At 68.1% G+C, this 52,046-nt stretch carries 41 protein-coding genes, 1 pseudogene and 1 riboswitch; of the genes and pseudogenes, 17 read left to right on the forward strand and 25 right to left on the reverse strand.

Annotated elements, in window-relative coordinates:
* Positions 1-181: 181 nt before the first annotated feature.
* The gene (locus OCL97_RS16485; protein WP_377370949.1) at positions 182-622 is read left to right on the forward strand and encodes an endonuclease domain-containing protein; all 441 of its coding nucleotides are present in this window, start codon (positions 182-184) and stop codon (positions 620-622) included.
* A gap of 27 nt (positions 623-649) precedes the next feature.
* Here the strand turns inward: OCL97_RS16485 and OCL97_RS16490 are convergent, their stop codons facing one another.
* From OCL97_RS16490 to OCL97_RS16505, 4 genes are all read right to left on the reverse strand, one after another.
* Positions 650-1,819, reverse strand: coding sequence for a pyridoxal-phosphate-dependent aminotransferase family protein (locus OCL97_RS16490; protein WP_377370950.1), 1,170 nt, complete (start codon positions 1,817-1,819; stop codon positions 650-652).
* Positions 1,820-1,916: 97 nt separating this feature from the next.
* Complete coding sequence (locus OCL97_RS16495) at positions 1,917-2,693, reverse strand: tyrosine-protein phosphatase (RefSeq protein ID WP_377370951.1); 777 nt, start codon at positions 2,691-2,693, stop codon at positions 1,917-1,919.
* A gap of 52 nt (positions 2,694-2,745) precedes the next feature.
* Positions 2,746-2,919 (reverse strand): oxidoreductase-like domain-containing protein, encoded by a 174-nt coding sequence (locus tag OCL97_RS16500; protein WP_304783928.1) that lies wholly within the window; start codon positions 2,917-2,919, stop codon positions 2,746-2,748.
* Positions 2,920-3,038: 119 nt separating this feature from the next.
* Complete coding sequence (locus OCL97_RS16505) at positions 3,039-4,493, reverse strand: AMP nucleosidase (RefSeq protein WP_304783925.1); 1,455 nt, start codon at positions 4,491-4,493, stop codon at positions 3,039-3,041.
* Between the two features lie 113 nt (positions 4,494-4,606).
* On the opposite strand from OCL97_RS16505, the gene OCL97_RS16510 reads away from it, so the two are divergent.
* The 3 genes from OCL97_RS16510 to htpX all read left to right on the forward strand — a co-directional run bounded on the left by OCL97_RS16510 (position 4,607) and on the right by htpX (position 8,436).
* Positions 4,607-5,860 (forward strand): dicarboxylate/amino acid:cation symporter, encoded by a 1,254-nt coding sequence (locus tag OCL97_RS16510; protein ID WP_304783923.1) that lies wholly within the window; start codon positions 4,607-4,609, stop codon positions 5,858-5,860.
* A gap of 75 nt (positions 5,861-5,935) precedes the next feature.
* A complete protein-coding gene (locus OCL97_RS16515; protein ID WP_377370952.1) occupies positions 5,936-7,444 on the forward strand; it encodes a putative bifunctional diguanylate cyclase/phosphodiesterase in 1,509 nt (502 codons plus the stop codon).
* 56 nt (positions 7,445-7,500) lie between these two features.
* Complete coding sequence (htpX, locus tag OCL97_RS16520) at positions 7,501-8,436, forward strand: zinc metalloprotease HtpX (protein WP_377370953.1); 936 nt, start codon at positions 7,501-7,503, stop codon at positions 8,434-8,436.
* On the opposite strand, the gene OCL97_RS16525 is transcribed toward htpX, so the two are convergent.
* Positions 8,433-8,672: a DUF2188 domain-containing protein gene (locus OCL97_RS16525; RefSeq protein WP_377370954.1), complete on the reverse strand. Its 240-nt coding sequence runs from the start codon at positions 8,670-8,672 to the stop codon at positions 8,433-8,435. The genes htpX and OCL97_RS16525 overlap by 4 nt on opposite strands.
* Before the next feature lie 80 nt (positions 8,673-8,752).
* Between OCL97_RS16525 and OCL97_RS16530 the strand changes: the two genes are divergently transcribed.
* Positions 8,753-9,331: a class I SAM-dependent methyltransferase gene (locus OCL97_RS16530; RefSeq protein ID WP_377370955.1), complete on the forward strand. Its 579-nt coding sequence runs from the start codon at positions 8,753-8,755 to the stop codon at positions 9,329-9,331.
* Between the two features lie 34 nt (positions 9,332-9,365).
* Here the strand turns inward: OCL97_RS16530 and OCL97_RS16535 are convergent, their stop codons facing one another.
* Positions 9,366-10,406, reverse strand: coding sequence for a ribonucleotide-diphosphate reductase subunit beta (locus OCL97_RS16535; RefSeq protein WP_377370956.1), 1,041 nt, complete (start codon positions 10,404-10,406; stop codon positions 9,366-9,368).
* 133 nt (positions 10,407-10,539) lie between these two features.
* On the opposite strand from OCL97_RS16535, the gene OCL97_RS16540 reads away from it, so the two are divergent.
* Complete coding sequence (locus OCL97_RS16540; RefSeq protein WP_377370957.1) at positions 10,540-11,199, forward strand: glutathione S-transferase family protein; 660 nt, start codon at positions 10,540-10,542, stop codon at positions 11,197-11,199.
* 9 nt (positions 11,200-11,208) lie between these two features.
* Here OCL97_RS16540 and OCL97_RS16545 read toward each other — a convergent pair whose 3' ends face one another.
* From OCL97_RS16545 to OCL97_RS16555, 3 genes are all read right to left on the reverse strand, one after another.
* A complete protein-coding gene (locus OCL97_RS16545) occupies positions 11,209-12,057 on the reverse strand; it encodes a lipid A-modifier LpxR family protein (protein ID WP_377370958.1) in 849 nt (282 codons plus the stop codon).
* 137 nt (positions 12,058-12,194) lie between these two features.
* Entirely contained in the window at positions 12,195-13,157 is a 963-nt protein-coding gene (locus OCL97_RS16550; RefSeq protein ID WP_377370959.1) for a lipid A-modifier LpxR family protein, read from the reverse strand.
* A 68-nt stretch (positions 13,158-13,225) separates the two neighbouring features.
* Positions 13,226-15,091, reverse strand: coding sequence for a ribonucleoside-diphosphate reductase subunit alpha (locus tag OCL97_RS16555; RefSeq protein WP_377370960.1), 1,866 nt, complete (start codon positions 15,089-15,091; stop codon positions 13,226-13,228).
* A 308-nt stretch (positions 15,092-15,399) separates the two neighbouring features.
* Positions 15,400-15,585: riboswitch (yybP-ykoY riboswitch) on the forward strand.
* A 17-nt stretch (positions 15,586-15,602) separates the two neighbouring features.
* On the opposite strand from OCL97_RS16555, the gene OCL97_RS16560 reads away from it, so the two are divergent.
* A complete protein-coding gene (locus OCL97_RS16560) occupies positions 15,603-16,166 on the forward strand; it encodes a TMEM165/GDT1 family protein (protein WP_305761391.1) in 564 nt (187 codons plus the stop codon).
* Here the strand turns inward: OCL97_RS16560 and OCL97_RS16565 are convergent.
* From OCL97_RS16565 to OCL97_RS16580, 4 genes are all read right to left on the reverse strand, one after another.
* Positions 16,163-17,947, reverse strand: a complete 1,785-nt coding sequence (locus OCL97_RS16565; protein WP_377370962.1) for an SLC13 family permease — start codon at positions 17,945-17,947, stop codon at positions 16,163-16,165. The two genes, OCL97_RS16560 and OCL97_RS16565, sit on opposite strands and share 4 nt — an antisense overlap.
* A 40-nt stretch (positions 17,948-17,987) precedes the next feature.
* Positions 17,988-21,077, reverse strand: coding sequence for a bifunctional proline dehydrogenase/L-glutamate gamma-semialdehyde dehydrogenase PutA (putA, locus tag OCL97_RS16570; RefSeq protein WP_377370963.1), 3,090 nt, complete (start codon positions 21,075-21,077; stop codon positions 17,988-17,990).
* A 187-nt stretch (positions 21,078-21,264) separates the two neighbouring features.
* Complete coding sequence (locus tag OCL97_RS16575; RefSeq protein ID WP_377370964.1) at positions 21,265-22,449, reverse strand: OmpA family protein; 1,185 nt, start codon at positions 22,447-22,449, stop codon at positions 21,265-21,267.
* Positions 22,450-23,065: 616 nt separating this feature from the next.
* A complete protein-coding gene (locus OCL97_RS16580) occupies positions 23,066-24,853 on the reverse strand; it encodes a cation:proton antiporter domain-containing protein (protein WP_377370965.1) in 1,788 nt (595 codons plus the stop codon).
* Positions 24,854-24,935: 82 nt separating this feature from the next.
* Between OCL97_RS16580 and OCL97_RS16585 the strand changes: the two genes are divergently transcribed.
* The 5 genes and pseudogenes from OCL97_RS16585 (at position 24,936) to OCL97_RS16605 (ending at position 30,043) form a co-directional block, all read left to right on the forward strand.
* Positions 24,936-25,331, forward strand: a complete 396-nt coding sequence (locus OCL97_RS16585) for a DUF2946 domain-containing protein (RefSeq protein ID WP_377370966.1) — start codon at positions 24,936-24,938, stop codon at positions 25,329-25,331.
* 197 nt (positions 25,332-25,528) lie between these two features.
* Positions 25,529-25,708, forward strand: a pseudogene (locus OCL97_RS16590) (DUF1775 domain-containing protein); the annotation flags it as partial.
* 14 nt (positions 25,709-25,722) lie between these two features.
* The gene (locus tag OCL97_RS16595; RefSeq protein WP_304783878.1) at positions 25,723-26,208 is read left to right on the forward strand and encodes a copper chaperone PCu(A)C; all 486 of its coding nucleotides are present in this window, start codon (positions 25,723-25,725) and stop codon (positions 26,206-26,208) included.
* Positions 26,209-26,287: 79 nt separating this feature from the next.
* The gene (locus OCL97_RS16600) at positions 26,288-27,919 is read left to right on the forward strand and encodes an AMP-binding protein (protein WP_377370967.1); all 1,632 of its coding nucleotides are present in this window, start codon (positions 26,288-26,290) and stop codon (positions 27,917-27,919) included.
* 84 nt (positions 27,920-28,003) lie between these two features.
* A complete protein-coding gene (locus tag OCL97_RS16605) occupies positions 28,004-30,043 on the forward strand; it encodes a M13 family metallopeptidase (RefSeq protein WP_377370968.1) in 2,040 nt (679 codons plus the stop codon).
* A 326-nt stretch (positions 30,044-30,369) separates the two neighbouring features.
* Here OCL97_RS16605 and hisG read toward each other — a convergent pair whose 3' ends face one another.
* The 6 genes from hisG to pgi form a co-directional block, all read right to left on the reverse strand.
* Positions 30,370-31,320: an ATP phosphoribosyltransferase gene (gene hisG / locus OCL97_RS16610; protein WP_377370969.1), complete on the reverse strand. Its 951-nt coding sequence runs from the start codon at positions 31,318-31,320 to the stop codon at positions 30,370-30,372.
* Positions 31,317-32,453 carry an ATP phosphoribosyltransferase regulatory subunit gene (locus OCL97_RS16615; RefSeq protein WP_377370970.1) on the reverse strand — a complete coding sequence of 379 codons (1,137 nt, stop codon included), beginning with the start codon at positions 32,451-32,453 and terminating at the stop codon, positions 31,317-31,319. Before OCL97_RS16615 ends, hisG begins: the two co-directional genes overlap by 4 nt.
* Entirely contained in the window at positions 32,450-33,922 is a 1,473-nt protein-coding gene (gene hisS / locus OCL97_RS16620) for a histidine--tRNA ligase (protein WP_377370971.1), read from the reverse strand. The genes OCL97_RS16615 and hisS overlap by 4 nt, the downstream gene beginning before the upstream one ends.
* Positions 33,923-34,323: 401 nt before the next feature.
* Positions 34,324-35,070: an SDR family oxidoreductase gene (locus OCL97_RS16625; protein WP_377370972.1), complete on the reverse strand. Its 747-nt coding sequence runs from the start codon at positions 35,068-35,070 to the stop codon at positions 34,324-34,326.
* Positions 35,067-35,936 (reverse strand): SDR family NAD(P)-dependent oxidoreductase, encoded by an 870-nt coding sequence (locus tag OCL97_RS16630; protein WP_377370973.1) that lies wholly within the window; start codon positions 35,934-35,936, stop codon positions 35,067-35,069. The genes OCL97_RS16625 and OCL97_RS16630 overlap by 4 nt, the downstream gene beginning before the upstream one ends.
* Positions 35,937-35,949: 13 nt before the next feature.
* Positions 35,950-37,560 (reverse strand): glucose-6-phosphate isomerase, encoded by a 1,611-nt coding sequence (gene pgi, locus OCL97_RS16635; protein ID WP_377370974.1) that lies wholly within the window; start codon positions 37,558-37,560, stop codon positions 35,950-35,952.
* A gap of 99 nt (positions 37,561-37,659) precedes the next feature.
* Here pgi and OCL97_RS16640 point away from each other — a divergent pair, with 99 nt between their 5' ends.
* Entirely contained in the window at positions 37,660-38,100 is a 441-nt protein-coding gene (locus OCL97_RS16640; protein WP_377370975.1) for a hypothetical protein, read from the forward strand.
* On the opposite strand, the gene OCL97_RS16645 is transcribed toward OCL97_RS16640, so the two are convergent.
* Positions 38,097-40,223, reverse strand: coding sequence for a protein-disulfide reductase DsbD family protein (locus tag OCL97_RS16645; RefSeq protein WP_377370976.1), 2,127 nt, complete (start codon positions 40,221-40,223; stop codon positions 38,097-38,099). The two genes, OCL97_RS16640 and OCL97_RS16645, sit on opposite strands and share 4 nt — an antisense overlap.
* 129 nt (positions 40,224-40,352) lie before the next feature.
* On the opposite strand from OCL97_RS16645, the gene OCL97_RS16650 reads away from it, so the two are divergent.
* Positions 40,353-40,745, forward strand: a complete 393-nt coding sequence (locus tag OCL97_RS16650) for a hotdog family protein (RefSeq protein ID WP_293496330.1) — start codon at positions 40,353-40,355, stop codon at positions 40,743-40,745.
* 60 nt (positions 40,746-40,805) lie between these two features.
* Here the strand turns inward: OCL97_RS16650 and OCL97_RS16655 are convergent, their stop codons facing one another.
* Positions 40,806-41,606, reverse strand: coding sequence for a SapC family protein (locus tag OCL97_RS16655; RefSeq protein ID WP_377370977.1), 801 nt, complete (start codon positions 41,604-41,606; stop codon positions 40,806-40,808).
* 195 nt (positions 41,607-41,801) lie between these two features.
* Here OCL97_RS16655 and OCL97_RS16660 point away from each other — a divergent pair, with 195 nt between their 5' ends.
* Positions 41,802-42,686, forward strand: coding sequence for a MaoC/PaaZ C-terminal domain-containing protein (locus OCL97_RS16660; protein ID WP_377370978.1), 885 nt, complete (start codon positions 41,802-41,804; stop codon positions 42,684-42,686).
* Positions 42,687-42,741: 55 nt separating this feature from the next.
* The gene (locus OCL97_RS16665; protein ID WP_377370979.1) at positions 42,742-43,533 is read left to right on the forward strand and encodes an acid phosphatase; all 792 of its coding nucleotides are present in this window, start codon (positions 42,742-42,744) and stop codon (positions 43,531-43,533) included.
* Between the two features lie 123 nt (positions 43,534-43,656).
* Here the strand turns inward: OCL97_RS16665 and aguB are convergent, their stop codons facing one another.
* The 3 genes from aguB to OCL97_RS16680 form a co-directional block, all read right to left on the reverse strand.
* A complete protein-coding gene (gene aguB, locus OCL97_RS16670) occupies positions 43,657-44,532 on the reverse strand; it encodes an N-carbamoylputrescine amidase (protein ID WP_377370980.1) in 876 nt (291 codons plus the stop codon).
* On the reverse strand, positions 44,532-45,542 hold the full coding sequence (locus OCL97_RS16675; protein WP_377370981.1) for an agmatine deiminase family protein: 1,011 nt from the start codon (positions 45,540-45,542) through the stop codon (positions 44,532-44,534). Before OCL97_RS16675 ends, aguB begins: the two co-directional genes overlap by 1 nt.
* Before the next feature lie 307 nt (positions 45,543-45,849).
* A complete protein-coding gene (locus OCL97_RS16680; RefSeq protein ID WP_377370982.1) occupies positions 45,850-49,215 on the reverse strand; it encodes a TonB-dependent receptor in 3,366 nt (1,121 codons plus the stop codon).
* A gap of 196 nt (positions 49,216-49,411) precedes the next feature.
* On the opposite strand from OCL97_RS16680, the gene OCL97_RS16685 reads away from it, so the two are divergent.
* Positions 49,412-50,974, forward strand: coding sequence for an ArnT family glycosyltransferase (locus tag OCL97_RS16685; RefSeq protein ID WP_377370983.1), 1,563 nt, complete (start codon positions 49,412-49,414; stop codon positions 50,972-50,974).
* Between the two features lie 265 nt (positions 50,975-51,239).
* Here the strand turns inward: OCL97_RS16685 and msrA are convergent, their stop codons facing one another.
* Positions 51,240-51,818, reverse strand: a complete 579-nt coding sequence (msrA, locus tag OCL97_RS16690) for a peptide-methionine (S)-S-oxide reductase MsrA (RefSeq protein ID WP_377370984.1) — start codon at positions 51,816-51,818, stop codon at positions 51,240-51,242.
* Positions 51,819-52,046: the final 228 nt, after the last annotated feature.

Below are 52,046 nucleotides of genomic sequence, written 5' to 3' on the forward strand. Positions count from 1 at the left end.
CAAACACCAAGGAGACATCTGCAGAATCCGCTTCGACCTAAGATTTCGACTCCAACGCCATATGCGATTCCCCTGCCAATGAGGGGGAGAGGGTAGGGTGAGGGGGCCGTCGAACCGCTGAAGTTTCTAGAACAAAAGACGAACATCTGGCAGGTTCGTCACACAAGCAGGGACGGCTCCCATGACCCGAGACGCGCCGACCGACAGGGCCCGCGACCTCCGCGCCACCCAGACGCAAGCCGAGGCCATACTCTGGCGATCCCTCCGCAACCGTCGCCTCGGCGGCTGGAAGTGGCGGCGGCAGTATCCCGTCGGCCGCTACATCACCGACTTCACCTGCCTAGAGGCCCAACTCATCGTCGAGCTCGACGGCGGCCAGCACTCAGAAGCCGTCGTCTATGACGACCGCCGCACGGCCTTCCTCGAAAGCCAGGGCTTCCGGGTGCTCCGCTTCTGGAACCATGAACTCTACGAGCACAGCTCTGACGTCTGCGACGTCATCCTGCGTCATTGCGGCGGAGAGACCCCCTCACCCTACCCTCTCCCCCAAGGGGGAGAGGAGAGATCACCCGCAAACCTCCAGCCATCCCCTCCTCTCCCCCTCTTGCGGGGGAGAGGGTAGGGTGAGGGGGCCGTCGAACCGCTAAGCCTAGGGGAGCTTCCCCTGCGCCGCAGCCACCGCCGCGGCCGCGTCAGCCTTGAACCCCTGGGCGTTCAGCGCCTCGCACAGGGCCGTCAGGCAGACCCGCACGTGCCAGGCCGTGGCGGACGCGCCCATGAGCCCGATCCGCCAGATCTTGCCCTTCAACGGGCCGAGGCCGGCCCCGATCTCCAGGTCCCACTTGGCGAGCACATAGGCGCGCACGGCGGCCTCATCGACGCCCTCGGGCACGATGACGGCGTTCAGCTGCGGCAGGCGATGGGCGGGATCCACCAGGAACGTCAGCCCCGCGGCCTCGATCCCGGCGGCCAGGGCCTCGTGGCTGCGCGCATGGCGCACCAGCACCGCCTGCTGGCCCTCCTCGAACAGGGCCACCAGGCTCTCATGCAGCCCATACAAGGCATTGATCGGCGCCGTGTGGTGATAGGTCCGGCCGCCCTCGCCGCCCCAGTAGGACATCAGCAGATTGAAATCGAGCAGCCAGTTGCGGACCTTGGTCTTGCGGCCCGAGATCGCCGCCTGGGCCCGGGGCGACAGGCAGATCGGCGACAGGCCAGGGGGCGCCGAGAGGCACTTCTGGGTGCCGGAATAGATGACGTCGGCGTCCCAGGCCGCCGCGTCCACCGTGATGCCGCCCAGCGAGGTGACGCAGTCCACCACCGACAGGGCGCCGTACTTGCGGGCGAGCGCGCAGAGCGCGGCGGCGTCGCTCTTGGCGCCGGTCGAGGTCTCGGCGTGGACGAAGGCCAGCACCTTCACAGGCGCCCCGGCCATCGCGGCCTCGATCCTTTCCGGGTCCACCGGCTGGCCCCATTCGAACTCGACCTTGATCACCTCGGCGCCGGCCCGGTCGGCCATGTCGGCCATGCGCCCGCCAAAGGCGCCGTTGATGGCCACCACCGCCCGGTCGCCCGGCTCCAGCAGGTTCATGATCGCCGCTTCCATCCCCGCCGTCCCCGGCGCCGGCAGCGGCACACAGGCATAGCCTTGGGCGTTGAACAGCCGCGACAGGCCCGCCTTGATCTCCTCCATCAGGTTCTGGAACTCGGGGTCCAGGTGACCGATGGTCGGCCGCGCCAGGGCCGCCAGCACGCGCGGGCTGACGTCGGAGGGGCCGGGCCCCATCAGGATGCGGCGCGGCGGCTGGAAGCTCTGCATGAGATGTCCCCGAAGAAAATGCCGGCGACGATTAGGCCGCGAGGGGAGGAAGGGGAAGGCGTTTTCGCCACGAATCTCGGTGCGCAGGGGAGGAAAACTACCCCAGGATCCGCGCCTCGATCTTGCCGCGCAGGACGTTGTCCACCTCCAGCACCTCCTCCAGATACCGATCGATGCCGCCGTGGCTTTCGGAGATCACCGCCAGGCCGTGGTCCAGATAGTCAGGGTGGACGCTGGCCGCCTGCCGCAGGGCCTCGTCGTCCACATGCTTGCCGGTGAGGTCCAGGATATAGGTCCGCAGGAAATCGGTCCGCGCGGCCATCCGCGCCTCGTTGTTGGTCATCAGGTAGTCGTGGAGCGTGTCGTCGCGGTGGACGCCGGCGATGTGGTGGGTCAGGGCGCAGACCAGGCCGGTGCGGTCCTTGCCCGCCGCGCAGTGCACCACCAGGGCGCCGTCGCTCTCGGCCAGCGCCCGGAAGTAGCGGCGGAACAGGTCCACATGGCGCGGCTGGTGCGGGGCTTCGCGGTAGAAGCCCAGGCTGTCGCGCCGGAACCACTCGGCGTCCACCCGCTCGGCCGCCGCGATGGCCTCGGCCCAGTCCTGCTCCACGCCCTCGATGTCGTTCTCGATCACCTCGCCGGCGAAGCCCGGCCAGCGCCGCGACGGCTCCCGGTCCCGCTCGCGGCGGCGGCGCAGATCCACGATGGTGGCGATGCCCAGCTCGGCCATCTTGGCCAGGTCGGCGGCGGTGGCCTGGCCGTGATTGGCCGAGCGATAGACCACGCCGGCCTTCATGCCGCGTCCGCAGGCGGTGTCGTAGCCGCCCAGATCACGGAAGTTCTCGATGCCTTCGAAGTCGATGTGCCGGGTCATGGAATTTGTCTAACGCCGCGACCCGGCGGAAGGCAATCTTGACCGGCGCCGATCAATCCTCGGCGGGGATCGCGTCCGGGTCCAGGCCCAGCGCCCGCACCCGGGCCTCCCAGCGCTCGGTCGCCGTATCATAGTAGTCGAAGATGCACGGATAGCAGCCGCGCCGGCAGCACTCCATCGGATCAGGCTTCGTCGGACGCTTCGGAACGGTGGGTTGGTCGGTCATCGTCGGTCGGATGTTGCCACATGTTGGTCAGTTGGCGGGCCGGTTTTTCCTTGCCGGGCAAGGCTTGGCGGCCACCCGCCGTCAAACCCGTTTTCTTCCATCCACGGCCACCGACATGTTCAGCGGAACGGCGGCTCGTCGAAGCTCCGCAGCTTGCGCGAATGCAGGCTGGCGCCCTCCTTGCGCAGCAGCGCCATGGTGGCGATGCCGATCTGCAGATGCTGGCCGATGGCCCGCTCATAGAAGGCGTTGGCCTGGCCGGGCAGCTTGATCTCCCCGTGCAGGGGCTTGTCGGAGACGCAGAGCAGGGTCCCGTAGGGCACCCGGAACCTGTAGCCCTGGGCGGCGATGGTGGCGCTCTCCATGTCGATGGCCACGGCCCGGGATTGGTTGAACCGCAAGGCGCTGACCGAGTAGCGGAGCTCCCAGTTGCGGTCGTCGGTGGTGACCACGGTCCCGGTCCGCAGCCGCTTCTTCAGCACCTCCCCGGTCTCCCCGGTGACCAGCTCGGCGGCCTTGCCCAGCGCCACCTGCACCTCGGCGATGGGCGGGATCGGGATGGCCGGCGGCAGGACGTCGTCCAGCACGTGGTCATCGCGCAGATAGGCGTGGGCCAGCACATAGTCGCCGATGGTCTGGCTGCCGCGCAGGCCCCCGCAGTGGCCGATCATCAGCCAGGCCTGGGGCCGCAGCACCGCCAGGTGGTCGGTGATGGTCTTGGCGTTGGAGGGGCCGACCCCGATGTTCACCAGGGTGATCCCCGCCCGGCCCTGCGCCATCAGGTGGTAGGCCGGCATCTGGTGGCGCCGCCAGGATCCGTCGGCGATCTGCTGCTCGGGGTTCTCGCTGTCGGCCGTCACCACCACCCGGCCCGAGGCCGAGAGCTGGGTGAAGGGGCTGCCCGGCGCCCGCAGCTGCTCGCAGCCCCAGCGGACGAACTCATCCACGTAGCGGTGGTAGTTGGTGAACAGGATGTACTGCTGCACATGCTCGGCCGGCGCCCCGGTGTAGTGGGTCAGGCGCGCCAGGGAGAAATCGGTCCGCAGCCCGTCGAACAGGGCCAGCGGACGGGCTTCCTCAAGGGCCGGGCTCCAGAAGCCGTCAGCGATCTCGTCGCCGATCTGGGAGAGCTCGGTGGTGGGGAAATAGCGGGCGATGTCGGCCGATCCGATGTCGGCCATGGCGATGTCCACGGCCCCGTCCAGCACATAGGGGAACGGCATTTCCTGGCTCGAGCGGCCCACGCTGATCTCGACCTTGAAGTCGGTCAGCAGCAGGGTGATCTGCTCCAGGAGGTAGTCGCCAAAAAGGTCCGGGCGGGTCACCGTCACCGCATAGTTGCCGGGCGCCGACAGCCGGGCATAGGCGCGGCTGAGCCGGGGGTAGGTCTGGCCGTGGGGCCAGGTCAGGCGCAGCTCGGGATAGACGAAGGCGCCGGCCGCCCGGACCGCCGGGTCGGGGGGCGGGCCCCCGGCCAGGAAGGTTTTCAACGCGTCTCGCAGGGCGGTGACGGTCTGCTGGTACTCGGCGCTCAGCTTGGCGACGATCTCCGCCGCCTGGGTCTCTGGGTTCATGGCGCACTTTAGCGCAAGAAGGCCAAGGTTTCGAGACAGGGCGAGCGTCGGGATGGACGCGAGGCCGCATCCCGGCGACAAAGGCCCGACAGGTTCGCTGCTAAGGGTTTGCCATGAATCGCTTGTTCACCGCCTTCATCGTCGGCGCCATGATCCTGGGCGTCGCCGTCGGCTGGGGCGTGAACCAGTACGCGACCCCCGAGCAGGCCAAGGAGGTCGCCTCCAACCTCTCCATCATCACCGACGTCTTCCTGCGGCTGATCAAGATGATCATCGCCCCCCTGGTGTTCGCCACCCTGGTGGCCGGCATCGCCCACATGGAGGACGCCGCCACCGTCGGCCGGGTCGGCGCCAAGGCGATGGGCTGGTTCATCACCGCCTCGATCGTCTCCCTGACCATCGGCCTGATCATGTCCCACCTGCTGCACCCGGGCGCGGGGCTCTCCCTGCCCAACCCGGACGCCGTGGCCGGCGCGACCGTGGATGTCTCGAAGTTCACTCTGCGCGAGTTCATCACCCACCTGGTGCCCAAGTCGATCGTTGAGGCCATGGCCAACAACGAGATCCTGCAGATCGTCATCTTCTCGGTCTTCGTCGGCACCGCCGTGGCCGCCATCGACGACAAGGCGCCGGCGGTCCTGGCCCTGGTGGAGCAGATCGCCACCATCATGCTGAAGGTCACCGGCTATGTGATGAAGACCGCTCCGCTGGCCATCTTCGCCGCCCTGGCCTCCACCATCGCCGTCCAGGGCCTGGAAATTCTCGGCACCTATGCGGCCTTCGTCGGCGGCTTCTACCTGTCGCTGGGCATCCTCTGGGCCCTGCTGGTGGCGGTGCTGATCCTGATCGTCGGCCCGCGCGGCATGAAGCTGGTGGCCGCGATCCGCCAGCCGGCCCTGCTGGCCTTCTCCACCGCCTCCTCGGAAGCCGCCTATCCGCGCACCCTGGAGGAGCTGCAGAAGTGGGGCGTGTCGCGCAAGGTGGCGAGCTTCGTCCTGCCCCTGGGCTACTCCTTCAATCTCGACGGCTCGATGATGTACTGCACCTTCGCGGTGCTGTTCATCGCCCAGGCCTACGGCATCGATCTTTCCATCGGCCAGCAGCTCACCATGCTGGCCCTGCTGATGGTGACCTCCAAGGGCATGGCCGGCGTGCCACGCGCCTCCCTGGTGGTGATCGCCGCGACGCTCTCCTACTTCAACCTGCCCGAGGCCGGCCTGATCCTGATCCTGGCGGTTGACCACCTGCTGGACATGGGCCGCTCGGCCACCAACGTGGTGGGCAACTCCGTCGCCGCCGCCGTGGTCGCCAAGTGGGAGAACCAGGTCGAGCTCCCCGAGCCCGAGCCAGAACCCAAGGTCGCCTAGTCGACTCTCGTTAACGGTCGATTCTGGGCTTCTGAGTCAGAACTACGCCTGGGAGAGACCTCCCGGGGGCCGACCATGGCGAGCGAAAGCTCGACGCACGAGATCGAGCAGGAACGCCACGCACGCCGCGAGGCCGAGGCCCTGCTCGAGATTCGCACGGCGGAACTGCGCCAGGCCGGCGACGCCTTTCAACAGATGAGCTCGGCGCTAGGTGTGCGGGTCGCTGAGCTCGAGGCCGAGCGCTCTCTGACCCTGCACCTGGCGCGGACCGACGCCCTGACCGGCCTGCTCAACCGGGGCGCCTTCACCTCGGCCCTGATCGAGCGACTGGAGGACGCCCATGAGACTACGACCCGCGTCGCCCTGTTCGTCCTGGATCTGGACCGCTTCAAGCATCTGAACGACACCCTGGGCCACCACGCCGGCGATCTGTTGCTGAACGAGATCGGTATGCGGCTGAGGGCCCAGGCCCAGCCCGGAGACCTGGTGGCCCGCCTTGGCGGCGACGAGTTCGCCCTGATCAGCGCCACGGCCGACGTCGCCGGCCGGGCCGGGCAGATCACGGCCGCCCTCGCCCAACCCTATTGGATCTACGGCCGCACGGTGGCCCCGAGCGCCTCCGTGGGCGTGGCGGTGTTCCCCGACGACGCCGTCGACGCCACCGAGCTGCAACGCTTCGCCGACATGGCCCTCTACCGCGCCAAGGCCGGCGGCGGCCGCCGCGCCTCGGTCTTCGACACCCAACTGCGCGACGCCAGCAACCGGCGCAACAGCCTGGAGACCGACCTTCGCCGCGCCATCCCGGAAGGTGAGATCGTCCCCTGGTATCAGCCGGTGGTGAACGCCCAGGACAGCCGGATCGTCGGGGTCGAGGTGCTGTCGCGCTGGAACCACCCGCAGCAGGGCCTGCTGCTGCCGGGAACCTTCGTGCCGCTGGCCGAGGAACTGGGCCTGATCGGCCAGATGGACGCCGCTGTGTTCGCCGCCGCCTGCCAGCGCGCCGCTCCGTGGGTGGCGCAGGGCCTGATCGACACCATCTCCTGCAACGTATCGCCCCGGGAGCTGCTGGACCCGTCCTTCTCCCGCAACCTGATCCGCCGCCTGCGCGCCACCGACCTGCCCGCGACGGCGCTGACGGTCGAGATCACCGAGACCTTCCTGGTGGACGACCTGGATCTGGCGCGGCGCCACATCGAGCGGCTGGCCTCCTGCGGCATCCGCGTCGCCCTGGACGACTTCGGCACCGGCTATTCCAACCTGCGCGCCCTGATGCAGCTGCCGATCCACACCGTGAAGCTGGATCAGTCCTTGATTGGCGACGTCGGCCGCGAGCCGCGCGTGTCCAAGCTGGTGCGCTCCATGCTGCAGGCCGCCACGTCCCTGGACATCCGCATCGTCGCCGAGGGGGTGGAGGACGAGGCCCAGGCCCTGTTCCTGCGCGCCGCCGGCTGCGACCGCTTGCAGGGCTTCCTGTTCGCCCGTCCCATGCCTGCCGAGGCGGTGGAGGCGCGGCTTCGCGAGAGTGCGGCGATGTCGGGGCCGCTCCCCGCTGTCGCACCGGCCCGGTTGCGCCGGGCGGTCTAGCCTCCCGGCTGACGCCACCCCATATCTTCTGGGACCACAACGGCCCCAAGAGACCCATGCACAACCACCTTCGAACCTTCATGCTGCTGGCGGCGATGACCGCCCTCTTCGTCGGCGCCGGCTATCTCATCGGCGGCGCCGGGGGCATGGCCATCGCGCTGGCCCTGGCAGTGGCGATGAACGCCATCAGCTACTGGAACGCCGACAAGATCGTGCTGCGGATGTACGGCGCGAAGGAGGTCGACGAGAGCCATCCCGACCGGCTGATCGCCAACTTCGCCGCCGACGTCCACGCCCTGGCCGACGGCGCCGGGATGCCGCGGCCGAAGGTCTATCTGATCGACTCCGACCAGCCGAACGCCTTCGCCACCGGGCGAGACCCGGAACACGCCGCCGTGGCCGCCAACCTTGGCCTGCTGCGCATGCTGGACCGCCGGGAAATCCGCGGCGTGATGGCCCACGAACTGGCCCACGTGAAGAACCGCGACACCCTGACGATGACCGTCACGGCCACCATCGCCGGGGCCATTGCGGCGCTCGCCAACTTCGCCTTCTTCTTCCAAGGCAATGACCGCGACCGGCCAGGCGGGATCCTCGGCGTCATCGCCATCGCCATCCTAGCGCCCATCGCCGCGGCCCTGGTGCAGATGGCCATCAGCCGCCACCGGGAGTACAGCGCCGACGCCGACGGGGCGGAGATCAGCGGCGAGCCGGAGGCGCTGGCCTCGGCCCTGCAGAAGATCGACGCCTACGCCCGCGGCGGCATGGTCAACCATCAGGCCGAGCGCAATCCCGCCACCAGCCACATGTTCATCATCAACCCCCTGTCGGGCCAAGGAGCGGACAACCTGTTCTCCACCCACCCGGCGACGCAGAACCGGGTGGCCGAACTGATGAAGCTGGCCGGCCGGGCGCCGACGATCAGCGGCGGCCCACGTCGCTCGGGCACGGCGGTGCCGGTAACCCCCGCCGAACGGGGTCCCTGGAGCTAGCCCTTGACCTCGGTGGTCGGCCGATCATGGCCGTCCACCTGCTCTTCGTGCCACTTGCCGTCGGCGGTCTCAAAAGAGATGGCCGCGTCGGTTCCGGGGACCTTCTGCTCGCGGGCCACGCGGATGGCGGCGGCGCGAGCGGCGTCATGGCTGGGGAAGGTCTCGGAGTAGACCCCGTCTGACCGGTAGGCCCAACCGCCGTCATGTTCGACGATCTCGTAGACAACCTTGCTCATGACGCGCTCCGCTTGTTTTGATGTCACGGCCTGAACGGTCGAGGTGGCAAGGTCGATCCACGGAGGGGAAAGCACAGGCGATGGGAGATGAAACCCACGACCCGGAGACGCTGGCCTTCTATGACCGGGACGCTGCGGCCTATGCGGGGCGGCGATTGCCCAAGGTCTCCCAGCGGCTCACCGACTTCCTGGCGGCCTTGCCGGCCGGCGCCCATGTTCTCGACCTCGGCTGCGGGGGCGGTCAGGACAGTGAGGTGATGCTGGCGGAGGGGTTCGAGGTGACGCCTCTCGATGGGTCGAGGGGTTTGGCGGAGATCGCCAGCGCCAGGCTGGGGCGGCCGGTCCGGGTCCAGCTCTTCGAGGACATCGAGGACGAGGCGGCCTTCGACGCGATCTGGGCCAACGCCACCCTGCTGCACGTGCCCACGCCGGGCCTGCCGCAGGTGCTCGCCCGCGTGCGCCGGGCCCTGAAGCCGGGCGGGATCTTCCATGCGAGTTACAAGGCCGGCGAGGGCGGTGGCCGCGACACCCTGGGACGTTACTTCAACTTCCCGTCGGAGGCCGACCTGCGGGCCGCCTACGGCCAGGCCGGACCCTGGGCGGGCCTCACGATCCGTCAGGGCCTGGGCCACAGCTATGAGAATGAGGAGCGGACCTAGTTGCACGTCGCCGTGGTAAGGCCCGCCTGAGCCCCTATTCGGCCGGCACGTTCTCGCTGCGACGCGACAGGCTGCGGTCGAACTCGGCCCAGACCCCGGCGTCACCGTGCCATTGGCCCTTGGTGGCGGCCTTGGAATATTCCGTCGAGCGGGCCTCGAAGAAGTTGGCGTGCTCCACCCCCGACAGCATGGACTGGAGCCAGGGCAGCGGGTTTTCCTTCACCCCGCCGAACACTTCGGGCAGGTGCAGCTGGCGCAGGCGCCAGTCGGCGATGAAGCGGATATAGGCCTTGATGTCGTCCGGGGTCATGCCCTGGACCTCGCCGGCGGAGAAGGCCAGGTCGATGAACTTGTCCTCCAGGCCCACCACCGTCTTGCAGCAATCGATGATGTCGTCGGCCACGCTCTTGGTGACCACGCCGGTCTCGGCGTTGAAGGCGTGGTAGAGCTTGATGATGCCTTCGCAGTGCAGGCTTTCGTCGCGCACTGACCAAGAGACGATCTGGCCCATGCCCTTCATCTTGTTGTGGCGCGGGAAGTTCATCAGCATGGCGAAGCTGGCGAACAGCTGCAGGCCCTCGGTGAAGCCGCCGAACATGGCCAGCGTCCGGGCGATGTCAGCGTTCGTCTCGACGCCGAATTTCTGCATGTAGTCGTGCTTGTCGCGCATCTCCTGGTAATCCAGGAAGGCGGTGAACTCACTGTCGGGCATGCCGATGGTTTCGAGCAGCAGGGCGTAGGCCGCGATGTGGATCGTCTCCATGTTGGAGAAGGCCGACATCATCATCTTCACTTCGGTCGGTTTGAAGACGCGGGAATAGCGCTCCATGTAGTTGTCGTTCACCTCGACGTCCGACTGGGTGAAGAAGCGGAAGATCTGGGTCAGCAGGTTCCGCTCACGGTCGTTGAGCTTGGTCGCCCAGTCCTTGCAGTCCTCGCCGAGCGGGACCTCTTCCGGCATCCAGTGGACCTGCTGCTGCTTTTTCCAGAACTCATAGGCCCACGGATAGCGGAAGGGCTTGTAGGCGTAGGAGGGGGTGAGCAGGCCCGGCAGAGCAATTTTAGAGGCGGTCACAGGCGGACTTTCCAACTGGCGGAATCGACGGACGGGGCGTTATCGGATTAACTTTAGCCATCGATCCACGACAACATCTAGCGGCGAGTTAACGCACCCACCCAAGATGTTGTGAATTGCATGGGGATAGACAGTGGCCAACGGCATCACCCTCTATGGCGCGCGGGGTTCGGGCGCGGTCCCCGTCGAGGCCACCCTGACCCTTCTTGAAGTCCCCTACAGTCTGGTCGACGCCTACACCTGGGACCACGACGACCCGGCCAGCGGCGACCAGGTGTTGAAGGCCAATCCCATGCGCCAAGTTCCGGCCCTGGTGCTGCCGTCTGGCGAGACCATCACCGAGAGCGCAGCGATCCTGATCTGGCTGGCCGAGACCTATCCTCAGGGCCGGCTGGCCCCGCCCCCGGGCGATTCGAAGCGAACCCAGTTCTTGCGCTGGATGACCTTTGTCTCCTCGGCGATCTACTCCCTCTATTGGGTGAAGGACGATCCCGCGCGCCTGGTCCCGGATCCGGCCGGTCACTCGGCCCTGGAGGAACGGGTTTTGAACCGCATCTCCGACTGCTGGGGGATCATGGACAGTCAGGTGGAGCCGGGACGCTACATCCTGGGGGACGATCTGAGCGTGCTGGACCTCTATGTCGCCGCGGTCTCGCGTTTCCGACCGCGGCGGAGCCGGTTCTACGAGGTTGCGCCGAAGATGGGCGAGGTGGTGCGCCGGGTGGATATCGACCCGCGGCTCCATGCTCTGTGGAAGGACCGCATGGGCTTCCACGAGGGCTGGGAGGGCTGACGCCGGAGGCTAGTGGCGCGGCTTGATGGACAGCGAGAAGGCCACCATCGAGTCGTCCTTGGTCTCCTGGCCCCACACCATGTGCTGACCCTTCACCTCACGGTGGATGTAGCCGAAGGAGGTCTGCATCGAGCCCTTCCGCCAGCCGACGCCGAGCTGGGCGTCGCCGATCAGGGCGCTGGAGGGATCGGTGGACCAGCCGGCGCCGTTCCAGTCGCCGTTGTTGCGCTGCATGTTCAGACCCACCGCGCGCCCGCTGGCCGCGGCGAACAGATACCAGCGGCCCTCGTTCCCGAACGCGGAACCGTCCCGGACGCCCATGGCGCCCAGGCGGGACTTCAGGCCGTCGGACGCCTTCTGGCCAAGGGTCAGCATGGCCCCGGCCTCGGCCGAGCCGCCGACGCTGGACATGCCAAGGCCCGCATGGGGCGTCACCGAGACATCATAGCGCGCGGTGGCGAAGCTGACGGCGTCGGGCCAGTCGCGGGTGACGGCGATCTCATAGGCCTGGGCCTGGAATTGCGCGTGATCGACATTGATCGGCAGGCCACCGGGCGAATGCATGGCGCCGCCCACCGAGAGCCTGAGCGAATCCACCGCCACGCCGTTGTCGGCCAAGGTGATTTGGCTGTTGTCCCAGCGCACGGGGCCGTTCGGACCGTAGGTCTCACGATCCAGGAGATTGCCGATGGGGTCGTTACTGTCGCCGTGCGGCGTGAAAGTTCTGATTTGGAAGGCCGCGCTCATCAACTGCGCGGCGTCGGAATCCAGGGTGAGCGGTGTCGACTGCGCGAAGGCGCTCGTCGCGCCCATCCCACAAATCCCGAAGACGGTGGCCAGCCCAGCCATCGACCTCATGAGGCCTTCTCCCCTTGCCACGTCGCCAAGCGTGCGGCCTGCCGACATCCTTCCACGCCTGGAGAAGAGCGCAACGGGAAATTCGGTTCCCATGCTTAACCGTCGCACCCCCGCTGATTGCATCTTTCCCTTCAAGATCAGCGCCTCGGCTTGATGGACATGGTGACCGCGACCATCGAGTCGTCGCGATGGTCCCAACCCATGAGCGTGTGAGCCGCCTTCACCTTGCGCCGCATCCAGGCCAGGGACGCCTGGACAGACCCCTTGCGCCAGCCAACACCTGCCTGGATGTCGTTGATCAAGGCGCTGGAGGTGTCGGTGGACAGGCCCCGGGCGCCCCAGTCGCCATTGGTGCGCTGGACATTCAGGCCCACCGCCCGGCCGCTGGCGGCGGCGAACAGGTACCAGCGGCCTTCGTCGCCGAACCGGGCGCCATCGCGGACGCCCAGGCTGTTGGCCCAGCCTTCGGCCTTCCTGCGCAGGCGCACCACGGCGCCGGCCTCGGCTTCGCCGCCGGCGTTGGAGATTCCCACCCCCGCGTGGGGTGTGAAGTCCAGGTCGAAATCGCCGGCGGCGGCCGCCCAGAGATTGGGCCAACCCCGTGTGTAGCTGACAGCATAGGCGTCGGTATCGGTGGAGACCGCCTGGCCCGGCCGGGGCGGAAGCGCGCCTGGCGTGCGGGCGATCTGGCCAACCGAGATCCGCAGGGCGTCCACGGCGCCGAGGGCGGGGCGAGCGAAGGCCATTTCGCTGACCTTCCAGCGGGCGACCCCCTCGCCGGGCACATAGGTCTCGGCTGTCAGGGGGTTGGTGCGGTCCAGGGCCGTGCCCGTATAGGCGGGCTGACTGAAGGCCGGTTCAAGCCCAGCCTCCACAATAGGCCGGTCCACCGTCGCGGGGGCTGGAGTCTGTTGGCTGAAGTCGGCGGCGACCGCCGCCGTGCTGGCGAAGACGGCGGACCTGAGGTCCTGCCAGTGCTCCTGGAAGACCTGGTCCCCCGGAGAGGTTTCCACCTGTGGCGCTGGGAAGACGGCGGCGCCGAGCGCGGCGGTGGTCGCCGCGCACCCGATCATCACCGCCGTGACCGCCAGAAACCGCATACCCACCCCAGATGTGCGCCGTTAGTTCCTTAACGATAACGCAGCTACCCGAGTTTGGCGCCAGGGTTCTACTGGCAGGCGAGGCACTCGTCGTAGTCTGTCTTTTCCGAGGGTCCCTGGTCGATCATCACCAGGCCTTCGCCCCCGGCGTGGGCCGCCCGCTGCACCGACTTGGAACGCAGGTAGTAGAGCGACTTGCAGCCCCGTTCCCAGGCCTGCCAGTGCAGCATGTGCAGGTCCCACTTATCCACGTCGCCGGCCAGGAAGATGTTCACCGACTGGGATTGGCAGATGTCGGGCGTCCGGTCGGCGGCCAGTTCCACGACCCAGCGCTGATCCAGTTCGAAGGCGGTCTTATAGACGTCCTTGTCGTCCTGGCTGAGGAAGTCCAGGTGCTGGACCGAGCCCTCGTTCTCGAGGATGGAGTCCCAGGTCGCGGCGGTGTTCTGGCCCTTTTCCTCGAGCAGGCGCTCCAGATAGGGGTTCTTCACCGCAAACGTGCCCGACAGAGTCTTGTGGCTGTAGATATTGGCCGGGATCGGCTCGATTCCGGCGCTGGTGCCGCCGCAGATGATGGAGATCGAAGCAGTCGGCGCGATGGCCAGCTTGTGGCTGAAGCGTTCCATGACGCCTGCGTCGGCAGCGTCCGGGCAGGGACCGCGCTCGGCGGCCAGGGTGCGGGACGCCGCGTCGCACTGGCGACGCAGGTGCTTGAAGAGGCGCATGTTCCAGGACTTGGCGAGCGCGCTCTCGAAAGGCACGTTCTGGGCCTGGAGCAGGGTGTGGAAGCCCATCAGGCCCAGACCCACCGACCGCTCGCGGATGGCGGCGTAGACGGCGTTCTTCATCTCCGGCGGGGCGCGGTTGATGAAGTCCTGCAGGACGTTGTCCAGGAAGCGCATGATGTCTTCGATGAACGTCGGGTGGTCGCGCCACTCCAGGAACTTCTCGGCGTTGACCGAGGAGAGGCAGCAGACTGCGGTGCGTTCGGCGCCCAGGTGGTCGGGGCCGGTGTGCAGCATGATCTCGGAGCACAGGTTCGACTGCCGGACCTTCAGGCCGAGGTCGCGCTGATGCTGCGGCATGGAGCGGTTCACGGTGTCGGCGAAGATCAGATAGGGCTCGCCGGTCTGCAGGCGGATCTCCAGGATCTTCTGCCACAGGCTGCGGGCGTCGACTTCCTTGACCACCTCGCCGGTCTTGGGCGAGCGCAGGCCAAACAGCTCGCCGTCGCGGACGGCTTCCATGAAGGCGTCGCTGATGGAGATGCCGTGGTGCAGGTTCAGGGACTTGCGGTTGAAGTCGCCCGAGGGCTTCCGGATCTCCAGGAACTCCTCGATCTCCGGGTGGTGGATATCCAGATACACCGCCGCCGAGCCACGGCGCAGGGAGCCCTGGCTGATGGCCAGGGTGAGGCTGTCCATCACGCGGATGAAGGGGATGATGCCGCTGGTCTGGCCCGCGCCCTTCACCTTCTCGCCGATGGAGCGGACGCCGCCCCAATAGGTGCCGATGCCGCCGCCGTTTGAGGCCAGGGCCACGTTCTCGTTCCAGACGCCCTGGATGCCTTCCAGCGAATCGCCGACGGCGTTGAGGAAGCAGGAGATCGGCAGGCCGCGGTCGGCGCCGCCGTTGGAGAGCACCGGGGTGGAAGGCATGAACCAGAGGTTCGAAATGTAGTCATAGACCCGCTGGGCGTGGTCGGCGTCGTCGGCATATGCCGTGGCGACGCGGGCGAACATGTCCTGGTAGGACTCGCCCTGCAGCAGGTAGCGGTCTTCCAAGGTGGTCTTGCCGAAGTCGGTCAGCAGGGCGTCGCGCGAGCGGTCCACCTCCACCTTGCGGACCAGCTGCAGCTGCGGTCGATCGGCCCGCTCCGGGGCCACCGTGCTGGCTTCCGAGGCCGTCCGCAAAACCGCTTCACTGCTGCTCATGTTTCAAAATCCATAACTATCAGGCGCTTCGGTCTAAGAACCGCCCCAACACGGCAAGCCCTACATCTAGTGGTCGCCTGCCCCAGACACGCAGCATATGGGGGCTGATGCTAATGACTCGTCAACGGGGGGAATGGACGCGTCCCCAGGCTTTTTCGTTAACGAGGTCTTAACCTCGCCCTCCGGCGATTGATGGGCAAGGCTTTCCGAGGCGCCTGGGGACGATTGCTCACGACAGTGTGACAAATGACCTCGCCCGCCGCGCGCGCCGTTTTCGACTTGCGCCCGGACGCCCTGCGACCTATCCCCACGCCGTCACTGGGGAGTAGCCGCCTGCGGTTCCAGCAGGGGACGCGTCAACAGACTTGCAGAGGGTTTTCCCGCCCCGAGCATGGCGCGTCCGGCGATTGAGCTTGGCGAGACCTTTGGCTTTCGTGCGCTGATCTTTTGCGGGGTCGGCGGCGCGGAAAGCCATTGGTTGTGCCTGACCCCGCCCGGACGCCTGTTTTCAATGGAAGCCTTCCTCGTTTCGACCGGCCTCGTGGCCATCGCCGAAATCGGCGACAAGACTCAACTGCTGGCCATCCTGCTGGCCGCGCGATTCCGCAAACCCGTCCCCATCCTGCTGGGAATCCTGGTGGCCACCATCGGCAACCACGCCCTGGCGGCCGCCGTCGGCTCGGTGGCCGGCGCCTTCTTTGACGGCCCCTGGATGAAGTGGGTGCTGGGCCTGGCCTTCATCGCCTTCGCCGGCTGGGCGCTGATCCCCGACAAGTTCGAGGACAAGGACGCCCCGCGCGACCGGGCCGGCGCATCGATCTTCTGGACCACCCTGGTGGCCTTCTTCTTCGTGGAGATGGGCGACAAGACCCAGGTGGCGACCGTGGCCCTGGGCGCGCGATTCCATGACGTCGTGCTGGTGTCCCTTGGCACGACCCTTGGCATGATGCTCGCCAACACCCCGGCGGTGTTCCTTGGCGACGTGGCGGCCACCAGGCTGCCGCTCAAGGCGATCCGCATCGCCGCGGCGGCCTCCTTCGCCGCCATCGGCCTATGGATCCTGATCTGGGGCTAGCCTCGGACCAGGGGCCAGACCCGGGCGATCAGCGGTGTCCCTACCACCAGGACCAGCAGGGTCAGCGGCGCCCCCAGCCGGGGGTAGTCGCTGAACTTGTAGCCCCCTGGGCCCATCACCAGGGTGTTGCACTGGTGACCGATGGGGGTGAGGAAGTCGCAGGCCGCCCCCACGGCGACGGCCATCAGGAACGGGTCAGGATTCAAGCCCAGCTTCAGGGCCAGGGCCGCGCCCACCGGGGCGACAATCAGCACGGTCGCGGCGTTGTTCAGGAAGGGCGTGGCGGCCATGGCCACTCCCATGATGGCGGCGAGCGCCAGCATGGGCGCCTGTCCCTGGAAGGCCATCGACAGCCAGCCGCCGATCAGGTCTGCGCCCCCGGTGGTCTGAATGGCTTCCGACACCGGTATCAATGCGGCGATCAGCACCAGCACTGGCCCGTCGAGGGCCGAATAGGCCTCACGCATGCGGATCGAGCCGATGGCGATCATCACCACGGCCGCGCCGAAGAAGGCGATGGCCACGGGGAGCACCTGGAAAGCCACCAGGATCATGGCGGCGGCCAGGATGATCGCCGGGGCCAGGGCATGACGGATGCCCCCCAGCCGCACCTCCCGCTCCGCCAGCGGCAGCAGGCCCAGGGCCGTCAGCGCGGCCGGCAGGCTGCGCTCGCCCCCCTGCAGGACAATGACGTCGCCGGCCCGGAGGCGGACCCGGTTCAGGTGCTGGCTGAGGCGGAAACCCGAGCGGCTGACCGCCAGCAGGTTGACCCCGTGCCGGCCGTGCAGATCGGACCGTAGGGCAGTCTCGCCGATCAGGCCCGACTCAGAGCCCACCACCGCTTCCACGACACGCACCTCCTCGGTGGGCTCCCCCATGGAGAGGGGCTTGTCGGCCCGGGTGAGCTTGAGTTTCGCCCGGGTGATCAGATCGTCCAGGCCGTGGGGCTCGCCCTCCAGCAGCAGGGTGTCGCCGGGGAGTATCTTGGTGTTGGGGTGAGGCTGGGACTTGCGCTTGCCGGCCCGGAGCAGGGCCATCACCCGAACCTCGTTGTGGGCCATGTGGTTGAAGTCGGCGACGCGGTTCTTCTCGAAGGTCCAGTCGTCGGGAACCTTGACCTCGGTGAAATAGGCGTTGGCGGCCAGAGCCGCGTCAATATTGGTGGCCGGCGTGCGCCCCTTGGGCAGCATGCGATACGCGAAGGATAGGAACAGGATGCCCATGGCCGCCAGGGCCAGGCCGACGGGCGCGTAGTCATACATGCCGAAGGGCTTGCCCAGGATGTCCTCGCGCACCTGGGAGACAATGATGTTGGGGGCCGTGCCCACCAGGGTCACCAGACCGCCCAGCAGGGCGCCGAAGGACATCGGCATCAGCAGGCGGCCAGGTGAGGTCCCCGTGCGACGCGCCACCTGGAGCGCCACCGGCATCATGATGGCCAGGGCCCCGACGTTCTTGGTGGCGGTGGACAGCAGGGTCACAGCGGCGGTCAGCACCGGGACCTGGCTGCGCTCGGTCTTCAGGTAGGGGAGCAGGGGCCGCAGCGCGGCCTCGATGATGCCCGAGCGCGCGAAGGCGGCGCTCACCACCAGGGCGCTGGCGATGATCACCGTGATGTCGTTGGAGAAGCCATCGAAGGCTTTCGCAGCCGGCACAACCCCAAGCAGCACGCCGGCCAGCAGCGAGACCAGCGCGATCACGTCATACCGGAACCGGCCCCAGACGAACGCGCCGATCGTGACCACGACCAGCCCAAAGGCCAACGCCTGTTGATGCGTCATCACAGTCCCCCAGCCCAAAGGCTTGGGCGGGGAACGCGTATCAAGGGTTGAGGTTCAAGAGCGCCGGATCGCCGCCTTGCGCGGCGATATTGACGCTGACCGCCCGCTCCACGGCGTAGCGTAACAGGGCGTGCGGGCCGCCGGCCTTGGGGCCGGTCCCCGAAAGCCCCTCACCGCCAAAGGGCTGAACGCCCACCACGGCGCCGATCATGGAGCGGTTCACATAGAAATTGCCGGCGGGAACCGCGGCGCGGACCTGGTCGGCGAAGCCCTCGATTCGGCTGTGGACGCCCAGCGTCAGGCCATAGCCGGTCTCCGCCAGGGGCCCAGCGGCCGCCTCCAACCTGGCGGCGTCGTAGCGAACGACGTGAAGCACCGGCCCGAAGACCTCCTTCTGCAGAAAGGCCGAGGACGGGATTTCCGCCAGGGTCGGCGCGAAGAAGACCCCGCTGTCGGGCGCCTTCATCCGGCGCAGCACCTTGGCCTCCTGAGTCAGGCGGGCCAGGTGAGCTTCCAGGACGCCACGCGCCTCCGCGTCGATCACCGGGCCGATGTCCGTGCGCGGATCAGCGGGATCACTCAGCACCAGGGCGTCCATGGCCCCGGCTAGACCCTCGATGAGTTGGTCAGCGGTCTCGCGCGGGACAAACAGGATGCGCAGGGCTGAGCAACGCTGGCCCGCGGAGCCGAAGGCCGAGTTGATGACGTCATCGATCACCTGTTCGCGCAGGGCGGTGGCGTCCACGAACATGGCGTTCAGGCCGCCGGTCTCGGCGATAAGGGGCACGATGGGGCCGGGTCTCGCCGCCAGCGTCCGGTTGATCGCCCAGGCTGTGTCGACCCCTCCGGTGAAGGCGACGCCGGCGCAGGCGGGGTGGGCGACGAGGGCCGCGCCGACGACCGCGCCGTCGCCGGGCAGCAGATGGAGCACATCGGCCGGGAGGCCGGCCTTGTGGAAGAGCCTCACGGCCTCGGCGGCGATCAGCGGGGTCTGTTCGGCCGGCTTGGCCACCACAGTGTTGCCGGCGGCCAGAGCCGCGGCGATCTGGCCGGTGAAGATGGCCAGGGGGAAGTTCCAGGGACTGATGCAGGCGAATACGCCACGGCCGTGCAGGGAGAGCTGATTCACCTCCCCCACGGGCCCCTTCAGGGTCTCCGGGCCTGAGAACTGCCTTTCGGCCAGATGGGCGTAGTAGCGGCAGAAATCGGCGGCTTCGCGAACCTCCGCCACGCCGTCGCCATAGGTTTTGCCGGCTTCCACAGTGCAGATGGCGGTAAGGCGGTCGCGGTGGGTTTCCAGGACGTCGGCCATGGCCCTCAGGACCTGGGCCCGACCGTGGCCGCCCCGGGCGTCCCAGGCCGGCTGGGCCGCCTTGGCGGCGGCGAAGGCCTGGCCGATATCCACGTCGCCGGCATCCCAGGTTTGGCCAATGGTCCGTCGACGGTCGCCAGGCGAGATGCGTGGCGTGCTGGCCCCGGTCCCGGTCTCCTTGCCCGCCACAAGGGGGCGGCTGGTAAGGAAGTCGAGGTCCGCCACGGCGGCGGTCAGACGATCGCGGTCCGCTGCGATGGAGAGGTCGACCCCGGTCGAGTTCTTTCGCGCCGAACCATAGAGGTCTGCCGGCAGCGGAATGCGCGGGTGCGGGGCGCCGCCGGCAGCCTCAACGGCGCCGACGGGATCGCCGACCACCATCGACACCGGTGTCTTCTCGTCCAGCAAGGCGTGGACGAAGGAGGTGTTGGCGCCATTCTCCAGCAGGCGGCGCACCAGATAGGGCAGCAGGTCCTCGTGCCCGCCGACCGGGGCGTAGACCCGCAGCTTCAGGGGGCCGTAGCGGTCTGCCGCCCCGGCGTAGAGGGCCTCGCCCATGCCGTGCAGGCGCTGGAACTCGGGCTCCACATTGGCCTGCCGCGCCATCTGGCGCACGGCGGCCAGGGTGTGGGCGTTGTGGGTGGCGAACTGCGGATACAGGGCCGGGGCGGCCGCCAACAACACCCGGGCGCAGGCGAGATAGGACAGGTCGGTGGCTGCCTTGGTGGTGTAGACGGGATAGCCCGGCAGCCCGCCCACCTGGGCGCGCTTGATCTCGGAATCCCAGTAGGCGCCCTTCACGAGGCGCACCATCAGGCGGCGACCCGTGGCTCGGGCGATATCGGCGACGGCGGCGACGGTCTGGGGGCTCCGCTTCTGATAGGCCTGAACGGCGAGGCCGAGCCCCTTCCAGGTCCCGAGCTCCGGCTCCCCGGCCAGGCGCTCCAGCAGCTTCAGTGAGATGACCAGCCGGTCGGCCTCCTCGGCGTCGAGGGTCAGGTTGATGTTGGCCTCGGCGGCGATCCTGGTCAGACGCAGGATGCGCGGATAGAGGTCGGCCCACACCCGATCTTCCTGGCGCGCCTCATAGCGCGGCGACAGAGCCGAGAGCTTTACCGAGACGCCGTGGCCGGCCTCCGGCCCTTCGCCCCTCGCGCGCCTGCCCACCACGGTGAGCGCGTCCGCATAGGCCTTCTCATATTTGTCGGCGTCGGCCGTGGTGCGGGCCCCCTCCCCCAGCATGTCGAAGGAACAGACGAAGCCGTCAGCCGCCGCGCGCTTGATGGCCTGGTCGATGGTCCGGCCCAGGACGAATTGTTCGCCCATGATCTTGACCGCCGCGCCGACGGCCTGGCGGATGACCGGCTCGCCCAGGCGTCCGGCCAGCCGACGAATGAAGCCCGGCAGGTCGGCGCGCGCCTCCTCGTCGGGATCGATCAGCTTGCCCGTGAGCATCAGGCTCCAGGTCGAGGCGTTGACCAGCAGGCTGTCGGAGCGGCCCAAGTGGCTCGCCCAGTCGGCCGAGGCGATCTTCTCGGCGATCAGCCGATCCCGGGTCCCCTCGTCGGGGGTGCGCAGCAGGGCCTCAGCCAGGCACATCAGAGCCAGGCCCTCCCGGGTGGAAAGGGAGAACTCCTGCAGGAAGCTCTCGACGACCCCTTGCTTGGCCGCCCCCTTGCGGGCGAAGCGCACCAGGGCCTCGGCCTCCTGGCGAACCTCCTCGCGATCCTCGACGCTGAGGGGCCGGCTGGCGATCAGAGCGGTGACCGCCTGACGTTCATCAACAAATTTATCCCGATCGAGATCGTCGAAAGACATGCCCGGCCCTCATTCAGGGCCTGAAAATGCAAAATCGTTGCGGGAAATACAAGGCAGGCGCGGAAAGTTGACCGCGCGAGGCCTGAGCGCAGGCGGCCAGGCCAACTGGCCCAGGCCCCATAGCAAAAGGGCCCGGTCTTGCGACCGGGCCCCTCGCTTAGTTCGGCGAACCGCCGAGATCGATATCTTAGAAGTTGATGTCGATCGTCGAACGGCGGTTCAGCGGTTCCTTCACGCCGTCGCCGGTGGGAACGGCGAGCATGGTTTCGCCCTTCCAATCGACTTGCAGCGAGCCGGCGCCGACGCCTTGACCGACGAGCGCGTCAGCCACGGCCTTGGCCCGACGTTCCGACAGGCGGACGTTGTAGGCCGGCGAACCGGAGGAGTCGGTGTGACCGACGACGACCACTTGGGTCGCACGGCCGCCGTTGGCGTAGTTCGCGGCTTCCGAAACCACCGTCTGGGCTTCCGGCGTCAGGACGTACTGATCGAACGGGAAGTAGACGATGAATTGCCTGGCTTCATACGCCGGCGGGGGCGGAGGAGGCGGGGGCGGGGGAGGCGGCGGGGGCGGGGGCGGCGGGGGCGGCGGGGGCGGCGGCGGCGAAGCGAAGGAGTAACGCAGGCCGATCGTCACCGACTGGTCGCGGTATTCGCCGGAGAACACGCCGGGTTGCAGGGCGCCGGAACCGGTCGACGCGAAGTCGAGGTCCGAACCACCGAGCCAACGGTAGGTCAGGTCGACGTCGAGGTTGTCGGTCGCCTGCCAGGCCAGACCGGCGATCAGTTGATAGGCGAGCGCCGTATCGTCGTCATCGATGGTCAGGTTCTGGATGGCGGGGTTGGCGGCGGTGATCGCGCCGGTCACGGTCGAGAATTGGCCAACCGTGTCGAGCTTGACGTGATTGATACCAACGCCGGCCCCGACGAAGGGGTTGATCATCGCGCCGGGAGCGAAGTCATAGAGCACGTTGCCCATGACGGTCCACGACTCGATGGAGCCGGTCGGCGAGCCGCAGGTCGCCGCAGCGACGGTCCGCAGAACGCCGGGGGTGCAGAGGCCGAGGATCGAATTGCCGGCGCCGCCGCGGATCGACTTGATGTCGCCGGGACGGTAGCCGCCTTCGAGTTCGACGCGCCAGTGGTCGTTCAGCTGATAGCCGAGACGAGCGAACCCAGCCCAATCTTCTTCCTGGTTGAAGGTCCAGGAATAGGGAGCCGCGTTGAGCGCGTTGTTCGACGAGGTGGCCTCGATGCCTTCGGGCCAGTGGTAGCCAAGATCGATGGCGCCGTACCAGCCTTCTTGCGCGGAAGCGCCGGACGCGGCGAATACCGCAGCCAGGGCGGCTCCCGCCAGGAGTTTGAATTTCATATCAGAGCCCTCTCATTGCCCTCTGCTGCGGCCTTATGACCCAGCACCTTTATAACAAGGCCGAAGCGCGGCGAAAGTGTCGCCGAAGCCACACCGACCGCCAATTTGCCCGACCCGCGAACTAGACACCAGGACGCTACACAATAAACCCCTAAGCGATCAACTTAGAGACGGAGGACAGAGCCCTCCATCGAACCACTCCGACGCTCCTGGCGGGCGGCGAAGTGTCGAATTCCAACGTTGAACTGTTACCGGCCGAGTCAAAACGGTCGCCACCGGCGCCCGTCGGCGAAGGCCGAGTTCCACGATTATCTTGTAAAGCGGTCGGATAGTCGCATGGCTGCAGGAACGGCGAAACAGCGCGTGTTTCGGTCAATCCCCAAGCTCCAAACGACATTCCTTGCCCCTATCCACCGGCGCGCCCCTATCGCACCGACCCCAGAACGTCGGTCCCTATGATTGGTTCCCGACTAATTTTCAGAGGCGTTTCGGTGATGAAGTTGGGGCGTCTGTGTCTCTTTCAAGTCATAGTGTGGCGCATATAGCTCGAGTTGCACAATTAGTTCGCGTAACCGTGGAATATGACGGCGCCAGGGGCTTCCGCCCCCATGCCGGATCAGAGTTCGATGTTGCGGCGGTACCGCCGCGTGCGGCCGCCCAAGGCCTCGGGACGGTTGAGAGACCTGCGGAATTCGTCGCGGCGCTCGTGGATCGAGGCGATGATCAGGCCCATCGGGACACCGATCTCCACGAGCACAGCCTCCGAAAGCTGGAGGGACGCCTCGACCGTTTCGGGAACGGCGTCGGTGGCGCCCAGTTCATAGAGCCGCTGAGCGTGGCGAGCGTCACGCGCCCGGGCGACAATGGTCAGATCTGGGCGCATCTGGCGCGCCGTTGCGACGATGGCCTCCGCGCCTTCGGGCGCATCCATGGTCACCACCAGGGACGGAGCCGTCTCTAGGCCGCAACGCTTGAGGAATTCCGGCCGTGAAGCGTCGCCGAAAAAGATCGCCTCACCGGCGTGACGGGCCGCCTCCACCAGCCGCGGGTCGCGCTCGGCGGCGACCCAGGGGATGTCATGGCGATTGAGCATCTCGCCGACCAGGCGCCCGACCCGACCATAGCCCACCACCAGGACCCTAGGCTCTTCACCTTCGCCCATGGAGGCCGGCTCCGGCGACAGTCCCTCGCCCTGCGCCTTGCGCCCGCCCAGCTTGAGACCGAGGGCCGCCAGCAGCGGAATGCACATCATCGACAGCGTCGAGGCCACCAGCACGGTCTGGCCGATAGTCCGATCGACGAGCCCATCGCCCATGGCGGCCGCGAGGATGACGAAGGCGAACTCGCCGCCGCCCGCCAGAAGCAGACCGGCCTCGATCGCCGGTGGCGACCTCAGGCCGAAAAGGCGGGCCAGTCCGTACACCACCGAGGCGTTCAGAACGATCAGACCGATGGCCATCCCCAGCACCAGCAGCGGTTTGGCCGCCAGGATGGACAGGTCGAGCCCGATCCCCACCGAGACGAAGAACAGGCCCAGCAGCAGGCCCTTGAACGGCTCAATGGTGACCTCGACCTCATGGCGGTACTCGGTCTCGGCCAGCAGCAGGCCGGCGATGAAGGCGCCCAACGCCATGGACAGGCCGGTGAGCGCGCTCACCAGCCCCGCCCCGATCACCACCAGCAGGCAGGCGGCCATGAACAGCTCTTCGCTCTTGGCGCGGGCCACGGACTTGAGCATCGGCCGCAGCAGCAACCGGCCAAATACCACCAGCCCCAGGATTCCCAGGAGCGCCGGGGCGAAGGCCAAGAGGATCTTCGGCGAGAAGGCCTGGTCGCCACCGCTGCGGCCGAGAATCGCCAGGGTGATCAGGATCGGGGCCACCACCAGGTCCTGAAACAGAAGGACAGAGAAGGTGGCGCGGCCGGCGGTGGAGTGCTGGCGCTTCTGCTCGGTCAGAATCGGCATCACCACGGCTGTGGAGGACAGCGCCAGGGCCGCGCCGATGGCGACGGCGGCCACGGGATCCACGCCAAAGGTGATGGCGACGCCGGCGATGGCGGCGAGGCAGAGCCCAACCTGCAGGGCGCCCATGCCGAACACGAACCGCCGCATCAGCCGCAGCCGTTCCCAGGATAGTTCCAGCCCGATCATGAACAGCAGGAAGACCACGCCGAACTCGGCGAGCTGGGCCACCTCCTGGGGATTGTCGATGGTGAAGTAACCCACCCAGGCAAAGGTGTCGCTGAGCGCGCCGAGGCCAAACGGGCCGAGCACAACGCCCGCGCCGAGGAAGCCGAGGATGGGGCTGATCCGCCAGCGGCGGAACAGAGGCACGATCACGCCGGCGGTGGCGAGAAAGAGAATGACGTCCTTGTATTCGCCGGGCGAGACGTGGCCTTCCATGCGTTCTCCTCGTGGATGCGAGCACTATGCCCGGTGGGAGGGGGCTTGCGAAACCTGCTTTCGAAGCCGTATGACCGCCGCCATGCAAATCAGGGCGCAACGGGGCAGGGCGCGGCGGCGTACGCCGCTCTCCGTGCTGTTTGCGGTCGCCGCCCTGCTGATTCAGGCCCTGCTGCCGGCCGCGTCTCTGGCCGCCGAATCGATCTCCTCCGTCCGCGTTGAAGTCTGCACCCCGGAAGGCGCCACCACTGTGGTCCTCGACCGGGACGGCAAGGCGCAGAAGGGCTTTGCCGGCCTTCCCTGCCACGATTGCCTGGGCGCCACCCTGGCCGTGACGACGACGCCGGAGCTTTCAGTCGTTCCGATCGCCTATTCGCCCGAGCGCATCGTTCAGGCGCCGTCCGTGGTGGTCGTGCTTCGCGGCGCCCGGGCCCCGCCGCGCCCCTTCGGCCAAGGACCTCCAACTCTGTCTCTCTGACATCTGCATCCCGCGCCGGATCCGTCCGCGCGTCCTGACGTCTTTGATTCTGGAAGTTCACATGCTCGTTGCTTCACGCGCCCCGCTGTGCGGCCTGCTGCAAGCCGCCACCGCCCCGGCCGCGCCTTCCTTGGCTTTCGCGGACGAACAAGCCACCGTCGACAGCGTGGTCGTGATGGCGGCCCGCCGACCAGTTCGACGCGTTCGCCGTGCTTACCAAGCTGCCGCCCGAGCCCGGTGTCCCCTACTTCCCCATCGTCCAGACCTGCGGCGCCGAGGAGTCCCAATGGGCGGGGATTCCCGATCCCGGCGAAACCAGCCTCAGCCACCCTGCGCCGGCGCTCCGCGTCCTGCCGGCCGAAACCCATCAACACTGATATAGAGTAGCCCCATGCGCACGCTGATCCTCGGCCTCACCGCCGCCCTCTCCGTCACCGCGGCCCAGGCCGCCACCTACCGTCTTGGCGGGCTGGAAGTTGACCAGCCCTGGAGCCGGCCCTCCGCCGCCGGCGCGAATGGCGCGGGCTATATGACCCTGACCAACCGAGGAGCCGCCTCAGACACCCTGGTCGCCGTCGAGAGTCCCGCCGCCAGGAAGGTGGAGATGCATCGCACCACCACGGACGGTGGGGTCATGAAGATGCAACGCCTGGACAGCGTCCTGCTGCCTCCCGGCAAGGCCATCACCTTCGCTCCGGCGGGCTATCACGTCATGCTGATCGGCCTGGCCAAGGCTCAGAAGGCCGGCGACGCCGTCCCCGCCACCCTGGTCTTCAAGAGCGGCGCCCGACTCAAGGTCGTGTTCGCCGTAGGCGCGGGGCCGACGGGCGGCGCCGCGGCCACAGGCGCCAAGGCCATGGAACATATGAACCACTAAAACGGCCGTTCGGTCGGCGTTGACAGCAGCGCCGACCGACCGTTTATGCGCCCCATATTTTAGGTATGGAGGATTGCCCGTGGAGGTTTGGAATTACGCCAACCTGTGGGAGTCGGTGGCCCAGGCCACCCCCGAAAGCCCCGCTCTTATTCATGGTGACCGCGTCGTCAAATGGCGCGACTTCGACCGCCGCGCCAATGCGCTGGCCCAGCATTTCATCGACGCGGGACTGACCCACCAATCGAAGGTGGCGGCCTATCTCTATAACGCGCCCGAATACATCGAGACCTATTTCGCGGCCTTCAAGGGTGGCTTCGCCCCCTTCAACACCAACTACCGGTATGGCGGCGACGAGCTGACCTATCTGTTCGACAACGCCGACGCCGAGGCCGTGGTCTTCCACGCCTCCTTCGCCGAGATGGCCGACAAGGTGCGCGCCAACCTGCCGAAGGTGAAGACCTGGGTGGCGGTCGCCGAGCCCGGCCATCCGGTCCCCGCCTGGGCCGCCGACTACGACGCCATCGTGGCCAAGGGCGCCGACCGGGTCGAGGGTCCCTGGGGCCGCTCGGCCGACGACCTGCTGCTGATGTACACCGGCGGCACCACCGGCATGCCCAAGGGCGTGATGTGGCGTCAGGAGGATCTGTTCAAGGGTCTGGGCGGCGGCGCCAACCTGCTTCTGGGCCTGCCGCCGATGGAGCGGGTGGCCGAGGCCGGCGAGCGCGCCAAGGCGGTGGAAGCCTCGGGTGAACAGCCGATCACCATTCCCGTCGCCCCGCTGATGCACGCCACGGGCCAGTTCATCGGCTTTGGCCAGCTGATCGCGGGCGGCGCCATCGCCACCCTGCCCTCGCGCAGGTTCAACCCCGCCGAGCTCTTCGACGAGGTCGAACGCCTGGGGGTTTCGGGCCTGATCATCGTGGGTCCGGCCTTCGCCGCGCCGATGCTGGAGACCCTCGACGCCAATCCGGGCAAGTGGACCATGGCCAGCCTGAAGCGGATCATCTCGTCGGGCGCCATGTGGGGCGCCGAGAACAAGCAGGGCCTGCTGAAGCATCTGCCCAACATCATGCTGATGGACAGCCTGGGTTCTTCCGAAGCCCTGGGCCTGGCGTCGTCGGTGTCCGGCGGCGGGGCTGCGGCCGGTACGGCGAAGTTCACCACCGGCCCCAACGCCGCGGTCTTCACGGAGGAGGGCGAGCGCGTCCTGCCCGGTTCGGGCGTCCGCGGCCTGGTGGCGGTCGGCGGCTTCACCCCGAGCGGCTACTACAAGGACCCGGAAAAGTCGGCCAAGACCTTCCGCACCTTCGAAGGCAAGCGCTGGAGCGTGCCCGGCGACTGGGCGACCATCGAGGAGGACGGCTCCATCACCCTGCTGGGCCGCGGCTCCCAGGTGATCAACACCGGCGGCGAGAAGGTCTTCCCTGAGGAAGTCGAGGAAGCCCTCAAGCGCTTCCCCGGCGTCCGTGACGCCGCCGTGGTGGGCGTGCCCGATCCACGCTTCGGCGAGCGCATCTGCGCCATCGTCGAAACCGTCGGCGGCGCAACGCCGTCCCTGGCCGAACTGGCCACCCACGTGAAGGGCCTGCTGGCCGACTACAAGGCCCCCCGCGAGCTGGTCCTGGCCCCGGTCAACCGCGCACCGAACGGCAAGCTGGACTACAAGACGTTGAAAGCCGTGGCGGTCGAGAAACTCGCCGCCAAGGTTTGAACGTAACTAAAATGTAACGAGCCACGGAGGGCGCGACCGGGTCATGGTCGCGCCCAAATCCCTATCCGAGGCTTTGAAAACCCGATGAAGACCTACTGGCTCGCCGCCTGCGCGGCGTCCGCCCTGGCGCTTGGCGCCCTCCCCGCGCTGGCCGCCGACGACCTGGCCAAGGCGCCCCGCCTGGGCCCCTGGGGCTTCGACGCCGCCGGCCGCGACCTGACGGTGAAGCCTGGTGACGACTTTTTCCTCTACGCCAATGGCGTTTCGCAGCAGAAGCTGGTGATCCCCGCCGACCGCTCGCGCTATGGCCCCTTCGACGTATTGAACGAACTCTCCGTCAATCGCATGCGTGCGGTGCTGGAGAAGGCGTCGGCCGACAAGGCCGCGGCCGGCGATGAGGCCCGCATCGGGGTCATGTATCGCAGCTTCATGGACGAGGCGGCGGTCAACGCCCTGGGCGCCAAACCGATGGCGGCGGACCTCGCGGAAATCCGCGCCTCCAGGAACCTGAGCGACGTGGCACGGGTGATGGGTGAGAGCCAGATGAAGTTCGGCGGCTCGGTGTTCGGCGCCTATCCCGGAGACGACGCCAAGGATCCCGACCACTATGTCATCACCCTGATCCAGGGGGGTCTCGGCCTGCCCGATCGCGACTACTACCTGGACGAAAAGTTCGCGGTGCAGAAGGCCGCCTACGAGGTCTATGTCACCAAGCTGCTGACCCTGTCAGGCTGGGCAGACCCCGCGGGCGCGGCCAAGGCCATCGTCGCCATGGAGACCGAGATCGCCAAGGTCTCCTGGACCCGGGCCGAACGCCGCGACGACGACAAGACCTACAACCTCTTCACCGTAAAGGAGCTGGCCACCTTCGCGCCGGGCTTTGACTGGACCGCCTTCATGGCCGGCGCCGGCCTCGGCGAGGTGAGCAAGGTGGTGGTCGCCGAGAACACCGCCTTCCCGAAGATCGCCGCCATCTACGCCAAGACGCCGATCGAAACCCTCAAGGCGTGGCAGGCTTTTCACCTGGCCGACCAGGCCGCGCCCTACCTGTCCAAGGACTTTGACCAGGCCCAGTACGAGTTCCGCAGCAAGACCCTGTCGGGCCAGCCGGTCCAGGCCGAGCGCTGGAAGCGCGGCGTCGCCCTGGTGGACAACCACATCGGCGAGGCCTTGGGCAAGCTTTACGTCGAGGCCTACTTCCCCGCCGACAGCAAGGCCAAGATGGACCTCCTGGTGGCCGACGTGAAGGCCGCCATGAAGGGCCGGATTGAGAAGCTCACCTGGATGAGCGCCCCCACCAAGGCCAAGGCGCTGGAGAAGCTCTCGAAGTTCAGCGTGATGATCGCCTATCCCGAGACCTGGCGAGACTATTCGGCGCTCAAGCTTGAGGATGGCGACCTCTACGGCAATGTCGAGCGCGCCAACGCCTTCGAGTGGCGTCGGACGGTGAACCGGCTGAACCAGAAGGTGGACAAGAAGGAGTGGGGCATGACGCCCCCCACCATCAACGCCTACTACTCCCCCACCAAGAATGGCATCGTCTTCCCGGCCGCCATCCTGCAACCGCCCTTCTTCGATCCCGACGGCGATCCGGCCATCAACTACGGCGCGATCGGCGGGGTGATCGGCCACGAAATCACCCACGGCTTCGATGATCAGGGTCGCAAGTCCGACGGCGACGGCCGGCTGACGGATTGGTGGACCGCGGAGGACGCCGCGAAGTTTGACGCCCAGGCCAAGATCTTCGGCGCTCAGTACGCCGCGGTCGAGGTCCTGCCGGGCGCCCACATCAATCCCGAACTGACAATGGGCGAGAATATCGCCGACCTGGGCGGGCTGCTGCTGGGCCTGGACGCCTATCACATCTCGCTGAAGGGCAAGCCCGCCCCGGTGATCGACGGCCTGACCGGCGACCAGCGGGTCTTCCTCGGCTGGGCCCAGGTCTGGCGGTCGAAGTCCCGCGACGACCGAACCCGCCAGCGGCTGGTCTCCGACCCCCACGCGCCGGAACAGTACAGGGTCAATATCCCGGTACGGAACATCGACACCTTCTACGAGGCCTTCGGCGTCAAGCCCGGTGAGAAGATGTACGTGGCCCCGGAGAAGCGCGTCCGCATCTGGTGAAGAAACGAGACCGTGGAGCCGGGGAAATCCGGCTCCCTTCTTTTTGACTCGTACGTCAAAAATTATGTCGGGCAAAAATTTGGCCCGTTGCGGGGGATAATCGCAACGGGCCTTATTTTGAGCCGAAGCTCTTATTGAGCGGGCGTTTCCTCCCCGAAACGCCGGAGACTGTCGAACTAGTGTCGCCATGTCTCTCGCAGGACTGAGAAAACGGCAATTTCTCGCCCGAGTCAATGCGCTGGAACCTCCCTTGTGGCGGAAATCTGATCAGATTTTCGCGATTAGGTGGATTCAACCGGAGCGCGGGGTTGTTTTTGACTCCTGAGTCAATTCTTCACTCGCCTAGCGAGCGACTCGAACGGCGCGCAACTTGTTTCGAAGACGAAATCAGGTCGTGACGCGGTGACCGGACCGCGCCCTTTCGCGGTTAACAGCAGGGAGATCGCCGCGATGCGGTCCACAGGCGCCAGCACTCCGTTCGGACGGCGTGTCGCGCCGGCCGCCACCAGATCGCCGATCAGGTCCTCGTCGCCCTCGCTGTCGGGCCAGACCAGGGTCGCGCTGTCGTGGGCGGTGGCGCGCGCCTCGATCACCCGCAAGAGGCGCTCGGCGACCGCCAGCTGACCGTCGGACCAGGTCGCCCGCAGCGACGCCGCGAGTTGGGCCTGGCTCCTGAGGATCACCCCATCGCCCAGGATCTTCAGGCCATTGGCCACCAGGGTCGCACCCGTGGTGGTGATGTCGACGATCAGCTCAGCGGCTCCCGCCGCCGGAGCTCCCTCCGTCGCGCCGCTGGATTCGGTGATCCGGTAGTCCGCAACGCCGTGGCGGGCGAAATAGGCCCGGGTCTGCACCAGATACTTGGTGGCCACCCTCATGCGCCGCCCTGTGCGGGCCAGCACGTCGTGGGCCACCTCCTCCAGGTCGGCCATGCTATCGACGTCAAGCCAGCTCTTGGGCACGGCCACCACCAGGTCGGCGCGGCCAAACCCGAGCGCCCGCAGCAGCAGGGCGCGGCTGTCGAGGTCGCCGCCACGCTCGCGCAGCAGGTCCTCTCCGGTGACGCCCAGGTGGACCTCGCCGCTATCCAGGGCCTCGGCTATGTCGCCGGCTGAGAGCAGGCGCACCTGGGCGCCGGCCAGGCCCTTGATCTCGGCCATGTAGCCCCGGGCGCCGCCGCTGACCGAGAGCTTCAGCCCGCAGTCGGCCAGCCACTCCTCGACCTGTTCCTTCAGGCGGCCCTTGGAGGGGACCGCGATGATCAGGGGCCCGCTCATGCCTCGCCTCCATTGAAGGCTCGCCAGGGCCGGACCATGCAGCCCACGGCCCGCCCGCCGGCCGGGCCATTCAGACGCGCCGGCAATCCGTCATAACGCCCGCCGACGGCCACCGGGCGATCGGCCCCCAGCGCGGTGGAGCGAACCTCGAAGGTCAGGCCGTCATAATATTCGAAGGCGTGACCCAGGGTGGTGGCCATCAGCATGGCCCCCTCCGGAACCCCGGCCTTGGTTAGCAGGGCCAGGCGTTCCTCCCAGTCGGCCAGGGCGGCGCTGAGAAGCTCCCCCTTGGCGCCCGGAATGGCGCGGATCGCGGCCAGCGCCTTGGCCGGCGTGTCGGAAATGCTGAGGAAGCCACCCAGGCTTTGCGCCTGGTCAAGGCTCAGGGCGGGCGCCCGGGCGGCTTCAGCGCGACGGATGAGGCGCTGGGCGATCTCGACGGGTCCCCGGCCGCCGACAGGCTCGATGCCCGCCAGAGCCCAGACCTCTTCCAGGAGGACGGCGGCTTCGTCCGGTGAGCGGCCGGCCAGCAGATCGGCGAGGCCGCTGCTCTCCACGGGCTTGGCCTCGACCCCGGCGCGGGACAGCTCGGCCTGCAGCAGACGGGGCCGGGACGCCGCGCGCTTCAGACGTGCCGCCAGCGACGGCGCCAGGTCCAGCCCGTCCACGAAGGCGGCGAACAGGCCGATATCCCCCAGCCACAGCATCAGGTCGTCCCGGCCGCCGGCCACAGACGCTTTCCAGGCCAGGGACGCGATCTCGGCGTCAGCCTCGAGAAGTGTGGCCCCGGCGGCGTCGAACCGCTCCAGGCCGATCTGCACGAATTCCTCGGCGCGGTCGGCATGGTCCGGCGAGGCTCGGAAGGCCTTGCCCTCATAATAGTAGCGGCCCGAGGCGGAGCCGCTCTCCAGGTGCTGACGGGTGACCGGCACGGTGAAGTCGGGACGCAGGCAGGCCTCCTGCCCGCCCTCGGCCTGGACCACGAACAGGCGCGCGCGCATGGCCTCGCCCGCCAGTTCCAGCAGCAGGCCCAGGGGCTGGAGGATCGGCGCATCAACGCTGGAAGCGCCCGCGCTCAGCGGCGCCCGGAGCTTTGCCAGGACATCGGCGGGAACTCGCGGTTCGGCCCTCACTTTCCGGCGTCCAGGATACGGCGCAGGGCCGGAACCAGCTCGGCGCGCGGAATGGTCTGCTGGCCGGGCCGCTGCTCGCGCCACTCGGCGTTCTCGGTGACCCCGGCGGAGAGCTCGCGCCCCAGGTCCAGGTCCTTGATGGTCACCGTGCCCGCTGCGATCTCGTCGCCCCCCAGCATGATGGCGGCCGGCGACATCCGCCGGTCGGCGTACTTCATCTGCGGCCGCATGCCCGAGCTGCCCAGATAGACCTCGGCGGCGATGCCGGCGGCGCGCAGCTCGCCCACCACGCCGTAATAGGCGGCCATGTCGTCGGCGCTGAAGGCGATCACCACCACCGGGCCGCGCGCCTGCCCGCCGAGGTCCTGGCCCGCCGCGCGCAGGGCCGAGGCCAGGCGCGAAACGCCGAAGGAGAAGCCCGTGGCCGGGGTGCGTTCCCCGGTGAAGCGGGCCACCAGGTCATCATAGCGTCCACCGCCGCCCACCGAACCGAACCGAACCGGGGCGCCGTTCTCATCCTTGGTGGCCAGCAGCAGCTCGGCCTCGAAGACCGGGCCGGTGTAGTATTCCAGGCCGCGCACGATGGACGGGTCGAACATCGCCCGGTCCGGCGCGACCCCCATGCCGATCAACGCCTTGTCGATCCGTGACAGCTCTTCCAGCCCCTCGTCTCCCTCCGGCGAGCCGCCGATCACATTGGCGATGCGGTCGAGGGTCTCGGAGCGGCCGTCCATCCCCGCGGCGGTGAAGGCCAGCACGGCCTCGGCGGCGGCGGCGTTCAGGCCGGCCCCCTTGGTGAAGGCGCCGGACTCGTCCTTGCGGCCCTCCCCCAGCAACAGGCGCACGCCCTCCGGACCCAGGCGATCCAGCTTGTCGACGGCGCGCAGCACCGCCAGCTTCTGGCTCTCGGTCGTCACGCCAGCGGTGGTCAGCAGGCCATTCAGGAGCTTGCGGTTGTTGATCTTGATGACATAGGCGCCGGCCGGCAGCCCCGCCGCCGACAGGCCGTCAGCGGCCATGGCGATGATCTCGGCGTCGGCCTCGGGCCGGCTTGAGCCCACGGTGTCCGCGTCGCACTGGGTGAATTCGCGGAAGCGGCCGGGACCCGGCTTCTCGTTGCGCCAGACCGTGCCGAAGGCGTAGCGGCGGAAGGGCTTGGGCAAGGTCTCCCAGTTCTGCGCCACGAACCGGGCCAGCGGCGCGGTCAGGTCGTAGCGCAGGGCCATCCACTGTTCGTCGTCGTCCTGCAGGGCGAAAACCCCCTCATTGGGACGGTCAGCGTCGGGCAGGAACTTGCCCAGAGCGTCGGCATATTCCAGGGCCCCGGTGTCGAAGGCCTCGAAGCCGTAGCGCTCATAGACCTCGGAGACCTTGGTCAGGATCTGGCGTTCGGCGGTGAGATCGCGCGCGCGGCGGTCGTTGAAGCCGCGCGGCGCGCGGGCTTCCGGACGTGTCGGGTCATTCGTCATGGCGCGCGCTTAAGCGATGGCGGCGCGCGCGGCAAGGCGCGGGCGTCGGCGTGGCGGATTGTGGGCGGAGAATTCCATCGTCTGTATCCCTGAAGTGGTGGGGTGCGACGGATGGGACTGGCGATCTGACTGAGCCCCATCCGCGTCTGCGGGGGGCTCTGCGCCGGGGAATTTAGGCCAAACGTCCCCGGCCGAGCCCGCCGTGGCGGGTCGAATGGTGGTGGCCGTGACGGTGCGCGGTCTTCGTCATGCGGGCGGGGTTCTAGCGCGCGGGCCTTGCGATGGCGAGTCCCATCGCCCGTGATCTGCGGGGATCGGGGCTGGGGCCACTGGCGTTCTGGCCGACAGGGCGGCCACGACCACACCCTGGACGAGGCTGAGATAGCCGCGCGCATGCGCCGCTATCCGATGACACCGGTCCCACCGGTGGCCGCGATCACCTGGCCCTGGATGAACTCCGCTTCGGGCCCGAGCAGGAACTCCACCAGGGCGGCATAGTCGGAGTCCCGGCTCTCGCGGCCCGAGGGATTGGTGCGGGCGGCGCGGTCCACCGCGGCCTGGGCGGCGTCCTCGCTGCCCAGCATGGCCGCCACCGAGGTGGTGTGCACCAGGCCCGGCGCCACGCCGTTGATCCTGATCCCGCGCGGCGCGAGCTCGGCAACCAGGTAGCGGACGATAGCCTCGGCCAGAGCCTTGCCGACGCCCAGCGCCCCGTAGTTGGGACTGGGAATACGCGACCCCATGCTGGTGATGAACACAACGCTCGATCCCCGGTCCAGCAGGCCCTGGGCGGCATGGACGAGGTACAGCAGCGACAGGCCGTTGGTCTCCACCGCCTGGCGGAACTTCGCCAAGTCCGCACCCAGCAGGGTGGTGGGATAGATCATCGCCGCCGCGTGGACGATATGGCTCAGACCATGCCCCTGGCGCTCGATCTCCGCCATCAGGGCCGCTGCGCCTTCCGGACTGCCGACCTCGCTCCGCACGGTCTCGACCGATGCGCCGAGCGCGGTGATCTCCGCGTGAGCCGCCTGCGCCGCCGCCTCGTCACTGTGATAGGCCAGGACCACCCGGCCGTGGATCGGGGCCAGGCGACGGGCGATGGCGAGGCCTATGCCCTTGGTTCCCCCGGTGATGAGGACGGTCATGAGGGTTTCGCCATCCCGCTGAGGTCGGGAGTCTTGTAGTCCATGCCCGCCAGGGCGGGGCTGGCGGCGGCGGCATCGAAGGCGCTCATGATCCCTGCGAAGCGCGCCTCCACGAAGGGTCGCATGTCGGGGTGGGTGAAGATGTAGCGCTCGCCCGCCTGGACCGCCTCCAGCACCCGGCGGCCGACCCGCTCGGGATCGATGCCGTTGTCGACCATGGAGTCGGCGACCACCGGGCTGTCCACCGGTCCCCCGAACTGCGCCTGGCGGGTGCGGCCCGACTGGTTGATCTTGGTCTTCACGAAGCCGGGGCAGAGCACCGAGACATTGATCCCCTCCGGCGCCAGCTGGCCGGCCCAGCCCTCCGACATGGCCACTACCGCGAACTTGGTGGCGCTGTAGGGCTCCATGCCCGGCGGCGAGATCATGCCGGCCATCGAGGCGGTGTTGACGAAGGCGCCGCCCTCGCCGTGCGCGCGGATCAGCGGCAGGAAGGTCTCCATGCCATAGACCACCCCCATCAGGTTCACCGCCAGGATCCAGTCCCAGTCGGCGTGACGCACCTGGTCGATCGGTCCGCCCGCCCCGACGCCGGCGTTGTTGCAGACCAGGTGGACCTTGCCGAAGGTCTCGATGGTCTTGGCGGCGGCGGCCTCCACCGCGTTGCGGACGGCGACGTCGCACAGCACGCCGCTGGCCCGGATCTGGCGATCCTCCAGGTCCTGCACGGCGGCGGCCAGGGGCGCCTCCTCGATGTCGGCCAGCATGACGTTCATGCCCGCCTTGCCGAAGGCATGCGCCATGGCCAGGCCCAGGCCGCTGGCCCCGCCGGTGATGAAGGCGGTCTTGCCGGTCAGGTCGCGCATGGGAGGTCCTTGCCTATTTCAGCCGCGCCACGAGGGCGGCGGTGGAGGGATCATGAATTCCGGGGGCGCCGCCGTGCAGTTCGGCGAGGATCTTGGTGGCCAGGCTCTTGCCCAGCTCAACCCCCCACTGGTCGAAGCTGTTGATCCCCCAGAGCACGCCTTCCACGAAGACCTTGTGCTCATGCAGGGCGATCAGGGCGCCCAACGCTTCGGGAGTCAGCGCCTCCATCAGGATGAAGCTTGAGGGCCGGTCGCCGGGGAAGGTGCGCTGGGGAGCCAGGACCTCGATCTCGGCGGCAGGGAGGCCGTTGGCGGTCAGTTCCTCGCGCACCTCGGCCTCGCTGCGGCCGGTCATCAGGGCCTGGGCCTGGGCGATCACATTGGCCAGCAGGATGGTGTGGTTGGCGGGCTCTCCCTCGCCCGCCTGGGCCACGGCCACGAAATCAACCGGGATCACGTCGGTCCCCTGGTGCAGCATCTGGAAGAAGGCGTGCTGGCCGTTGGTGCCGGCGTCGCCGAACACCGAGGCCGCCGTGGCGTGCGCCACCGGCTGGCCCTGCTGGTCCACCCGCTTGCCGTTGGACTCCATCTCCAGCTGCTGCAGGAAGCTGGGGAACAGCCGCAGCCGGGCGGCATAGGGGATCACCGCCCGCAGGGGCCGGTCCAGGCCGTTGCGGTTGAAGATGTGCGCGAGCGCCAGCAGGACCGGCGCGTTCTGCAGCAGAGGCGTACGGCGGAAATGCTCATCCATCGTGGCCCCGCCGTCCAGCAGGCGCTGGAAGACATCGTAGCCGAGGGCGATGGCGCAGGAGAGACCCACCGCCGACCAGATCGAATAGCGCCCCCCCACCCAGTCCCAAAAGCCGAACACCTGGTCGGCTGGAACCCCGAAGGCCTGGGCCACGCTCGGCGCTGCGGACACGGCCACGAGGTGGGCGTCCGACGCCGGACCCAGGGCCGCCCGCAGCCAACCGCGGACCACCTCGGCGTTGGCCAGGGTCTCCTGGGTGGTGAAGGTCTTGGAGACGACCACCACCAGGGTCTGGGCGGGATCGAGGCCGGCCAGGGCCAGGGCGGTCTCCGAGGGGTCCACATTGGCGGCGAAGCGCAGGTCGATCCCAGGGTTCAAGGGCCGCAGGGCTTCCCACACCAGCCGGGGGCCAAGATCGGACCCGCCGATGCCGATGTGGACGATGGCCGTGAACGGCTTGCCGGTCGCGCCGGTCTTGGCGCCCGAGCGCACGGCCTCGCTGAAGGCGCGCATCGCATTGCGGGTGGCTTCCACATCGCGCGACACCGGCACGCCGTCGGCCTTGAAGTCCGCGCCATCCGGTGCACGCAAAGCCATGTGAAGGGCCGCACGGTGCTCCGAGCTGTTGACCGGCTCTCCGGCCCAGAGGCGGTTGCGCGCCGCCTCCACGTCGCAGACCTTGGCCAGGGTCAGGGCGGTGTCGAAATCGCCCAGCGACCACGGCTGCTTGGAAAGGTCGATCCGCAGGCCGGCCGCCTCCACCACCAGCTTGTCCAGTCGATCCGGCTCGATGGCGAACAGGCCGGAGATGGGGTCACGGGCGGCGACGGCGGCGTTCTTCAGGTTCTTCCAGGCGGACTGCGGCGTGGTCATCAAGGCTTACCTTCGGGCGCGCGGTAGGATCGCGTTTACCATGTTCGGGCTATCTGAAGCCCCTTCGCGTCTGTCTTAGTTCGCGCAACGAGGATCGTCATGTCCTGCGACGCCGCCGCTTCCCTGGCCTTCCTCTGGCTGGCCTCCACCAGCCCTGTGTCGTCCGGCCCCGCGCTGGCTGCGCCCCCTGCGGCGGCGGGCCAGGAGGCGCTGTTCGCCGACATCGTCAGACGTGCGGGCGACCTCAAGATCCAGGTCGACGGAGTCCGCGCCGGCAAGGCCCTGCCTTCGGACTTCAAGACCCGGGTTGATGAACTGGCCGCCCTGGACATGCAGGGTCACCTGCTGCTGGCGCAGCGGGGCACGGACGGCGACCTGAAGTGCATCCTGCGCGGCATCTCCCAGGACCTGCCGCTGAAGCTCGAGGCCATGACGGCCGCCGCCACGCCCAAGGACCGGGACCTGGCCCTGCGCGACATGGCCTATCTGCTGAACGACAATGTCGAGGTCATCACCGCCCCCCCGACCGCGCCGGTCTAGGAAGACCGGGCCTTGTCCAAGGCCTTGGCCACCATGGCCGGGGTCAGGAACTGGGGCAGGATGACCGGATCGGGGCTCTTCACGCCATAGACCAGGTAGAGCGGCACCCCGGCCCGGCCGTGGCGCGCCAGTTCGGCGGCGATGACCGCGTCCTTCCGCGTCCAGTCCGCCTTCAGATAGACCGCCCCCGTGCGGGTGAACGCCTCGGCGGCCTCCGCCGTGGCGAAGGCGACCTTCTCGTTGACCTGGCAGGTGACGCACCAGGCGGCGGTGAAGTTGACGAACACCGGCTTGCCTGCCGCGCGGGCCTCGGCGACCGCCTCGGGACTGTAGACCGCCTCCGGAATGGAGCCCGGCGCGGCCTCGGCCGAGGTGGAGGTAGCGACGCTGTAGGCCGGGACCAGCACCAGGACGAAGGCGCCGATCGCCAGGACCGCGCCCACGGCCGCCAGGGCAAGGGGCTTTCCACCCGTCGCCTGCCGCCGCTGAGCGAGCCCCAGGACCCAGGCCGCCAGCGCCAGGACCACGGCGGCGGCCAGGACCCGCGCCAGGCCCATCTCCCCAGCCTGGACGGTCAGGACCCAGACCAGCCAGGCTGCGGTCCCGTACATCGGGAAGGCCATCAGCTTCTTGAAGGTCTCCATCCAGGGACCGGGCTTCGGGAGCCTGGCCAGCAGGCCAGGCGCGAAGGCCGCCAGGGTGAAGGGCGCCGCGAAGCCGAGGCCCAGGCCCAGGAACACCGCCAGGGCCACCGGCGCGCTCTGGGTCAGGGCCCAACCGAGGGCCGGGCCCATGAAGGGCGCCGTGCAGGGCGCCGCGACCACAACGGCCAGCGCTCCGGTGAAGAAGGCGCCGGCCAGGCCCTGCCTGGAGGCCAGGCCCGTGCCGACCCCCTGGAGCGAGGTTCCCACCTCGAACAGGCCCGACAGGTTCAGCGCCACGGCCAGCATCAGCAGGGCCAGGCCCGCGACGACCACGGGCGATTGCAGCTGGAAGCCCCAACCCACGGCCGAGCCCCCGGCGCGGATGGCGATCAGCACGCCGGCCAGCGCCAGGAAGGTGGCCAGCACGCCCGCCAGGAAGGCCAGGCCCTGGGCGCGGGCGGCCGACCGCTCATGGGCGTGACCGGCCAGGGAGGTCGCCTTCATGGCCAGGATCGGGAAGACGCAGGGCATGAGGTTGAGAACCAGACCGCCCAGCAGGGCGTAGACGAAGGCCAGGGCCAGGTTGAGCCCCTCGCCGGCGATCGGCGCTGGCTTGGCGGGCGGCGGGCCCAGGCCGGAGGTTCCGGCCGGCGGCGGACCTTCAGCGGCGGAGAGTTCATAGGCCTTGCCGCCCAGGCTCAGGACCCCATCCAGGGCGGCCGGCGGGGCCCCCTGGGTGAAGTCGTAGCCGGGGCTCAGGGTCAGGGTCAGGCCCTCAGGGCCCCGCTCGAGGGCCTGGGGCTTGGCGTGGTCGATGACCGTGGACTTGAAGGGGTAGAAATAGGCGTCGTCGGCGCCCTTGAGCACCGCCCCGGCGACGGCCAGCTTGAGCGCGCCCTCGTCCTTGACGAAGGTCGCCGTCAGGCCGGCCGGCTTGGGCGCGGCCTCCAGAGCCTTGGTGATGGGGCCGGCCCACCGGGCGTCCGGCTGCGGGGCCGCGGCCACGACGGGCAGTTCCAGGGTGAGGAGCGCGTCCTCCGGAATGCAGATGTCGGCGCAGACCAGGAAGGCGACGGCGGCTTTCAGGGTGACGGTGTCGCCGGGCCTGGCGGATTTCGGCGCCGTCACGGCGACGGGCAGCAGCACCTCGCCCTGATAGCCGTAGTTCATCAGCGGGCCGGTGGGCTGGCGAGAAGGCGTCGCCCAGACGAACTCGCCCGTGGTCCAGCCGGCCGGCAGGGTCCAGCTGATCCGGGTCGCGTCGCCGGAATCGCCGGAGTTGCGCCAGTAGGTGTGCCAGCCCTTCTGGATCTTCTGGCGCAGGGCCACATAGACGGTTCCGCCGGGCGTGACCCCCTGGTCGCGCGCCACCAGCTCGGCCTCGATATGACCGGTCTGCACCGGCGCGGCCATGGCCGGGAAGGCGAAGGCGGCCGCCAGGGTCAGGGCAGCCAGGGCTCTCGCCACGAAACGCGTCATGCCGTTATCCCACTCCCCATGCCCAGGCCGCTATATGGGCCGCCAATGCCGTTCCGCAAAGCGCTCGACTTGTCACGGGCGCGCTCCATCATCGACGAATCAGTTCGGTTCAAGCCCCAGGAGAGTTACGTGCCCGCCCCCTTCGACGAGATCGAGATCGGTCAGGTGGTCTATCTCGGCGAGGTGCGGGTCGACGCCCGCGCGCTGGAGGCCTTCATCGCCGCCTTCGCCCCGGGCTGGCCCGCCGAGCGCGGCGCGCCCGACGCCATGGTCTTCGCCATCTGGACACGGCTGGACTCGGCCTCGGTGGTCAACTGGCCGCAGACCAAGCGCCTGGGGGTCGACGCCCTGCGCTGGGCGCGCAATCCCCCCGCCGGCGAGACCCTGCGCGGCCGCATGACGGTGATGGGCAAGGACCCGGTCGGCGACGGCAAGGGCATCATCATCGCCCAGCACGACCTGCTGGATGAGGCCGGTCGCCTGGTGTTTTCCTGCCTGACCCGCAGCGTCTTCGCCCGCTGAAACAAGAACGGCGGGCCCCTGGGGACCCGCCGTCTCTGATATCCGGCCTGACCCTCAGGGTCAGGCGTTGGCGGCCTGCGGCTGCTGCGAGGCGCGGAACATCGCCAGGGCGATGAGCCGATCCCAGCCCACCAGCGACACCAGGTGGGCGTAGATCTGGCCCAGCGCGCCGTTGTCGCGCAGCTCCGCCAGCTTTTCCGGCGACAGCTTGGCCAGCTTCTCTTCCGAGACGCCGAAATACTCGGCGATCTTCTGGGGCTCGCCCGGCGTGCCGTCGGCGTTGACCGGGGTGTGCATCGCTGTCTTCAGCTCGAAGAGGTCGTTGTCCCTGAGGATCTGGATGAAGCTCTGGGTCCGCTGCCGCTCGACCTCATAGTCGTTGCAGAAGCTGATGCAGTTCTGGGTGTACTCGGTGGGCTCACCCTTCTCGTCGAAGAAGGCCATCTCGCCGCCCTCGACGATGAACTCGGCGGCGCGGTCGATGCACAGGACCATCTGCTGGGCCTTGTCGTCATTGGCGAAGACGAAGGGATAGCGGCGGATATAGGCCGGGATGTAGACGCCGGATTCGAAGATCCCGTTGTCCTGGATGAACATGTTGTCGCCGGCGTTCAGACCCATGACGGCCAGCGGCATCTTGTCGTCGCCGACGAAGATGATCGGGCCAGAGACCGCCGCGAGCGGGAATTCGGTGACGGTGAGCGGCACCGCGTGGCCGGCCTTGGCGAAGCCGAAGGGCCCGTCCATGCGCTTGACGCCGAGGGTCTTGTGATGGTCGGAGGTCAGGGGTTCCGGCTTGGAATAGAAGAGAACGTTGCCGGTGATCTGGCCGCCCGTGCCGGGCTGAGTGTCGGTCGCCATGAAATGCCTTCGATAATCCTGGGCGCGAAAGAAAGGTGCGAGCGGGGTTTAGAGCGCCCGTCTTCGCAGGGTCCGCGCTTCTACCCGATCAAAGGGGGAGCGGCAAATGCGCTCGCTCGCCGCTTGCTTCGCCGTGGCCGAACCGCTTCAATCTGCGGATAGCAAACGGACCGCATAGCGGAGGAAATATTTTCAATGGCGATCTTTTATCCCGACATTCTTGAACAGAAGACGGCGGCGCGCGAATTCACCTATCGCGACAAGGACGTGATGCTCTACGCGCTGGGCGTCGGCATGGGGCAGGACCCCATGAACGAGGACGAGCTGGCCTACGTCTACGAGCGCAACCTGAAGGTCATCCCGACGGCCGCCACCGTGCTGGCCTCGAACATGCGCTCGGCCGGCGGCCCCGCGCCGGTGATGCCCGAGGGCCATCGCCAGAGCCAGATCAACTTCCTGATGGTCGTCCACGGCGAGCAGAAGGTCGAGCTGCACAAGCCCCTGCCCACCACCGGCACCTTCACCGCCGAGGGCCGCACGGTCGGCGCCTATGACAAGGGCGAGGGCAAGGGCGCGGTCATCATCAACGAGACCGTCTGGAAGGACGACAAGGGCGAGAAGGTGGCGACGCTCACCGGCTCGACCTTCGCCCGCGGCGACGGCGGCTTCGGCGGCCCCTCGGAAGGCGCGCCGGAACCCCACGTGGTCCCGACCCGCAAGGCCGACCTGTCGGTGGACTTCACCACCCGTGAGGACCAGGCCCTACTGTACCGCCTGAACGGCGACCGCAACCCCCTGCACTCCGACCCGGAATCGGCCCGCCGCTCGGGGTTCCAGCGTCCGATCCTGCACGGGTTGTGCACCTATGGCATCACCTGCCGCGCGGTGCTGCAGGCCATCACCGGCTTTGATCCCGACCAGATCCTCAGCCACCAGGCCCGGTTCTCGGCGCCGGTCATCCCGGGCGACACCATCACGGTGGACCTCTGGAAGGACGGCCGGAACATCTCCTTCGAGGCCCGCGTCAAGGAACGCGGCGCCACGGTGATCAAGAACGGCCTGACCGTCCTGCGCGCCTAGCCCAACCCTCTGCGGAGCGGTTCCCCAAGCCGGGGAACCGCTCTAAAGATGGCCGATGATCCAAGGACTTCGACCCGCCGCCTTCGCCGCCGCCGCCCTGTCGCTGGCCGCCTGCGCCATGCTCCCGCAGAGGGCCCCGGCGCCCGCGGACGCCTCGCTGGCCGCGCCGCTGAACCCCATTCCCACCAAGCTGACCGGCTACCTGGCCACCGCCGACTTCGACGGCGCGGCCCTGCTGGGACCGCCGCCGGCGGAGGGCAGCCTGCGGGGCCAGGCCGACCGGGCCTATTTCAACGAGACCCGCGCCCTGGCCGGGACGCCGCGCTGGAACCACGCCATCCGCGACAACGACATCTGGGGCGGCGGGGCGCTGAAGGGCTATGCCTGCGCGGCCGGCAAGGACATCGGCGAGAAGACCACGCCTACCCTGTACCGCCTGCTGCACCGGATCGAGCTCGACGTCCGTACGGTGGGGACGCCCCCCAAGAACCACTACAACCGGGCCCGACCGCTGATCGGAAACGACCTGCCGGTCTGCGTGCCGCGCGAGGACTGGATGAAGACCAACGCCTCCTATCCGTCCGGCCACACCATGGTCGGCTGGGCCTGGGGGCTGATCCTGACCGAGCTGGCGCCGGCCAGGACTGACGGCCTGATGGCGGCGGCCAAGGAGGTCGGCGAGAGCCGGGCGGTGTGCGGGGTCCACTACCAGAGCGACATCGAGGCCGGCCGGATGCTGGCCTCGGCCATGGTGGCCCGGCTGCACGGGGACCCGGAATTCCAGCGCGACCTGACCACGGCGCGCAGGGAATTGGCCAAGGCGCCGGCGATGAGTTGCCCCGCCTGACAACATGTTGGTCGCCGCGGAGGGACCAAACCCCGCATTTTGACGGGGGTATGGCCGCGAGGTCCTTACATCCTAACGGTTTGCGGGCCTGAGCGCCGGCCGACATAGGCCGACATGTGACCGTCAGACGGGCCGCGGACCCACCAGCGCTCCGTAGAGATCGGTGCGGCGGTCGCGGAAGAAGCCCCAGGCGGCGCGGTGCGTGGCCAGGAAGTCCAGGTCGAAGCTGGCCGCCACGATCCCCTCCTCGTCGTCGAGGGCCGAGACCAGGTCGCCGCGATGGTCGGCGATGAAGGACGCGCCATAGAAGGCCTGGCCGCCGTTCGGATAGTCAGCCCAGGGCTCGAAGCCGATGCGGTTGGCGCCCACCACCGGGATGACGTTGGAGACCGCGTGGCCCTGCATGGCCCGGCGCCAGGGGGCGGCGGTGTCCAGGGTCGCGTCGTGAGGCTCCGACCCGATGGCGGTGGGATAGAGCAGCACCTCGGCGCCCATCAGGGTCATGGCCCGCGCGGCCTCCGGATACCACTGGTCCCAGCAGATGCCGACGCCGACCCGGCCGAACTTGGTGTCCCAGACCCGGAAACCGGTGTCACCGGGCCGGAAGTAGTACTTCTCCTGATAGCCGGGACCGTCTGGAATGTGGCTCTTGCGATAGACCCCCATCAGAGAGCCATCGGCGTCCACCATCACCAGGGAATTGAAGTAGTGCGGCCCCTCGCGCTCGAAGATCGAGATCGGCAGGACGACTCCTAGCTCGGCGGCGAGCGGCGCGAGCGCGGTGACGCAGGGATGTTCCCGCCACGGATGGGCGTGGGCGAACCAGCGCTCCTCTTGCGTCACGCAGAAATACGGCCCCTGGAACAGCTCCGACGGCAGGATCACCTGGGCGCCGGCCGCCGCCGCCTGGCGGATCAGGGCCTCGGTCGTCTTGATGTTGGCGTCCAGGTCCATCCCGTAGGAGGTCTGCAGGGCGGCGACGCTCATCGTGCGGGCCATCAGGCGGGCTCCTGCTGGGTGATGCAGTGGAAGGACCCGCCGCCGGTGAGGATGGCGTCGGACGGCAGGCCGATGATCTCGCGGCCGGGGAACACGGTGGCCAGGGCCTGCATCGCCAGTTCGGCGGCGCGGGGGTCGCCGTCATAGGTGGGCATGATCACCGCCCCATTGGCGATGATGAAGTTCATGTGGCTGGCGGGCGCCGCGCCGCCCTCGTGGCTCTCGATCCAGCCGGGCGAGGGGATCCGCACCACCTTCAGGGCCCGGCCCTGCGCGTCGGTCATGGCCGCCAGGTCGCGGGCGCAGGCGTCATAGGCATAGACATTGACGTCGCCCCGGCCCCAGGCGACGGGGCAGACCACGACGCCCGGCGCCACGAAGCGGGCCAGGTTGTCGACGTGGCCGTCGGTGTGGTCGTTGGCCAGGCCGTCGCCGAGCCACAGCACCTTGCGCGCGCCCAGGGACGCGGCCAGCTCGGCCTCGGCGGCCTCCCGGGTCCAGCCGGGATTGCGGTTGGGATTGAGCAGGCACTGGCCGGTGGTGAGGATCGTGCCCTCCCCGTCATGGTCGAGCGAGCCGCCCTCCATGATGATTTCCTGCTGCACCAGGGGGGTTGCGGCGGCTGTGGCGATCTGGCCGGCCACGGTGTCGTCGCCCTCCATCTCGTACTTGCCGCCCCAGCCGTTGAAGCGGAAGGCGCGGGCCTCGTCGCCGTTCGGACCCTTGGCGAAGATCGGGCCGGTGTCGCGCAGCCAGATGTCGCCGAACACGCCCGGGACGATCTCGACGCCGGCGACACCCTCGAGCAGACGTCGCGCGGCGATCTCGCCTTCGGGGGAGCCGGTCATCAGGCGCACGCGCTCCTTGCCGGGGCCGGCCAGGGCGCGGGCCAGGGCCGCCACCTGGGCCTGGGCCAGGTCGAGGTCTTCCGCCCACACCTCCGCATGGCTGGGGAAACCCAGCCACATGGCCCTGTGCGGCGCCCACTCGGCGGGAACGAGAACGGTCATCGGCGGCCCTTGTATCTTGGAGCCGCGAAATGGGCGGCGCGGCGGGCTACGTCAAGCGCTGCTTGGGGCAGGGACGCCAAGATGCTCCCCTCCTGGGGGAGCTGGCGCGGAGCGCCTGAGGGGGACTTTGACTCTCGTTTGGGGGCGGTAGGAGCCAACTACGTTGGTCCCCCTCCGGCTCGAGGCTGCGCCTCGCCCCACCTCCCCCACATCGCGCTGGCGCGCTGGGGGAGGATCTGGCTCCAGCCACGAAAAAGGGCGGCCCGGGAGGGCCGCCCTCTCCGCGAAAGCGATGTCGCTGCGAGGCTTAGAACTCGTAGCGGAGCGAGATCTGGGCGTACCAGAGCGAGCGGTCGTTGTTGATCGACTTGGCCGTCGCGGTCGAGCTGTAGTTCGAGTAGCGGTAGGTGTCGCAGACGGGGCTGCTGGAGGCCGAGGCCACCCCGGCGGCGTTGGCGCAGGCCGCGTCGATGATGCGGTTGTTGCCCTGGCCGGAACCGGTCGAGCCGTATTCCTCGACGATGCCCCACTTGTTGTTGACCAGGTTCAGCACGTTCTGGACATCGAGGACGACCCGGAACTTGTGACCGTCGGTCAGGCCAGGGAACTCCTGGCTGATCTGCAGGTCGAGCTGGTTCACGTCGGGGTTCTTGATGGCGCCCTTGGAGACGATGGCGTTGTTCGGCAGGTCGAACTTCTGCACCGCGGCGAGGAAGTTGTCGCGGGTGGTGGCGGTGTCGAAGAACACCTTGCCGATCTGCAGGTCGGTCTTGTTGGTGTCGCCAGCGATATCCGGGACGTAGAGCAGGTAGGCCGAGCGGTTCACGCCGAAGGTGGTGCTGCGGTCGCGGGAGGCCGAGCCCATGGTGGCGTTGACCGGACGACCGGTGCGGGTCTCGCCGAACAGCGAGAACCGGGTCGGGTGGTTGGCGATGAACTCATGCTTGTAGTTGAGTTCGAACTTGGCCCGATCGCTGACCTCCTCGTAACCCTTGCCGTAGGCGTCGCGGTTGAAATCCAGACCGGTGGACTGGCTGGCGTAGAGCGAGCCGGCGGTGGTGCCGAAGCGGCCGCCCGAGGTTTCCTCGTCCAGGCGCTGGCGGGCGTAGCCGATGGAGGCGCCGAGGCCGAAGTCGAAGTCCTTCGAGAGGCCGACGCCGAAGACGTAACCCTTGCCTTCGTCGGTGTTGTAGACGAGCAGGTCTCGCGTGGCCGGGATGTTGGTTCCGGCGATGCCGGCCGCGGCGCGGGCCGCGTCGGTGGCCTGCAGGCCGTCATAGCGGATGCGGCCGTCCGGGGTCTTCTGGATGACGCCGTTGACGATCAGCGGCTGGGCGCGGAGGTCCTTGAAGGCGATGGCGTCCTTCACGGTGGTGTGCACGAAGTCGGCGCTCAGCTTCATGTCCCAGGGCAGGTCGTACTGCGCCGAGAGGAAGAACTTCCACGACGACGGCATCCGGAAGCCCGGGGTGAAGGCGATGGTCTCGCCGGTCGTCGGGATGCCGGCCGGGGTCACGAGGCCAGTGACGCCGGTGGGCAGGTCGTAGCCGAAGCGCGGATCGGCGACGTTGATGTTCAGGCCGGCGGCGCCGGCGGCCTGGGTGAAGCCTGCGCTGTTGTTGACATCGCTGAAGGTGCCGTTGGCGTTGCGGACGATGTTGACGCCGGCCGCGGCGTAGCCGGTGGTGGAGAAGGCCGTGGAGATCAGCACGTCCGGCACGCCGCCGGAGAAGAGGCCGAAGCCGCCATTGACGCGGTAGGGCTTGCCCTCCGGCTTCCAGTTGAAGGCCACGCGCGGCATCATCACCGAGAGGCCGTCATAGGTCTGCTGGTTGTTGAAGCCGTTCCGGGCCGTGAAGTTCGGGTTGAGAGTCGGCTTGTCGTCGCTCTTGAACCAGTCGTAGCGGAAGCCGGCGGTGACCTGCAGGTCCTCGGTGACGTCCAGCACGTCCTGGAAATACAGGCTGTTCTGCGAGTACTCGAAGAGGGCCGCGGCGTCGAGCGGGTTGCCGGACGGGGCGTTGGAGTAGGTGAGGCGGTTGGCGCGGCCGGCCTGGAAGTCGGCGATGGAGTCGAAGTAGTAGACCCCGTCGCTTTCCGGCACGAACAGGTTGACGATCTCCAGGTTCTGGGTCTCGAAGCCGACCTTCAGCAGATGGTCGCCCAGGGAATACTCGGCCTTGGCCTGGAATTGCAGGTTGTGGGTCTCAAGCTCGTTGGCCTGACGGAACGAGTCCGGCCCGATGCGGATCAGACCATTGGGGCTGTCGCAGGTGGTCATGGTGGTGTTGCTGACCGCCATGGAGCAGACCTGCAGCTCGCCGAATTCCTGGCCGGCCGGCGGGTTCTGACGGCGCTCGTAGTCGCGATAGGAGACGCGCAGCTGGGTGGAGAGCTGGTCGGTCCACTTGGAGTTCAGTTCGCCGACGTAGGAATAGTCCTCGTCGCCCGAGAGGTAGAAGTTCGACGACAGGCTGGCGGTGTTGTTGTTCAGGTTCGAACGCGCCACCGATTCCGACAGGGCGTAGCGGTAGGTGAACGAGGCCCGGTGGTTGTCGTTGATGTTCCAGTCGAGCTTGGCCGAGTACTTTTCGTCGATGATCGCGCCGGTGCGCGGGATGGTCCCGGCGTCGAAGTCCGTCGTGTAGGTGTTGTTCAGGATATTGGTGACCTGATCGATCTGCGACTGGCCAATGCCCGAGAAGGAGTTCGGGAAGCCCTGGCCGGCCGGGCCGAAGCCGACCTGATCGGAGGTTTCATAGAGCTCGTAGGAGATGGCGAAGAACAGCTTGTCCTGCAGGATCGGGCCCGCCAGGAAGGCGCCGTAGTTCGACTGGGTGATGGTCTGCTTCACCGGCTTGTCGCGCAGCGAGTCGCCGACCATGCCGTCGTTCAGGTAGTTGGTGAAGACGCTGCCGTGGAAGTCGTTGGTGCCCGAGCGCAGGACGATGTCGATGGAGCCGCCCTGGAAGTCGCCGTTCTGCACGTCGTAGGGCACGGCCTGGATGGTGAACTGCTCGATGGCGTCCAGCGAGATCGGACCCCGGCGCGTGGGCACGCCGCCGGAGTTCAGGCCGAAGTCGTCCTGCACGGGCGAACCGTCGATGGTGATGCGGTTGGACTTGGGGTTGGAGCCGGCGATGGAGATGCCGCCGTCGGCGCTGGTGTTGGCCGAGGCCAGCAGGTTGCGCCGGGCCAGGTCGCGGATGTCGCGGGTGACCGAGACCACCGATTCAATGCCGTCGCGGTCCAGGGTGGTGTTGGCGCCGGAGTTTTCCGAGGTGACGTCGCGGGCGGCGGTGACGACGAACTCGTCCACCGAGGCCTGGGCGATCAGGTCGAAGTCCAGGCGGACGCTGTCGCCCTGGGCCAGATTGATGCCGGTCAGGGTCTTGGTCTCGTAGCCGGGGGCGGCGACGGTGATGGTGTAGGGGCCGCCGACCCGCAGGCCGCGGGCGTCGAAGATGCCGTCGGCGTTCGGCGCGGTGACCGCGCGGGTGCCGGAAGGCGTGTGCACCAGGGTGACCGACGCATTGCGGACGATATTGCCGTCGTCGCCGGTCAGCTGGCCGCGCACGGCGCTGGTGGTGTCCTGCGCGTAGACGGCGCTGGACATGGCGCAAACGAGCGCCGTCAGAGCTGCGCCACCGGCGAGCCGCTTCATCGAAGTCATCGGAATCCCCTATCCATCAGCAGGGCCAGCCCAGGGCCCCACGCGTTGCAGTCCCTATAGCGCCAAAAAAGTGGCTGTAGGTGACGGATTTGTTACGACATCATGTCCTGTCGGGAGTGCTGCTTTAAAGACACGCATTCGCTTTACAGGGCGCCTGCGCCGCGCCACCGTCCGCCGCCAGACAGGGATAGATCGCTTGGCCGATAACGCTTCGTCCGCCTCCGGCGCGGGCGCCTATTGGAGAGGCGCCCTGCTGCTGGCCTTCGGCCTGACGGCGGTGCGGCTGACAGCCCTGTTCGTCACCCCCCTGGAGCTCTATCCGGACGAGGCTCAGTACTGGCTTTGGTCGCGGACCCTGGACTGGGGCTATTTCTCCAAGCCGCCGATGATCGCCTGGACCATCTGGACCACCACCGCGATCGGGGGAAACAGCGAGGCCTGGGTGCGGCTGGCGGCGCCCTTCTATCACCTGGGGGTGACGCTGGCGGTGTTCGGGATCGGGCGGCGGCTGTACGGGCCCGCCGTCGGCTTCGCCGCCTGCGCCCTCTACGCCCTGATGCCGGGGGTGCAGATCTCGTCCCTGGCCATCGCCACCGACGCGGCCCTGCTGTTCTTCCTGTCGCTGTCACTGCTTGCCTATGTTGAGCTGCCCCTGGCCCAGGGGCGCCGGCGCCTGCTGACGGCGGCGGGGTTCGGGGCGGCGGTGGGGCTGGCCTTCCTTTCCAAGTACGCGGCGGTCTACGCCCTGATCGGACTGGCCCTGCATCTGCTGATCAGCGCCGACGCGCGCCGCGCCTGGGACGGGAAGACGGCGGGGGTGGCGCTGGGCGCCTTCCTGCTGATCCTGTCGCCGAACCTGGCCTGGAACGCCGCGCACGGATTCTCCACAGTGCAGCACACCGCCGCCAACGCCGCCTGGGGCGGGCGCAAGCTGTTCAACCTGCCGGAGCTCGGCGAATTCCTGGTCTCGCAGTTCGGGGTGTTCGGGCCGATCCCCTTCGCCGTGCTGATGGGGGGGCTTGTGCTGCTGGCCGTGCGCCGGCGGCTGACCGACGCCGACCTGACCCTGCTGTGCTTCTCCATTCCGCCGTTCCTGATCGTCACCACCCAGGCCTTCATCAGCCGGGCCAACGCCAACTGGTCCGGGGCCGGATACGTCGCCGGATCGATCCTGGTGGCCGCCTGGCTCATGCGCTGGCGGGCCAAGGGCTGGCTGCTCGGCGCGGTGGCCAGCCAGGCGGTGATCGCCACCCTGTTCCTGGCCTGTGTGATCAGCCCGGCGTTTTCGGAAAAGATCGGCGCGGCCAACGCCTTCAAGCGCGCCAAGGGCTGGGAGCAGACGGTGGACGCCATCACCGCGCGGGCCGGCGCCGAGCGCGGCCTGACCGCCGTGGCGGTGGACGACCGGTTCCTGTTCAACGCCTCGGCCTATTACGGGCGCGACTTCTTCGGGGCGGTGAACGCCCCGCCCCTGAAGATGTGGGTGCGCGAGGCCCATGCCCAGAACCAGGCCGAGACCACCGATCCCCTGACGCGCGCCACCGGCGCCCGGGTGCTGGCCGCCAGCCTGGACCTGATCTACCGCGACGAGCTGGCCCAGGACTTCCAGGCGGTCTCGGGCCGCGAGATCCACAGCGTGATGCTGGACGCCAAGCGCCGGCGGCGCACCGAGCTGTTCATCGGCGAAGGCTACGCCCCCCTGCCCCGCGATCCGGTGACGGGGCAGCCGCCGAAGCCGAAGGTGAAGAGCCCGGAGTAGTTAGGCGCTCAGCGCTTTAGCAGCGGCGCCGTGAGCGAAGAAATCGGAACCACGAACCACACGAACGGCACGAACAACCCGTGTCATCCCGGAAAGCCCGCAGGGCTTATCCGGAACCCATATGCGCGGGGCGTGCCGGAGAAATCGGTGAGTATGGGTCCCGGCCTTCCGCTACGCGGAAACCGGGATGACAGCTAGCGGGCGCCCTTGCGCTCCTGTTCGTGTGGTTCGTGTGGTTCGTGTGGTTCGTGGATAGATTTTTGTCCTACCCGCGCTTCCACACCGCCTTGAGCGCGGCGTCGCGGCCGCAGCCGATCTTGTAGGCGTTGTAGGCCGCCGGGTTCTTCCTGGCGTAGTCCTGGTGATAGGCCTCGCCCATGTGGAAGGTGGCGGCGGGCAGGATCTTGGTGGCCACCGGCTTGCCCAGCTCCTTGGCCACCTGGGCCTTCACCGCCTCGGCGGTCGCACGCTCGGCGGCGTCCTCCACGAAGACGGCGGTGCGGTAGGACGGGCCCTGGTCGCAGATCTGGCCGTTGGGATCGGTGGGGTCGATGTTGTGGAAGAAGGTGGCCACCAGCCGGGAGTAGCTGGTCTGGCTGGGGTCATAGGTGACCTGGATCGCCTCCAGGTGGCCCTGGTGGTTCTGGTAGGTGGGGCGGCTCGAGGCGCCGCCGGAATAGCCGACGACGACGGACTTCACCCCCTTGGCATGCTCCATCGCGTGCTCGGCCGACCAGAAGCAGCCGCCGGCGAAGACCGCGGTGCGCAGCGGGCCGGCGGCGGGGGCGGCGTTGGCCAGCAGCAGGCTGGCGGCGGCGACGGCGGCGAAGAGGGGCTTGTTCATGGGTCTGCCTTGGTTGTCCTGTGAAGACATACGCAAGCCAGGACCCGGAGGTTTCACCGGCCCAAACACCGCTCATCCCGGCGAAGGCCGGGACCCAGGTCGTAGGTCACGACCTGAACAGAAGCCCGAAATTCGGCGGATGTATCTGGGCCCCCTGAGTTCTCAAACGAAGTGCAACACCCTGCATTGGCGGAGGTGTTGTCATGGGACGGCTCTACGAGCAGCTCA

The organism is Phenylobacterium ferrooxidans, from assembly GCF_042714595.1.
Taxonomy (GTDB): domain Bacteria; phylum Pseudomonadota; class Alphaproteobacteria; order Caulobacterales; family Caulobacteraceae; genus Phenylobacterium; species Phenylobacterium ferrooxidans.

What these genes read in the sequence shown, in the direction of transcription:
- OCL97_RS16605 (WP_377370968.1), top strand. Translation starts at nt 28,004, where the DNA reads ATGAAGACCTACTGGCTCGCCGCCTGCGCGGCGTCCGCCCTGGCGCTT.
- OCL97_RS16575 (WP_377370964.1), bottom strand. Translation starts at nt 22,449, where the DNA reads ATGAAATTCAAACTCCTGGCGGGAGCCGCCCTGGCTGCGGTATTCGCC.
- OCL97_RS16660 (WP_377370978.1), top strand. Translation starts at nt 41,802, where the DNA reads ATGGCGATCTTTTATCCCGACATTCTTGAACAGAAGACGGCGGCGCGC.
- OCL97_RS16675 (WP_377370981.1), bottom strand. Translation starts at nt 45,542, where the DNA reads ATGACCGTTCTCGTTCCCGCCGAGTGGGCGCCGCACAGGGCCATGTGG.
- OCL97_RS16500 (WP_304783928.1), bottom strand. Translation starts at nt 2,919, where the DNA reads ATGACCGACCAACCCACCGTTCCGAAGCGTCCGACGAAGCCTGATCCG.
- OCL97_RS16625 (WP_377370972.1), bottom strand. Translation starts at nt 35,070, where the DNA reads ATGACCGTCCTCATCACCGGGGGAACCAAGGGCATAGGCCTCGCCATC.
- aguB (WP_377370980.1), bottom strand. Translation starts at nt 44,532, where the DNA reads ATGGCCCGCACGATGAGCGTCGCCGCCCTGCAGACCTCCTACGGGATG.
- msrA (WP_377370984.1), bottom strand. Translation starts at nt 51,818, where the DNA reads ATGAACAAGCCCCTCTTCGCCGCCGTCGCCGCCGCCAGCCTGCTGCTG.
- OCL97_RS16510 (WP_304783923.1), top strand. Translation starts at nt 4,607, where the DNA reads ATGAATCGCTTGTTCACCGCCTTCATCGTCGGCGCCATGATCCTGGGC.
- OCL97_RS16530 (WP_377370955.1), top strand. Translation starts at nt 8,753, where the DNA reads ATGGGAGATGAAACCCACGACCCGGAGACGCTGGCCTTCTATGACCGG.
- OCL97_RS16485 (WP_377370949.1), top strand. Translation starts at nt 182, where the DNA reads ATGACCCGAGACGCGCCGACCGACAGGGCCCGCGACCTCCGCGCCACC.
- hisG (WP_377370969.1), bottom strand. Translation starts at nt 31,320, where the DNA reads ATGAGCGGGCCCCTGATCATCGCGGTCCCCTCCAAGGGCCGCCTGAAG.
- putA (WP_377370963.1), bottom strand. Translation starts at nt 21,077, where the DNA reads ATGTCTTTCGACGATCTCGATCGGGATAAATTTGTTGATGAACGTCAG.
- OCL97_RS16595 (WP_304783878.1), top strand. Translation starts at nt 25,723, where the DNA reads ATGCGCACGCTGATCCTCGGCCTCACCGCCGCCCTCTCCGTCACCGCG.
- OCL97_RS16545 (WP_377370958.1), bottom strand. Translation starts at nt 12,057, where the DNA reads ATGAGGTCGATGGCTGGGCTGGCCACCGTCTTCGGGATTTGTGGGATG.
- OCL97_RS16560 (WP_305761391.1), top strand. Translation starts at nt 15,603, where the DNA reads ATGGAAGCCTTCCTCGTTTCGACCGGCCTCGTGGCCATCGCCGAAATC.
- pgi (WP_377370974.1), bottom strand. Translation starts at nt 37,560, where the DNA reads ATGACCACGCCGCAGTCCGCCTGGAAGAACCTGAAGAACGCCGCCGTC.
- hisS (WP_377370971.1), bottom strand. Translation starts at nt 33,922, where the DNA reads ATGACGAATGACCCGACACGTCCGGAAGCCCGCGCGCCGCGCGGCTTC.
- OCL97_RS16580 (WP_377370965.1), bottom strand. Translation starts at nt 24,853, where the DNA reads ATGGAAGGCCACGTCTCGCCCGGCGAATACAAGGACGTCATTCTCTTT.
- OCL97_RS16655 (WP_377370977.1), bottom strand. Translation starts at nt 41,606, where the DNA reads ATGGCGACCGACACTCAGCCCGGCACGGGCGGCCAGATCACCGGCAAC.
- OCL97_RS16565 (WP_377370962.1), bottom strand. Translation starts at nt 17,947, where the DNA reads ATGACGCATCAACAGGCGTTGGCCTTTGGGCTGGTCGTGGTCACGATC.
- htpX (WP_377370953.1), top strand. Translation starts at nt 7,501, where the DNA reads ATGCACAACCACCTTCGAACCTTCATGCTGCTGGCGGCGATGACCGCC.
- OCL97_RS16550 (WP_377370959.1), bottom strand. Translation starts at nt 13,157, where the DNA reads ATGCGGTTTCTGGCGGTCACGGCGGTGATGATCGGGTGCGCGGCGACC.
- OCL97_RS16585 (WP_377370966.1), top strand. Translation starts at nt 24,936, where the DNA reads ATGCAAATCAGGGCGCAACGGGGCAGGGCGCGGCGGCGTACGCCGCTC.
- OCL97_RS16555 (WP_377370960.1), bottom strand. Translation starts at nt 15,091, where the DNA reads ATGAGCAGCAGTGAAGCGGTTTTGCGGACGGCCTCGGAAGCCAGCACG.
- OCL97_RS16525 (WP_377370954.1), bottom strand. Translation starts at nt 8,672, where the DNA reads ATGAGCAAGGTTGTCTACGAGATCGTCGAACATGACGGCGGTTGGGCC.
- OCL97_RS16665 (WP_377370979.1), top strand. Translation starts at nt 42,742, where the DNA reads ATGATCCAAGGACTTCGACCCGCCGCCTTCGCCGCCGCCGCCCTGTCG.
- OCL97_RS16515 (WP_377370952.1), top strand. Translation starts at nt 5,936, where the DNA reads ATGGCGAGCGAAAGCTCGACGCACGAGATCGAGCAGGAACGCCACGCA.
- OCL97_RS16495 (WP_377370951.1), bottom strand. Translation starts at nt 2,693, where the DNA reads ATGACCCGGCACATCGACTTCGAAGGCATCGAGAACTTCCGTGATCTG.
- OCL97_RS16630 (WP_377370973.1), bottom strand. Translation starts at nt 35,936, where the DNA reads ATGCGCGACCTGACCGGCAAGACCGCCTTCATCACCGGCGGGGCCAGC.
- OCL97_RS16645 (WP_377370976.1), bottom strand. Translation starts at nt 40,223, where the DNA reads ATGACGCGTTTCGTGGCGAGAGCCCTGGCTGCCCTGACCCTGGCGGCC.
- OCL97_RS16505 (WP_304783925.1), bottom strand. Translation starts at nt 4,493, where the DNA reads ATGAACCCAGAGACCCAGGCGGCGGAGATCGTCGCCAAGCTGAGCGCC.
- OCL97_RS16680 (WP_377370982.1), bottom strand. Translation starts at nt 49,215, where the DNA reads ATGACTTCGATGAAGCGGCTCGCCGGTGGCGCAGCTCTGACGGCGCTC.
- OCL97_RS16490 (WP_377370950.1), bottom strand. Translation starts at nt 1,819, where the DNA reads ATGCAGAGCTTCCAGCCGCCGCGCCGCATCCTGATGGGGCCCGGCCCC.
- OCL97_RS16640 (WP_377370975.1), top strand. Translation starts at nt 37,660, where the DNA reads ATGTCCTGCGACGCCGCCGCTTCCCTGGCCTTCCTCTGGCTGGCCTCC.